Raw genomic sequence first — 55265 nt, 5'->3', positions numbered from 1 at the left:
TCGTTGTGGCCGGTATTTCTGCGCCGGCAATCTGGAATGGCAATCCTTTTCTTTTGCGCGCGGTCAAAAAGAATGCGGCCCGATCGATGGTCAGGCCATGGATATTGCCTTGCGCCTATCGCCTGGCGAGGCCGCAGCCGTTGAAAGCTCGACTTCTCCAGCATCCGCTGCTCATGCATTCCGCTTCCTGTCGCACGCAAAAGGTTGAGCCGCAATTCAGCTGGCCGCCAAAGTTGACGCAAGCCACCGCGCAATTTCTGCGCATGATGGAGCAACTCATCCCGTTGCCGCCTGGCGTGGCCTGTCCGCCCTCGCGCCGATCGGAAGGTGCAGCAGCCGCATTGTCATTACGCTTTGCGGCGCGCTTCGGGTCGGGCTGCCTCCGATCGGCTTCTCCGCTCGGCGCGGATACCTTCGAAAAGTCGTAACGACACGGCCAATAGGTTTCGGTGCGGACGCCAGCCCCTTTGGAATCCTTTAGTTCGATCACGACCTTGTACTGATAGGACGATCCGCGAGTGCGGTTCAGCGGATCCTTGTCGCCAACGATACCGTTGACCGAGACGGTACTGCTGCCGTCCGGTTCGATCTTGCCGTCATAGATCACGGAGCCGGGCTGGCCTGCGTCCCCTAACACGGTGTGCAGCACTCCGTCCTTGATGCGAAACACATATTGGCGACGCGATTCTGGAAAAGGCGGCTTGCTTTCGCAGCTTTCGTTGGCGATCCAGGCTCCGTCGAAAGTGGTCGGGCGCTTCGCGCTTTCGATGGGCTTCGACAACAGCTCGATGCGATATTTCGCCAGGTCTGCGAAGGCACAGGACGGGAAGCGAAGCAGATGATCCCTGAATGCCGTGACGGTCCCGAGCGCATCCGCACCGCGCCAATGGTCGGCGGCCTCTGCGCAAGGGTCAGTCCGAGGTGACGATGGTGTCAGCGCTGCGATTTCGGCTTTGCCATTGAGGTAAAGCTCGCCGAAGAACGACAGCGACAGCTCCGGGACCTGTGATCCCTTGGTGCGCCGGTAGACGCTGGCGCCGATCGTCTGGAACACCGCGTTGATGTTGTCTCTGTCGCTGATGTGCTCAAGAAACGCACTGGTATAAGGACTGTTGCGGCCGTTGCCGTCGTCGGCGGTGCGACCGGCCTGGGTCGCATAGGAGATGATGGTGCCTTCCGGGCTCTCCATCTTGGCCAGCCCGCGGCCGACGGTTGCGCCACGTGTTTGTCCGACGTTTCGCCGCAGCTCGTCGGCGAACGGATTGTCGCGGCAGGCGTCGAGCACGAGGATGCGCAGGTTCTTGGCCTGCTGGAGATCCGCCAGAATCTCGTCGGCGCGGACCAGGCGCCGCAGATCGACCTCGTCGCGCACGACAGCATCGATGGGCACCAGATAGTTGACGCCTGCGAATTGAAGTGCGTGTCCGCTGTAATAGAACAAGGCCACGTCGGCGCCGCGGGCCGCGCGCGCAAAGCGAAGAACGGCTTCCTGCATGGCGGCCTGATCGAGATCGGTCACGACCAGAGGTTCGAATCCCGATCGCTTCAGGGCCGCGCCGACGTCGGCCGCATCATTGGTCGGATTGGCAAGGGTGGGAACGTTCCGGTAGGCGCCGTTGCCGATTACCAGCGCGACGCGCTTGTCAGCCTTGGCGTCGAGGGCAGACAAGGCGAGCAACAGCAAACACAAGGTCACGTAACGCAACAGGCGCATGAAACCGTGCTCCGGGCGGGAGCATGATATTCACCAGTCTTGGGACAATGCAATTTGGGCTTGATGCAGGCCCAGCTGCTGCGACGATGCGGCGCGCCAAAAAGAAAGGGGCTCCAGCTTGCGCTGGAGCCCCTCAACGGTCGGGACATTGCCGGGTATGTGCCCCAAACCGTAGTTGTGGGTGCGGCCCCCGGAGGGGCCGCGCCCGGGAGGAGACTTACATGTTGTAGGCGCGCTCGGTGTGCTCGGTGATGTCGAGGCCTTCACGCTCGCTCTCGACATTGGCGCGGAGGCCAACGATCACATCGACGACCTTGTAGAGGATCGCCGAACCGATGCCCGACCACACCAGCGTGGTGCCGACGCCCCACACTTGCGAGAGCATCTGCGCCGCGAAGTCGTAATCGGCGACCTTCGGCGGGATCGCGGTGTAGTCGATGATGCCCGCGCCACCCAGCGCCGGGTTGACGAGGATGCCGGTGCCGAGGGCGCCGACGATGCCGCCGACGCAGTGCACGCCGAACACGTCGAGGCTGTCATCGTAGCCGAGCGCGTTCTTCACGACGGTGCAGAAGAACAGGCAGACCACGCCGACGACGAGGCCGAGCACGATCGCGCCCATCACGCCGGAGAAGCCGGCCGCAGGCGTGACCGCCACGAGGCCCGCGACAGCGCCGGAGATGACGCCGAGCACCGACGGGTGACCCTTGATGATCCACTCCGCGAACATCCACGACAGCGCGGCGGCTGCGGTGGCGACGAAGGAGTTGGTCATGGCGAGGGCAGCGCCGCCGTTGGCCTCGAGGTTGGAGCCGGCGTTGAAGCCGAACCAGCCGACCCAGAGCAGCGAGGCGCCGATCATCGACATGGTCAGCGAGTGCGGAGCCATCAGCTCCTTGCCGTAGCCGACGCGCTTGCCGATCAGGAGAGCGCCGACGAGACCTGCGATGCCGGCGTTGATGTGCACCACGGTGCCGCCCGCGAAGTCGATCGCGCCCTTCTTGAAGATCCAGCCTGCGTCGGCGTTGATCTCGTCGAGCTTGGCCTGCGCCGCGGTCTTTGCCGCCGCGTCAGTGGCAGCAGCGAGAGCCTTGGCAGCGTCCTGGATCATGTCCGGGCCGGGCCAGTACCAGACCATGTGCGCGATCGGGAAATAGATCAGCGTGACCCAGAGCGGGATGAACAGCGCGATCGCCGCGAACTTCATGCGCTCGGCGAAGGCGCCGACGATGAGGGCGGGCGTGATCGCCGCGAAGGTCATCTGGAAGCACATGTAGATGAGTTCCGAGATGTTGGCGTCGACCGAGAAGGTCGCGGCCTTCGAGTCGGTGGTGACGCCCATCATGAAGGCCTTGGAGAAGCCGCCGATGAAGTCGGAACCGCCGGTGAAGGCGAGGCTGTAGCCGTAGACGGCCCAGATCACGGTGACGACGCAGACGGTGTAGAACACCTGCATCAGGACGGAGAGCATGTTCTTGGAACGGACGAGGCCGCCGTAGAACAGCGCGAGGCCGGGGATCGTCATCAACAGCACGAGCACTGTCGATGTCAGCATCCAGGCGTTGTCTCCCTTGTTGACCGTTGGCTCGGCATAGGCCGCGGTCGCAGCGAACATGCCGACTGCGAGAGCCGCCAATCCCGCGCCATAGGGACGCTTAAACGTCATTTTATTCACTCCTGATTGGTAAAGGTTGAGCGCGAAATCAAAGGGCCGCGGCATCGGCCTCGCCGGTGCGGATGCGAACCGCATGGTCGAGGTTGATGACGAAGATCTTGCCGTCGCCGATCTGCCCGGTTTTCGCGGCGGACGTGATGGCGTCGATGGTCTTGTCGACCTGGTCGGAGGCGACAGCGACTTCGATCTTGATCTTGGGCAGGAAGCTCACGGCGTATTCAGCACCGCGATAGATTTCCGTATGGCCCTTCTGGCGGCCATATCCCTTGACTTCCGTCACCGTGAGACCGTGAACGCCGATGGCGGTCAGGGCGTCACGGACTTCTTCCAGCTTGAATGGCTTGATAATCGCCATAACAATTTTCATGGGTCCTATCCCCGCTTGGCCCGGTCCGGACGTGGCCGGGCGTTTCTCGACTGGTTCGCCACGAGGGAGAAGTTCACTACGCGGGCACAGCCAGGACCCTTAGAATCAAATGCCGTGCCAGATCGGGCGGCTTGCCTAACGGACTATGAAAACGGGTGTTTTCGCCTTTGACGCGTAGTGGGGTGCAGTGCGCTATTACGTCGCGCTTAAAACATGACCACGCCTGCTCAAAAGACGAGCACGACAGGCTGCCGACACAATCTTGCTCATGTGTCGGGCAGTTAGAAGGTATCTAATTACGGAGAGGCTCGCCGAGCAGCCTAACTGCGCTGCCAAATATCGAGCTCTTCGAATGCGTGCCCATGGGATATGCGCAGCGGATCAGCCAGCTTGAGCAGGATGGAGCGTGCCGGATGATGCCGGACGGTCCCTTGGCTGAAGGTCCATGTCGGACCGTCAGGCGGCCTCGCGCTCCGAAAAAACCCGATCGACCAAGCCCCACTCGACCCCCTGTTGCGCGGTCATGAAGTGGTCGCGGTCCAGGGTCCGTTCCACCTCTTCCTCGGTGCGTCCGCAATGCTGCGCGTAGAGCCGGGTGATGCGCCGCTTGGTTTCCTGCATTTCGTTGGCATGGATCAGGATATCGGACGCCTGGCCCTGGAAGCCGCCGAGCGGCTGATGCACGTGAAGGCTCGCATTGGGCAGCGCGGCGCGGTGGCCTGGCTCGCCGGCCATCAGCAGAAACGAGCCCATCGAGCGTGCGGTGCCCATGCACAGCGTGTGAACCGGCGCCTTGATGAACTGCATGGTGTCGTACATGGCGAGACCTGAGGTGACCACGCCGCCATAGGAGTTGATGTAGAGATTGATCGGCCTGTTCGGATTCTCCGCCTCCAGGAACAGCAATTGCGCGCAGACGAGGCCCGACATCGCATCATTGACCTCGCCGTTGAGGAAGATGATGCGCTCGCGCAGGAGCCGCGAGTAGATGTCGAAGGATCGCTCGCCGCGGGCGGATTGTTCGACGACCATAGGGACGAGCTGAAGCATGTCGCGCATCGGCGACCTCCATGTCTGCAGGTGATGAAGTCTGTTTGGGTGGTGCTCTTAGTGGAGCATGATCTTCTCGGAAAACCGCTTCACACTTTTCCGGATCATGCTCTAGGCCGCCGCGCGCATCAGGCAGCAATTGCTGTTGGCCGGCTGCGGCAGCTTCGTTCGATCGTCGCAGACCCGCTGGATGATGCTGATGCGGGTGCCGCCGTCCTCATTCGGCTCGATCCGGAAGATGACGTGGCTTTCGCGAAATGGCGGCTCGGAATCGCGCAGCCGGTAGCGCACTTCTTCGCCTGTGATCGATGATTCCGGCTCGGCGCGGGCAAGGTCGCAATCCGGCAGCCAGCGTTCGCGCAAGGCCGGAATGGTCACGGCGCGCCAGACTTTTGCCGGTGGCGCATCGAATTCGTATTCGAGCACCAGGGCTGTGTCGGGATGATCGGGCTTCGCGGCGTCGCTCATTGATCCATCTCCTTCAAGAGATCGGCGAGCGCTTCCATGCGCTTCGGCCAGTAGGCGCGGTAGCGTGCGAGCCATGTCCCGATGGTGGCAATGCCGTTCGGATCGACCTCGTAGTTCACGAAGCGGCCCTGTCGCTCTTCGCGCACCAGGCCTGCCGCGCGCAACACGGCGAGATGCTGCGACATCGCCGGCTGGCTGATCTCCAGGCCGTCGCGCAAAGCGCTGGCGTTCAGGCTTCCGCCTGCAAGCTTTTCAAAGACCTTTCGGCGCGTCGGGTCGGCAAGCGCCTTGAAGATGTCGGCTTCGATCATGGCAACACATAAGCATGCGCTTATGTGTTGCGCAAGCCCTTACTGCAAGGCCTCGCCGTGCTGCGAAATATCCAGCCCCTCCAGCTCGTGCTCACGGGATACGCGCAGCGGCACGAACAGGGCGACCAGCTTGAGCAGAATGAAGCTCACGCCCGCCGACCAGACGAAGGTGACCGCGACCCCGTAGAGCTGGATCAGCAATTGCTGCGGATGGCCCTCGATCAGGCCGGCAGTGCCGCCGATCGCGCTGGTTGCGAACACGCCGGCCAGCAGCGTGCCGGTCAGGCCCCCGATGCCGTGGACGCCGAACACGTCGAGGGAGTCGTCGTAATTGAAGCGGTGCTTGAGCCACGTGCAGGCCCAGTAGCAGACCGCCCCCGCAATCACGCCGATGATGATGCCATGCCATGGCGCGACGAAGCCCGAGGCCGGCGTGATGGTGCCGAGCCCGGCAACCGCGCCGGAGATCATGCCGAGCACCGACGGCTTGCGCCGGGTCGACCATTCGATCGCGCCCCAGGTCAGCGCGCCGGAGCAGGCGGCAAGATGCGTCGCGATGATCGCCAGCACCGCGCGCGAATTGGCCGCGCCCGCCGAGCCGCCGTTGAAGCCGAACCAGCCAACCCACAACAGGCCGGTGCCCATCACCGCGAGCGACAGATCGAACGGCGACAGATTTTCAGTGCCGTAGCCGTGGCGGCGCCCCATCACCTTGGCGGCGACGAGGCCGGCGGTGCCGGCCGACAGGTGCACGACGAGACCGCCGGCAAAATCCAGCACGCCCATGCTGGCAAGGAAGCCGCCGCCCCAGACCCAATGCGCCAGCGGAATGTAGACGAAGATGAACCAGGCGACCGAAAACACGAGATAGGCGGAGAAGCGCATCCGGTCGGCGACCGAGCCCGCGACCAGCGCCACCGTGATGATGGCGAAGGTCATCTGGTAGAGCATGAACAGCGCTTCCGGGATCGTCTTCGCCGCCGGGTTGACGCTGTCCATCGTCATGCCCGCGAGGAACCAGCGGTCGAGCGTGCCGATCCACGGCCCGTCGCCGACGAAGCAGAGCGAATAGCCGAATGCCACCCAGAGAATCGAGATCATCGTCACCGCGGCAAGGCTCTGCGCCATGGTGGCGAGCACGTTCTTCTTGCGCACCATGCCGGAGTAGAACAGCGCCAGCCCCGGGATCGTCATCATCAGCACCAGCGCGGTGGCGACGATCATCCAGGCGGTGTCGGCGGTGTTGATCTCGGAGGCCGCGGCATGCGCGGGCGCGGCAGTGATCGACACCAATCCGACCGGCGCAGCCATGACGGCCGCGCGGCGCAACAATCCCGCCATGTCATTTCCCCCAGCATAGAAATTGCGTCGCACGCTATGGCGTCGTTGCCCGGTGCGATCGAAGAAGACGTATCAGAGCGTTTTCGAGCGAAGCGGATACCGGTTCGCGGAAAGAAAACGCGTCAAAACCAAAATCTAGAGCGCGTCGCTGTCGGTTTCGCCGGTGCGGATGCGCAGCGCGTGGTCGATCGGCGTGACGAAGATCTTGCCGTCGCCGATCTGCCCGGTGCGCGCCGTCGCGGTGATCACGGCGACCGCCTTGTCGGCGACGTCGGAGGCGACAGCGATCTCGATTCTCAGCTTCGGCAGGAAGTTCACGACATATTCCGCGCCGCGATAGATCTCGGTATGGCCCTTCTGGCGGCCATAACCTTTCACCTCGGTCACGGTCATGCCGTGGACGCCGATCGCGGTCAGCGCCTGGCGGACTTCATCGAGCTTGAAGGGTTTGATGATCGCGACGACGAGTTTCATGGTCAGGCCTATTCCCCGGGGATGCGCCGCGCCGTATGTCCCCGGCGCCGCGTCAATCTGGCATCTTTCCGGGCAAATGGCATAAAAAACTTGCAGACTGAAGCGGAAAAACGTTTGGCCATGTGAACGCCCGCCTCTGTACAGGGCATCCGTTCATCCCTCACAATGCGTTTTTGGCATGGATGCGGTGAACCGAAGCGGTGAACCTAAGCGTCCCGGCCGGTACAAAAGTATGTTTGAGGGGGCGCTTCATGGCGAGTTGGTTCTACGCATCCGAGGGCAAGCAACAGGGGCCCTATCCGGAGGGGCAGTTCCGCGACCTCGTCGCGCAAGGGATTGTACGCCCGGATACGCTGGTGTGGTCGGAGGGCATGGCCGGCTGGCAGAAGGCCGCCGAAATCCCCGGCCTGATCGGCGGCGGCGGTGCGCCTCCAATGATGCCGGCCGGCGGCCCGCCGATGATGGGCGGCGGTGGTTACGCTGGCGGCGGCGCCAGCGGAGGATCGCTGGCGGTCGATTTCGGCATCCTCGAGTTCACCTGGCGCAGCATCGTGATGCTGATCGGCATGTGCTTCATCATCCCGATTCCGTGGGTGTTCGTCTGGTACACGAAATGGATCGTGTCCTGCGTGAAGGTGCCTGGCCGGCCCAATCTCAGCTTCACCGGCAATGCGATGACGCTGGTGCCCTGGTTCTTCGGCTTCATCGTTCTGGCGATCGTGATCGGCTTCATCGGCAGTGCGCTACTGAGCAATCTGCTGTTCATCGTGCAGCTCGCGCTCTACTGGCTCCTGGCCAGATGGATGGTGGCCAATCTTGCCTCCAACGGGCAGCCGCTCGGGCTCAGCTTCACGGGCTCGGTCTGGGCCTATATCGGCTGGAACCTGCTGTTCGCGATCTCGATGATTACGATCATTGGCTGGGCCTGGGTCGCCGCGGCGCAGATGCGCTGGTTCTGCCGCAGCATCGAAGGCACGCGCCGCGAGATCGTGTTCAAGGGGAGCGGTCTCGGGATCCTCTGGCGCGGGATCGTGGCCGCGATCCTGTTCAGCCTGATCATCCCGATCCCGTGGGTGTATCGCTGGATCATGAACTGGTTCGCATCGCAGACCGAGCTCGCTCCGCGCGGCGCGCAGGCTCGCATGTAACGGCTGCTGGCGTCGGGTAGCGAACAGACAGGATGTCGAGCCGAATCTGGTTTCACGCATCCGGCGGCCAGCAGAAAGGTCCGTTTCCCGAGGCGCAGTTTCGCGACCTCATCGCCCAGGGCATCGTGCGCGCCGATACGCTGGTCTGGGCGGAAGGAATGGCGGGCTGGCAGAAGGCCGGCGAGGTGCCGGGTCTCGTCCCGGGCGCCGCGGCGCCGCCCGCCTTGCTGATCGATGGCAGCTCGAGCGGCCATAGCGGAGGTCCGCTATCGGTGGACCTGCCGCTCTGGTCGTTCCTGGGATGGTGGATCCTGCTGGTGATCGGCAACCTGCTGGTGATCCCGGCGCCGTGGACCGCGACAGGCTATTATCGCTGGCTCTTCCCGCGCGTTTACGTTCCGCAGCGACCGAACATCACCTTCACCGGCCAGGTCGGAGATATCTGGTACGTCTTCGTCGCGATGGGGCTGGTCGGCTACGCAGGTTATGTCGATAGCATCCTTCAGATTCTGGCGATGCCGGTCCAGGCGGTCCTGTCCTGGATGATCATGCGCTGGGTGGTCGCCAATCTCAGCTCGAATGGTCAGCCGATTCCGATGACATACACCGGCAGCGTATGGGGCTTCATCGGCTGGCAGATCGTGATGTTCCTCGCCGTGTTCACGATCATCGGCTGGGCCTGGGTCATGGCTGCGTGGATGCGGTGGATATGTCGTGGCATCATTGGGACGCGCCGCGAGATAGTCTTCACCGCCACCGGCTTCCAGCTGCTCTGGCGCACCCTGGCATTCGGTTTCGGATGTCTCTTCCTGATTCCGATTCCGTGGCTGCTGCGGCGGTATTTCGCCTGGACCATGTCGCAATTCGCGCTCGTTGAACGCGGTGCAGGCACGAACGCCTAGGCCTTTCCGTTCGCGCGCGATGTCTCAGGCGTGAATCGCCAGTTGCGCGGCGATCGCTTCGGCGACGGCGCGCATGTCGCGTGCCAGCGCCAGCGAATTTGCGCGGTCGAGCTGGCTGCCGAGGCCGACGGCCGCGACGGTGTGCGAGATCGTCCCCTTTGCGTTCAGGACGGGCACGGCGACGATCGTCACGCCGGCAATGTAATTGCCGCGATCGATGCTGAACCCCTGCTTGCGGACCTGATCGACTTCCTTGCGCCAGGCATCATAGGTCGGCGCGTTGTGCCAGCGCAGAAGACGGAAGCGCTTCTCGATCTCCTTCTCCGGCTGGCCGCTGAAGGCGGCGACGCAGCGGCCCGTGGCACTGATCAATGCGGGAAAACGGCTCCCGATGTCGACGTGAAGCCGCACCGGCGCCTGGCTGCGCGCCAGTGCGACGACGATCATGTTGTCGAGATCCGGCACCTCGACGCCGATCGCCGTGACGCCGTAGCGGCCTGATATCTCCTCGAGCTTCGGCCGCATCAGGCTGGGAAAGTCGGCATTCTCGAGCACGGCGCGCGCCAGCGGCAGCATGCCGACGCCGAGGCTGTAGCGCTTGGTCTGCGGATCGACCTGCAGCAAATCCTCCGCGAGCAGCGCCCGCACGATGTGCAACGCAGTGCTCGGCACCAGATCGAGAGTGTCCGCAATCGCCTTGAGACTCTGCGGCGTGGGGCTGCGGCTGAGCAGGCGGAGGATGGCGACGGCACGCGTGACCGCAGGCACGGCGCGGACACGGGGTGATCGGGGATTCGGCATGACCGTATCGGTACAACAGCGGTCGGAGCGCAACAACACCATCTCATCGCGGCAGCGCCGGCTCGGCTCGAACTTCCGGCCGCGCAGCTGGCTTCCTTCTGCCTCACACTAATTGTACATATACAATCGATAGTGCTATTTGACAATTAGCTTCGCTTGAGTATCGTGCCGGTCATGAACAAGCTGACCGACTACACGAGCTACGCGGACGCGCAGTCCAACTTCTCCTCCGAGAAGCTCTGGGAATTGTTCGAGGGGAATCGTGCGCGCCTGAACATCGCGCATGAATGCATCGACCGGCACGCCGGCCGCTCCGACCCGGCCGTGATCGTCGTGCGCGCGGATGGGCCGGACGAGGTGCTGGGCTTTGGCGAGCTCGCGGAGGCCTCCTCGCGCTTCGCGCATTACCTGGTGAGCCAGGGCGTCAAGCCGGGCGATCGCGTGGCGGTCATGCTCGAGCCCTCGCGCGCCTTCTATGTGTCGGTGTTCGGCACCATGAAGGCCGGCGCCATTGCGGTGCCGTTGTTCACGCTGTTCGGGCCTGACGGCGTCAAGCTGCGTGTCGACGACTGCAAGCCGCGGCTGATCGTGACGAACGCGGACAAGGCGCCACTTCTCGCCGGGATCGGCACGGAGGTCGTGGTCGCCGATGACGCTTTCCTGAACGGCCTGCTGCGCTTTGCGCCGCACTTCACCACCGATACGGCGGCCGATGCGATGGCCCTGTTTCAATACACCTCGGGCACGACGCGCGAATTGCCCGAAGCGGTCAAGCACACGCATCGCTCGATCGTGACGCTGATGGTGGCAGCGTTGTACGGCACCGGTTTGCGGCCGGGCGATCGCTTCATATGCCCGTCATCGCCGGCATGGGGGCATGGGCTCTGGCACGGCACGCTTGCGCCGCTGGCCCTCGGCATCACCATCGGCGCCTATGCCGGCAAGTTCAATCCGGAGCGGCTGCTGGCTGCGCTCGAGCAGTATCAGTTCACCAACATCTCCGCGGCCGCCACGCATTATCGCATGATGCGAAACTCCGGAGCCGCGCCGCGCTACCGCTACGCGCTGGAGAAATTGTCGTTCACCGGCGAGCCGATCGACAGCGAGACGGCCGCCTTCGTCAACGACACCTTCGGCCGCCAGGTTTGCAGCATGTACGGCACCACCGAGATCGGCGTGATCCTGGTGAGCTATCCCGGCGCGGACGATTTCGCCGTCAAGCCGGGATCGCTCGGCAAGCCGATCCCCGGCGGGCGCGTCGACGTGCAGGATGCCGAGGGGCGGTCGTGCGCACCTGGCGTCGCCGGCGAGCTGAAAGTCTGGCGCCGCGGCGAGTGGATCGCGACCAAGGACCTCGGGCGCATCGACGAGGACGGGTACTTTTATCACGGCGGCCGGGCCGACGATGTCATCATCTCCGCCGGCTGGACTATGAGCGCGGTCGAGATCGAGGATGCGATCCTGAAGCATCCGCACGTGCGCGAGGCCGCGGCCATCGGCGTGCCCGATCCGTTGCGTGGGCAGGTGGTGAAGGCTTTCGTCGTCGCCGACCGGCCGGGCGATGCGTCCTTCGAGCACGAGATCCAGGACGTCGTGCGCCAGCGCCTCAGCCATCACGAATATCCGCGTCTCCTCAGCTTCGTCACGGAGCTGCCCAAGACGCCGGCCGGCAAGGTCAACCGCAAGGTGCTGCGTGACCGCGAGCAGGCCGTCAAACAATCAGAAGCCGCGAATTAGAGAAAGGGAACGTCACATGCTCGACAAGATCGAAACCAGATTTCCGAAGATCACCGAAGAGGGCCTCGACGATCTGCGCAAGCGCATCGGCGTCACGATCGGCGTCACCGCCGAACCCTGGTGCTACGAGGCAACGCGCGACAACATCCGTCACTACGCCCACGGCATCGGCGACGACAACCCGCTCTGGTGCGATCCGGAATACGCCGCCAAGTCGAGCTATGGCGGCATCATCGCGCTGCCGAGCTTCCTGTTCTCGACCAGCCGCATCGTGTCGGGTTATGTCGGCGGGATGCCCGGCGTCCACGCCATGTGGTCGGGCGCGGACTGGACCTGGCACAAGGCCGTCAGGCGCAACGACGTCATTTCGACCGAGGCCAAGCTGAAGGACCTCGTCGAGCATCAGACGCGTTTCGCCGGCCGTGCCATCCAGCAGACCTATCATGTCGATTTCTTCAACCAGCAGGGCGACCTCGTCGCCGAAGCGGACAGCTGGTGCTTCCGAACGGAGCGCGACCACGCGCGCGACCAAGGCACCAAGTACAGCGAGGTCAAGGCCCGCGCGCCGCGCCGCTACAGCGACGAGGAGCTGGCCGCGGCCTACAAGCACTACGCCGAGGAGCGGATTCAGGGCTCGCGTCCGCGCTACTGGCAGGACGTCACCGAAGGCGAGGCGCTGCCGGTGATGCTGAAGGGCCCGATGACGGTCACCGGCTTCATCGCCTATGCGCAAGGCTGGGGCGGTCTCTACATTCGCGCCAACAAGCTCGCCTGGAGGCTGCAGGACGCCCACCGTGGCCTCGGCATCCCGAACCGCTTCAATATCCCCGACTGTCCGGAGCGCGTGCACTGGGAAGAGGAATTCGCGCTCGAGGTCGGCGCGCCCGGCGCCTATGATTACGGCCCGGAGCGTTGCTCCTGGCTCACCCATCACCTCACCAACTGGATGGGCGATGACGGCTTCCTGCGCCGCGCGACCTGCAAGATCCGCCGGCACAATCCCGAAGGCGATATCCTGTTCATCAAGGGCAAGGTGAAGCGCAAATTCGTCGAGAACGGCCGTCACCTCGTCGAGATCGAGCAGGAAGCACGCAACCAGGACGATGAACTGTCCGTTCTCGGAACCGGCATCGTGGAATTGCCGAGCCGCACCTGACAACAACCAACTGGGCGAATGAGCATGCCCGCACCTGACCTCGCGCGCGGAGCGGTGACCGGCCTCAAGGTCGTCGATCTGTCGCGCGTGCTGGCGGGGCCGCTGTGCACGCAGATGCTGGCCGATCATGGCGCCGAAATCGTCAAGATCGAGCCACCATCCGGCGATGAGACCCGCGGTCTCGGGCCACCCTTCGATGCGGCCGGACAAGCCGCGTATTTCGGCGCCGTCAACCGCGGCAAGCGCGGCATGGCGCTCGACCTGTCGCGCGCGGAGGGACGCGCGGTGCTCGAGGCCCTGCTGCAGGACGCGGACGTGCTGGTGGAGAATTTCCTGCCCGGCACCATGGAGCGCTGGGGCCTCGGATACGACGCTCATTTGTCCGCGCGCTTTCCGCGCTTGATCTACTGCGCCATCTCCGGCTTCGGCGCCGACGGGCCGCTCGGCGGACTTCCCGGCTACGATGCGGTGCTCCAGGCCATGTGCGGCCTGATGAGCATCAACGGGACGCAGGATTCGGGCGCCACGCGCGTCGGCGTTCCCATCGTCGACTACGTCACCGGCTACAATGCGCTCACGGGCGTATTGCTGGCGCTCGCGGCGCGCGAACGGACCGGACAGGGGCAGCGCGTCGAGGTGACGCTGTTCGACACCGCGCTCGGCCTGCTGGTTCCGCACGCGGCGAACTGGATCTGCTCGGGGGACGCGCCCGGTCGTCTCGGCAGCGCCCATCCCAACATCGCGCCCTACGACAAGTTCGCGGCGGCCGACGGCGAGATATTCCTCGGCATCCTCAACGATGGTCAGTTTCGCCGCTTCTGCCAGAAGGTCGGACGCGGTGACCTCTTGGATGATCCGCGCTTTCGGACCAATGCCGACCGGCTCACTCACGTCGCAGCGCTGCGCACCGAGCTGGAACGCACGCTGGCCGGCTTCAAATCGGAGACGCTTTGCCGTGAATTGATGCAGGCCGGCGTTCCCGCGGGCGCCGTCAACACCGTGCCGCAGGCGTTCGCGCAAGCCCATGCCGCCCATCGCGACATGCTGGTCGAAAGCGAGGGCCATCGTGCACCCGGCATTCCCGTGAAGCTCGCGCAGACGCCCGGTCGCACCGGGCGGCGGCCGCCCCGCTTCGGCGAGCATACCCGTGAAATTCTGGCGGAAGCCGGTCTTGGCGACGCGATGATCGACCGCCTGCTCGATGCAGGCATCGTCGCGCCGCAACGGAAGGACCCCGCACAACGATAAGAAGGCGACCAAGACAACAATCAAAACAAATATAAATATAACGAGAGGAAACGAGCATGCTGAAATCCGCGAGATGGGCCGTGGGATGGCTGGCCCTGCTATGGAGTTGCGCAAGCTTCGCGCAAACCTATCCGACGAGGCCGGTCAGGATCATCGTTCCCTATCAGGCGGGCCAGGGCACCGACGTCGTGGCGCGATACCTCGCCGACCATCTGTCGCGCACGCTGGGCCAGCGCTTCTATGTCGAGAACAAGCCCGGTGCCGGCGGCAATATCGGTGCCGAGCAGGCGGCGCACGCCGAGCCCGACGGCTACACGCTGCTGATGGGCACCAACGCCACCCAGACCATGAACGAGTTCATGTATCCCTCGCTGGGCTTTGTGCCGGACAAGGATTTCGCCCCGATCATCCTGGTGGGCAAGCTGCCGCTGGTGATCACGGCCAGTCCGTCGTTCGCCGGAAACAACGTGGCCGACCTGATCGCCGCGGCCAAGTCGAAGCCTGACAAGATCGACATCGCCCTGCCGAGCACGACGGCGCGTGTCATCTTCGAGTTTCTCAAGGAAATGACCGGTGCCCCGGTGTTCGGCGTTCCCTACAAGGGATCGGCGACGGCGATGACCGACGTGCTCGGCGGACAGGTGCCGCTGCTGATCGATACGGTAACGGCGGTGCGCACTCAGATCGACGACGGCAAGCTGAAGGCGCTCGGCATCACCGTGCTGAAGCCGAGCGAACTTCTGCCGGGCGTGAAGCCCGTTGCCGAGCAGGGCGTGCCTGATTTCGAGATGGCGGGGTGGAATGCCTTTTACGCGCCGCGCGACACGCCAAAGGCCGTCATCGAGCTGTTGAACGGCGAGTTCGCCAGGGCGCTGGCCCTGCCCGAGACGCGGAAGCGGCTGCAGGAGCTGGGATTTGATCCGGCCGGCGGAACGCCGACGGACCTTGCCCGGTTCGAGACGCGGGAGCGGCTCAAATGGGGGCCGGTGATCAAGGCCACGGGTCTACAGGGCGGCTGACGTCGGCCGCCGTGAGATCATGCTTCAGGCTTTGCGCTCGCGCACGGAGCCTTCCTGCGCGACGGAAGCCACCAGCGTGCCATCAGGCTTGAAGATGAGGCCGCGCGACAGGCCGCGGCCGCCGCGTGCGTTCGGCGAATCCTGGGCGTAAAGCAGCCATTCGTCGGCGCGGAACGGGCGGTGAAACCACATCGCGTGATCGAGACTCGCCGGCATCATGCGCTTGTCGAACAGCGTGCGGCCGTAGCGCGCCATGATCGCGTCGAGCAGCGAGAAGTCCGACGCGTAGGCGAGCGCGCACAGATGCAGTGCCGGATCATCAGGAAGTTTCGCGGCCGTACGGATCCAGATGTGAATGCGGCCGTCGTCGACCTTCTGGCCGAAATAGCGGCCGATCTCGACAGGGCGCAATTCGATCGGCCGATCCATTTCATAATAGCGCCGGATGAACTCCGGCATCTCCTTGAACATCGGCTGTTTCGCAACTTCCTCTGCGGTCAGCTTTTCCGGCGGCGGCACATCAGGCATCCTGTCCTGGTGATCGAAGGCGCTGTCCTCCTCGGCATGGAACGAGACCATGATCGAGAAGATCGCGTTGCCATGCTGGATCGCGGTGACGCGGCGCGTCGAATAGCTCTTGCCGTCGCGCAGGCGCTCGACCTGGTAGATGATCGGAACCTTCGGGTCGCCGGGCAGGATGAAATAGCAATGCAGCGAATGCGGCAGGCGCCCCTCGACGGTCCGGCAGGCCGCGACCATGGCCTGCCCGATCACCTGGCCGCCAAAGACCCGCTGCCAGTCCGTCTTCGGGCTGTTGCCGCGGAACAGGTTTACCTCGAGCTGTTCGAGGTCGAGGATCGAAATCAGGTCGAACAGGCTCTTGGACATGAAATTCAGCTTTCGCCTCGTCACTCCCGGGCCGACTGCTCCGGAATGACACAATGGGGGCTCGCGGCCCTTGTTTCACCTCACTGTTTCGCCCAGCTATAGTCTGCTAGCAAGACCAAGAATTGACTGGGATTTTGGCAGGAAAACTTGGGTATGTCGGTACAGGGTAGCATTGTCATTGGCGGCGGCGCGTTTGCAGGGCTGGCGCTGGCCCTGGCGTTGCGCCAGGGGCTCGGGCCCGAGATTCCCGTCATCGTCGCCGACCCGGCGCTCAGCACGCGTCCGAGCCGTGACCCGCGCGCGACCGCGATCGTGGCCGCCTGCCGCCGCCTGTTCGAGGCGATCGGCGCCTGGGACGACGTCAGGGCCGAGGCGCAGCCGATCCTCGACATGGTCGTCACCGATTCCAGGCTGGAGGACGCCACCCGTCCGGTGTTCCTCAACTTTGCCGGCGATGTCGCGCCGGGCGAGCCGTTCGCCCATATGGTCGAGAACCGCCGGCTGATCGATGCGCTGGTGGTGCGGGCCGAGGCCGAGGGCATCGATCTCCGCGCCACCACGGTCGCGTCCTACGATTCGCGTTCCGAAGGCATCGACGTGACGCTCGGCGACGGCAGCGTGATCGCGGCGAGCCTCCTGGTCGCCGCCGATGGCGCGCGGTCGAAGCTGCGCGAACGTGCGGGCATCGCCACCCATGGCTGGGAATACGATCAGTCCGGCATCGTCGTCACCGTCGGCCATGAGCGCGATCACGAAGGCCGCGCCGAAGAGCACTTCCTGCCCGCAGGTCCGTTCGCGATCCTGCCGCTATCCGGCAAGCGATCATCGCTGGTGTGGACCGAGCGCCGAGCTGAGGCCGCGCGCATCATTGCGCTGGGCGAGGAGGAGTTTCACGGCGAGCTCGAGCGCCGCTTCGGCCTGCATCTCGGCGAGGTCAAGGCGCTCGACAAGCCGCGCGCGTTTCCGCTGTCCTATTTCGTGGCGCGCTCCTTCATCGCCGAGCGCCTCGCGCTGGTCGGCGATTCCGCGCATGTGATTCACCCGATCGCGGGCCAGGGTCTCAACATGGGCCTGAAGGATGTTGCCGCGCTGGCCGAGGTCGTGGTCGATGCCGCACGGCTCGGCATGGATCTCGGCGGGGCCGACGTGCTCGAACGCTACCAGCGCTGGCGCCGCTTCGACACCATGGCGATGGGCGTTGCCACCAACTCGCTGAACTTCCTGTTCTCCAACCAGTCGACGCTGCTGCGCACCGTGCGCGACATCGGCCTCGGCCTCGTCGACCGCGCCCCGCCGCTGAAGAACCTCTTCATCCGCCAGGCAGCCGGGCTGACAGGCGAGGTGCCGAGGCTGTTGAAGGGCGAGGCGTTGTAAGGGGGCGAATGGTGAGTAGCGAATAGCGAGTAGGCCCATTCGCTACTCGCCATTCCCTATTCGCCACCCTCAATCGATCTTCCGCGCCTCTTCCGGCAGCATGATCGGGATGCCGTCGCGGATCGGATAGGCGAGCTTTGCGGAACGCGAAATCAGCTCCTGTTTTGCGGAGTCGAACTCCAGCGGGCCCTTGGTCAGCGGGCAGACCAGGATCTCCAGCAATTTGGGATCGACGCTGTTTTCGGGGCGTTCGGCGGTCGCGTTCATTGGTGTCTCCGGCAATTGATTGCCTCTAGCACAGAAAATCGCGGTCTAGGCGGAAACCATCCGCATAATTTCGTCGAGCAGGCCCTGGAGCCGCGCCGCCGGCACCGGCGTGCCCGACAGGGCAAAGCCGAGGAACGTCCAGTACAGGATCTGCGCGCGCGCCTGCGCCTGTCCCGACTCAAGCCCCCGCTTCGCCAGCAGCGTCTCGATATAGTCGATCCTGCGCCGGTCGATCGCGCGGACCGCACCTTGCGCGGCGGCATCGAACGCCGCCCAGTTGCGCACGGCGCGCTCGAGCTCGAGCCGGGCGCCGAAGGATCTCCGCAGCAGCGCCTTCAGCGGATCGTCGCTGCCGGCCTCGACGTCGGCGATGATCTGCTCCGCCGCGATCTCGCGCCAGCGCTTCAGGACAGCGGCGTGGAACGCGCCGAGATCGGCGAAATGCCAATAGAAGCTGCCGCGCGAGACGCCCATGGACTTTGCGAGCGGATCGGCCTTCAGGGCCGTGAAGCCGCTCTTGGCCAGGGCCTTCAGGCCCTCTTTGATCCAGTCGTCGGCGGAGAGTTGTTCGGTCATGTCGGGTTCCGGAACTGCGCCATACACTAGTGTATTGACAGGCGGCGCACCAGCGCCTATCTCACCATACATAACTGTATGGACGAATGTAGGGAGCCCTGCCGATGCGTGATCTCCTGCTCCAATGCGCCGGCGTCGTGACCATCGCCGTAGCCCTCATCCATGGCATCCTCGGCGAGACCAAGGTCTTCGCCCGCGCCCGTATCGAGCCGGAGCGGCTCCGTACCCTGATCCGCCTGGTCTGGCAGGCCTCGACGGTCGCCTGGATCGGCGGTGGCGTGTTGCTGATCGCGGCGCCCTGGATGGCATCGGAGCCGGCGCGTCACTGGATCGTCGTCACCATGGCCTGTGTGTTCGGCTTCTCGGCTCTCGCCAACGCATGGGCGACGCGCGGCCGGCATTTCGGCTGGATGGCCCTCAGCGCCGTCGTCGCGATGGCGATCGCCGGCTACTGAGCGTCAAGGTGACGAGCCAGCCATTCAAGCGGAGCAACGTCATGGAAAATCGTGTCCGGCTGACCGTCGAGGATGGCGTGGCCCATCTCAGGCTCAATCATCCCGACAAGATGAATGCGCTCGATCCGGCGATGTTCGAAGCGATCATCGAAGCCGGCACGCAGCTTGGTGCGCGCAGGGAGATCCGCGCCGTCGTCCTCTCCGGCGAAGGGCGCGCATTCTGCGCGGGTCTCGATCTGGACCGACTTCTCGCCACGTCGAACGGCGATCCGCTGATTCCATCCGTCGACCTGACGCGACGGAGCCATGGCATCGCCAACTATGCCCAGCATCTCGTCTGGCTCTGGCGCGAGCTGCCGGTGCCCGTGATTGCCGCCGTCCATGGCGTTGCCTTCGGCGGCGGTTTCCAGCTCGCGCTCGGTGCCGACCTCCGTTTTCTCGCGCCCGGAACCAAGCTCGCGGTCATCGAGACCAAATGGGGCCTCGTGCCGGATATGTGCGGCACGCAGCTGATGCGTCACCTCGCGCGCGAGGATGTCGTGCGTGAACTGACCTACACCGGCCGTGTCTTCTCGGCTGAAGAAGCGCTCGCCTACGGCTTCGCGACGCGGCTTGCCGATGATCCCGTGGCGGCCGCCCTCGCCACCGCGCGCGAAATTGCAGGCCGCAGCCCCGATGCGATCCGCGCGGCCAAGCGCTTGCTCAATCTGTCTGCGACTTGCGATCTGGCGACCGGCCTCGCCGCGGAGACCGCCGAACAGGCGACGCTGCTTGGCGCGCCCAATCATGGCGAAGCGGTCAGAAGCAATCTCGAAAACCGCGCGCCGCGATGGAGCCTCGCATGACCCTGACACTGGTTACCGGGGGCACAGGCCATCTCGGCCGGGATATCGTCGATCGCCTAGTCCGCGACGGACGTCGCGTCCGGGTGCTTGCGCGATCGCCGGGCCTGCGATCCGACGTCGAGTGGGCCACAGGTGATCTCGCCACCGGCGCCGGGCTGCGGGAAGCGCTGCATGATGTCGACACGGTGATCAATGCGGCGACTTACTCGCCTATCGCGCGGCGCGGCGGCATTCGCCCGATCGACTTCTTCAGGTCACCTTCCGCCGTGGATGTTGAGGGCACGGAGCGGCTGCTGTCGCTCAGCGGGGCGGCCGAGGTGCGGCACTTCCTCCACGTCTCGATCGTCGGTCTCGACGAAGCGACCCTGCCCTATGCAAGGGTCAAGCTCGCCGGCGAGCGGCTGGTGCGTGCATCCGCCCTGTCCTGGTCCCTCGTTCGCGCGATGCCGTTCTACTATCTGCTCGACAGGCTGCTTTCGGGCCTCGGCTGGCTTCCGGTGTGGCCAATGCCGACGACGCTGTTCAATCCCGTCGATACCTCCGATGTTGCCGATCACGTCGTGACTTGCGCTTTCGACGGGCAGCGCGGCGAGCGCGCGGACATCGGCGGCCCCGAAGATCTCGATCTCGTCACCCTTGCTCGCCAATATCAGGACGCGAGGAGGTTGCACCGAAAAATCCTGCCGGTCGGCCTATCGGAGGCGAAGGCGCGCGGCATGGGGTTTGTCGTCAGCCGTGGTGTGCGCGGGCGCCTCACCTGGGCGGACTGGCTGCAGCACCACGATTTGGCAACGCGAAGTGCGGCCTAGTGCAACCGGCTCGATCGCAGCCATTCCGAACCGTGAGGCGTAAGGCCGCAGCGGCCCTTCAAACACCTGCTGCTCACGGGGAGCGCTGATCTTTTTAGCACTGTTAGAATAACTCTAAAGATGTCCCGCCCCGAACCGGATTGACTTCATCATCTCCTTTGCTTCCTTCAGTCCCGCTTCGCGGCTTCAGGCCGCGCCACGACAGAGGAGGAGACGTTCGTGAAAGTCATTCGTGTTGCTGCCATTGCACTGACGATCGGGATTGGCATGGGATCGGCGGCGATGGCCGACGGTTTCAAGGACTGCACCAAGCTCGACAAGGCGTCGTGGAAGCCGGCGAGCGAAGCCGAAGCCAAGGCCAAGGCGCTCGGCTACGAGGTGCGGCGCTCCAAGATCGAAGGCTCGTGCTATGAGGTCTACGGCGTCAAGGAAGGCAAGCTCTACGAGCTGTTCTACAGCCCCGAAGATCTGAGCCTGAAGCACACGATCGCCAAGTGATCGGCGCTACTGATCGGCGCCGAGTGACCTCTTAGGATGCTGGCTTGATCGAAGAAGCGGTGCCAGAAGCGCGCGGGGTGTCCGGCAGGACCCCCGCGGATCAAACCGCCTCGCGGACGATTTCGGTCTGGGATCTTCCGCTGCGCCTCTGGCACTGGGTCCTGGCGGCCAGCGTTCTGGCCGCCTGGTTCACCCCGACCGTCTATGACGGCCTTCACCGCATCCTCGGCTATACAGTGCTCGGACTCCTGGCCTTCCGTGTGGCCTGGGGCTTTCTGGGAAGCCGCTATTCGCGCTTCCGCATGGTCGGCGTCAGGCTTCGTGCCGCGCCAGGCTATCTCTGGAATCTGCGTCGCGGCATGACGGGACGCTATATCGGTCTCAACCCCGCCGGTACGTTGATGCTGGTGGCGCTGCTGTTGTCGCTCGCCGTCTCGACCATCACCGGCGCGATGTCGGTGACCGTGACCTTCTTCGGCGTCTGGTGGGTCGAGGACACCCACCACTATTCATCCGACGCGGTCATTGTCCTGGTCGTGCTGCACGTGGTGGGCGTGGTCCTGATGGGGATCCTCCAGCGCGAGAACCTGATCCGCGCGATGATCACGGGACGCAAGCGCATCCGCAGTCATCAGTAGCGCGGAGTACTATTCCTCGTCATGCCCGGGCTTGTCCCGGGCATCCACGTTCTTCGTGCGGCCTGTAAGACGTGGATGGCCGTGTCAAGCCCGGCCATCACGGACCTTGCGACGTGGCAACGTCGCTTCTCACTGCAACGGCGGATCGCCGCTGGTGCGCTTCTTGGCGAGGTCCATCTCGGTGACGGCGATCAGGATCTCGGCGCGGGTCTTCAGATCCGGCGCTTCCAGCATGGCCTGCTTCTCCGCGGGGCCATAGGGCGACATCATCGCCAGCGCATTGACGAGCGCCTCGTTGGGCGCGCTCTCGACGCCCTCCCAGTCGACCTTGAGATTGTTGGCCTTCAGGAAGTCCGCCAGGACCGCGAGCAGCGCCTCGCGATCGACCTCGTCCTCGCCCATGCGCGCGGTGAAGTCGTCGACGAAGGCGAAGAAGTCCACCTTGCACTGGCGGTATGCGGTGAGCACTTCGAGCTCCTCGACCACCTTGAAGCGCGAGACGCCGGTGAGCTCGAGGATGTAGCGGCCGTCGCCGGATTCGGCGAGCTGGGTGATGCGGCCGACGCAGCCGACCCGGAACAGCGCCGGCCTGTCGGAATTCTTCGGCGAGTGTGCGACGTCGGGCTGGATCATGCCGATCAGGCGGTGGCCGTCACGGAAGGAATCGTCGACCATCGAAAGGTAGCGCGGCTCGAAGATGTTGAGCGGCATTTGGCCGCGCGGCAGCAAAAGCGCGCCCGGCAGCGGAAACACCGGAACGATCTCCGGAAGGTCGGCGGGGCCGCGATATTCGATGTTGATCGGCATCTGCCTGGTCCCCGCTAGCCTCGCGAGCTCGCCCTACGAAAACAGGATCGTCGACAAGCGCTTTCGTCCCTCGACTGTTGCATCATCCGTGCCGCCCCAGGCTTCGAAGAACTGCACCAGCTGCTTGCGGGCGCCGTCGTCGTTCCATTTGCGGTCGCGCTTGACGATCGCCAGCAGCTGCTCGGTAGCCGCCGCCCGGTTGCCTTGCGCATTCAGCGCGGTCGCAAGGTCGAAGCGGGCCTGATGATCCAGCGGGTTTGCGGCGACTTTCTGTTCCAGCTCGGCCACCGGCCCCAGCTGCTCCGCCTGCTCGGCGAGATCGATCGTGGTCTGCACGGCCTTCACCGCGGGGTCGTTGCGCTTGGATTCCGGCACCATGGCCAGCGTCTGCTTGGCCTGCTCCATCGCGCCGGAGACGGCGTAGCATTTCGCAAGTCCGGCAAGGGCCGCGATGTTGGTCGAATCATGTTGGAGCACTTCGGCATAGATTTGGGCGGCCGCGGCGGCATCGCCCTCGGCGAGCACGGCCTCGGCCTCCTGGAGAATCTCGGCGATGTTGACCTCGCCGGGCGCGGTGACGCCCTTGGTCAGTTTTTCGATGAAGGCGTTGACCTGGCTCTCCGGCACTGCGCCCATGAAGCCGTCGGCCGGCTGGCCGTTGACGAAGGCGATCACGGCCGGGATCGACTGGATGCCCATCTGGCCCGGGATCGCCGGATGCTGGTCGATGTTCATCTTGACCAGCTTGACCTTGCCCTTGGCCGCCCTGACCGCCTTTTCCAGCACGGGGGTGAGCTGCTTGCAGGGACCGCACCACTCCGCCCAGAAGTCGATCAGCACCGGCTGGCGCTTCGATTCCTCGATGACGTCCTTCACGAAGGTCTGGGTTGTGGTGTCCTTGATCAGATCGGCCGCAGCCGGGCCCGCCGCTCCGTTACCCTGGTCGATGATCGTCACGGGATCCCCTCGTCTGATGTCTGGAATGGCGGGTCTTTAGCACGTCGCCAATTCCATTGCTTCGTTGTCGGGCCTAAAATTGGGCCGGGACGGCCGAATTTCAATCCATGGCAGCCGATTCGGCAGTTCCAGGGCGTTTTTGGCTGATCTGACCGGAATCGGGGTCCATATGGGGGCAGAAGATGCCAATCTTGCTGCCGGTAGCTGTTGCATTCGCCGCCCGCTTTTGGCATACGACAGCCGTTGCCGGCGCGTCACGCGACCGACACAGGATGCGGGTGTAGCTCAGTGGTAGAGCACGACCTTGCCAAGGTCGGGGTCGAGGGTTCGAGCCCCTTCGCCCGCTCCAGTTTTTTCCCAAGCATCCAGCCAAACCGGGTCGGGACGTGGTTTTCCACGCCGCTGGCGGCTGTATTGGGTCTCAAATGACAATTCTGGTCACGGGCAGCGCAGGCCACCTCGGGGAGGCCATCGTCCGAACGCTCCGCGGGCGGGGCTCGCTCGTGCGCGGGCTTGACCTGAAGACATCGCCCTTCACCGATGCCGTCGGCTCGATCGTCGATCCCGACTTCGTCCGGTGCCAGATGGACGGCGTCACCGCCGTGATCCACACGGCGACGCTGCACAAGCCGCATGTGGCGACCCACAGCAAGCAAGACTTCATCGACACCAACGTCACCGGCACGCTCAATCTGCTCGAGGCCGCCGCCGCGGCGGGCGTGCGCAGCTTCGTCTTCACCAGCACCACCAGCGCGTTCGGCTCGCAGCTCCGGCCCGAGGCGGGACAGGCCGCGGTGTGGGTCACCGAGGATCTGCCGCCGGTGCTCAAGAACATCTACGGCACGACGAAGCTGATGGCTGAGTCTCTTTGCGAGCTGTTCTTTCGCGAGCGCGGTCTGCCGATCGTCGTCTTGCGAACCTCGCGTTTCTTTCCGGAGGATGACGACGATCCCGCGATGCGGTCTGCCTACCCGCTGGACAACGCGCAGGCCAACGAGCTGCTGTATCGCCGGCTCGACATCGCGGATGCGGTGAGCGCCCATCTGCTCGCCGCCGAGCGTGCGCCGAAGATCGGCTTCGCCCGTTACATCGTGTCGGCCACGAGCCCGTTCGAGCCCCGCCATCTCGCGGCGCTCGCGCGCAACGCGGCCGGCGTGGTGCGCGCGCTCTACCCGGATTGCGCGGAGCTCTATGCGGCGCGCGGCTGGCGGCTCTTCCCCGCGATCGACCGCGTCTATGTCAACGAGCGCGCCCGGCGCGAGCTGGGCTGGAGGCCCGAATTCGACTTCGCCCATGTCCTGAACAGCCTGCGCGAGGGGACGGAGTTTCGCAGCACGCTGGCACGCGAGATCGGGTCGAAAGGCTATCATGACGCGATATTCGATGACGGGCCCTACCCCGTCGCCTCGTAATCGCCGCGTTTGCTGTTTTGCTCGACGCATCAAACATCTGTCCGGCGTCACCGGGGGCAAGATGGCCTGAGCCTTTCTACTGTGCATGGGGTTGTTTTCGCGCTTTTTGTTTGGCGGCTCTTTTCGCGGCACGCGAATGCGCTGCGCGTTCGGTTGATTCCGCGTTGCAGCGAGAGCGTTGTTGTCGCGCGCCTCGCGTCGAGAGAAAAACCGTCTCAATTTTTATTGAGCGCAACTGCAGCACACGTAGCGCGCTTCTCACTGCCGTCAGATGTGCTAACCTTTTTGCGTCTGCCGCTCGGCAGACTTCAAACTTCGCCTCTCGACTAGCCATAACAAAATAATGCGCGGCCTTGACGGCTGCCTTAGGGGAGTGACGCGATGACATCGATGTTCCATCGATCCGTGTTGGCGCTTGCAGCCGTGGCCCTTCTTGCAGGGACCAGTGCAGGCAATGCGCAACAGCAGGACAAGAACCGGGCACTGAAGAAATACGAATCCGGCACCAAGGAGTTCTGGACCCATCCGCCGGATGACTGGTTCCTCGGCGACGAGACCGAGGCGCAGAAGGGCCTCGCGCCGCCCTCGGGCCCGCCGACCGGCGCGTCCGAGGCCGAGCTCGCGGCGATGATGAAGAAGATCAAGCTGCCGGCGGGCTTCAAGATCGAGGTCTATGCGCCCGGCGTTCTCGCGGCGCGGCAGATGGCCTGGGGTGACAAGGGCACGCTGTTCGTCGGCTCGTTCGGCCTCGGCAACGTCTATGCCATCAAGGACAACAACGGCAAGAAGGAGGTCAAGACCATCCTGAAGGGGCTGAACATGCCCACGGGTCTCGCCTTCAAGGACGGCGCGCTCTACGTCATCGCCGTCGACAAGCTGATCCGCTACGACAATGCGGAAGCCAATCTCGACAAGCTCGGTGACGGCAAGGTCGTCTATGACGACATGCCCTCCTATGCCGCGCATGGCTGGAAGTACATCGCGGTCGACAAGGAAGGCTGGTTCTACCTGCCGTTCGGACCGCCCTTCAACGTCGGCATCCCGCCGACCAGCGTCTCGCAGATCCGCCGCGTCGATCCCAAGACCGGCAACGCCGAAATCTATGCGCTCGGCGTTCGCAACTCGGTTGGCGGCGACGTCGATCCGCGGACCGGCAAGTTCTGGTTCACCGAGAACGCTCGCGACTGGATCAGCGATGATCTGCCCTCAGACAAGCTGAACATGATCAACAAGATCGGCGAGCATTTCGGCTATCCCTACTGCCATCAGGGCAACCTGCCCGATGACAAGTTCGCGATGGGCCACAAATGCTCCGAGTTCACGCCGCCCGTGCTGAACCTCGGCGCCCACGTCGCTCCGCTCGGCATGAAGTTCTACACCGGCGATCAATTCCCCGCCGAGTACAAGAACAACATTTTGATCGCCGAGCACGGCTCCTGGAATCGCCACAAGTACCAGGGCGGCCGCATCGTGCGCGTGATCGTCGGGCCCGACGGCAAGAACGCCAAGCAAGAGGTGTTCGCCTCCGGCTGGATCGAGGGCGACCAGGGCTATCTCGGCCGTCCCAACGACATCATCCTCGCCAAGGATGGCTCGATCCTCGTCGCCGACGATTGGGCCGGCGCGATCTACCGCATCAGCTACAGCAAGAAGTAGCGCGATAACGGAAGGAGGCTGCGGTGTCCGGGAGGTGCCGCAGCCTCATTCATTTCAAGGCCCAACCGTTCGTTCCGGATTGCGCGCGGCTTGCGGCAAGTCCGGAACCCATATCCACGCACGGAAGTTATGGATTTCGGGCTCGCGTCACGCGCCCCGCTATGACGAGCTCGATAGATCGGAATCCCCATCATGCGCCGCCAGTTTTCTTCGTATGTCATCGGCGCGCTTTCGCTCGCAGCGCTTGCATTGGTCCCGGCCCAGGCCGCCGACAATGCCGCGATCAAGGAGAAGGCCGCGGTCTGCTCCGGCTGTCACGGCGAGAACGGCATTTCACAGACCGAGAACATCCCTTCGCTGGCCGGCCAGCCCGATCAATTTATCCAGTGGCAGCTCGTGTTCTTCCGCGCCGGTTCGCGCAAGAACGACCAGATGCAGCCGATCGTCGAGGAAATCACCAACGAGGACATCCGCAATTTCGGCGCCTATTTCGCGCAGATGACGCCGCCGAAGGGCGAGGAGGACAAAGATCCGGACCTGTCGAAAAAGGGCGCGCAAGTCGCCGTCGGCCGCCGCTGCGCCTCATGCCACACCGACAGCTTCGCCGGCACCAAGGCCGTCGCCCGGCTCGCGGGTCAGCGCGAGGAATATCTGGTCAAGGCGCTGCACGACTATAAGACGGGCCAGCGCGTCGGCGGCGGCGTCGCCGCGATGGCCGATGTCGCCTATCACATGAGCGACGAGGAGATCACCGCCGTTTCGCATTATCTGGCGTATTTCAAATAACGCGCGGCTGTACCCGCAAACGCAATCGTCGTCCCGGGTTCGCGCTATGTGCGCCCCGGGACGACAGCGGAATATTTGGTTAGCTGGCCCGCTGCTTCTCATACGCCTTCAGATGCGTGTACGCGATACGCAGCTTCGGCACCGGCACCTTGGCGGCATCTGCGCGCGCGATCAGATCGCCGATGACATGATCGGCCTCGACCGGCAGGCCCGCCTTGACGTCGCGGAACATGGATGCCGTCATCGGCGATCCCTCAGTGGTGAGGTTGCCCTTCACGCGCTCGAAGAACGGGCCGCCCGGGGTGTAGCCTGACGCGGTGGCGATCGCGCTGGTCTCGTCCAGCATGCCGAGCAAAAAGTCCCGGCCGCCGGGGGCGGCGAGGATGTTGCCGACGGAGGTGCGCATCAGGCTAGTGCTTGCGGCGAGCGAGGACAAAAACACCCACTTCTCCCACATGTCCTGCATGATGTTCTGGCTGGCGGCCGCGCCATTGATGCCGGTCTTGAAGGCCTCGTCGATCGCCTTGACGCGATCCGACAGCTTGCCGTCGCGCTCGCCGTAACTGAGCGACTGCATCGGCTGGAGCTGCACCACCTCGCGCTTCTCGTTCAGGGTCGCGGCAATCGCGCAGAGGCCGCCGAGCACGCGCTCCTTGCCGAATTTCTGGTCGAGCGTATCGAGGTGCTTCATGCCGTTGAGCATCGGAATGATCGCGGTGTTCGGTCCGACCGCCGCGGCAAACGACTTGATGGCGTCATCGAGGTCGAACGCCTTGCAGCTGAGCAGCACGACGTCGAACTTGTCCTTGAGCGCGTCGGCCTGCACGGTCGGCGGATTCTTCAAGGTGACATCGCCGTTCGGGCTCTTGATGACGAGGCCGTCGCTCGCAAGCTCGGAGGCGCGCCGCGGGCGCACCAGAAAGGTGACGTCGCGGCCGGCCTGCAACAGCCTGCCACCAAAATAGCCGCCGATGGCGCCGGCGCCGACCACGAGGATACGCATGGGATTGTCCTTATTGTTGCTATTGGCGGTCTATCTATAGTCGCCCTTGCGCGCGAAGCGAAGCAACCCAGAATGTCACCGCGATCACATTCTGTCGCTGAGGATGCGGAGACTACTTCTCCAGCACCATCTCCTCGACCTCGCGCAACTGCTCCTTGCCGAAGAACATCTCGTTGCCGACGAAGAAGGTCGGCGAGCCGAACGCGCCGCGGGCGACCGAGTCCTCGGTGTTCTTGATCAGCTTGCCCTTGATTTCGGGCTCCTGGGCGCGGGCGAACAGCTTTTGGGCATCGAGACCGGAGGACGCGAGCGCCTTCGCCGCGATCTCGGGGTCGTCCATCTTCTTCGGCTCGCGCCACATATGGTGGAAGGCGGCCTCGACGTATTTCTCGAACACGCCCTCGGCCTGCGCCGCGATCGCCGTGCGCATCAGGTTCAGCGTGTTGACGGGGAAGTTGGGATTGAAGACGTAGGGCTGGACCTTGAAGCGCTTGACGAAGCGCTCGGTCTCGACTGCCTGGAATTCGCGCTTGTTCTTGATGCCGGCGAGGGTCTCGGCCGGCGACTTGTTGTTGGTCGACTTGAAGATGCCGCCGAGCAGGATCGGCACGTACTCGAACTTGACGCCGATGCGCTGCTCGATCGCGGGGATCGCGAGGTGGCTGAGATAGGCGTTCGGGCTGCCGAAATCGAACAGGAATTGCGGGGCTGTGCGGGTCAAAATCGTTCTCCCTGACGTCGCTTTTCGCGCATTGTGGCGCAGCGCGCGCCACAGGTCCACCGTTTAATGATGGTCATAATATCTTGACGATCTGGTCAGATCAGACGCCTGATCGCGCGCTTGCGCCACACCGTGAGGTAATAACCCATCTGCAAAACGAACATGGCGGAGAACACGATCGGATAGGCGGCCCACACGCCCTCGAGGCCGATCGCGCGGCTCAGGATCACCGCGGCCGGCAGCTCGATCGCGAGAATGGCGAAGATCGAGAGCAGCATCGGCGTCAAGGCGACGCCGGCCGCGCGCATCGCACCTGAAAATACGGTGGCGAGGCCGAACGGCACCGAGCTCCACAAGGCGATATGGAGCAGTCCTTTCGCCAGATCGAGCACGGCGCCGTCGGTGATGAAGATGCCAAGCACCGCGCGCGGCGCCAGGTAAATGAGCGCGACCAGCCCGCCGGTCAGCACGAGGTTGAATGCGAGACCGCTGCGCACGATGCTGTCGAGCCGGGCTCTGTCGCCGCCGCCGATCGCCTGCGCGCCGAGGATCGAGACCGCGATCGAAATCGACATCGCCGTAAACTGCGTGTAGCCCATCACCTGGTTGACGGCGCCATAGGCCGCCGTGGCCTCGGACCCGTAGCCGTTGACGAGGCCGAGCAGCACCAGCTCGGCGATGGCCATCACCACCATGCCGATTGCGCTCGGCAGCCCGATGCCGAGGATTTTTCCAAGCACGGCGCGGTCGAGCCGCAGATGACGCAGCAACGCAGCATCAGGTGCGAGCGCATGCTTCTTCCGCAGCAGGTAGCCGGCCAGCGCAATCAACGTTACCGCGTTGGAGATCGCGGCCGCCCATGCCGGACTGGTGATGCCGGCCGCCGGCAATCCGAACGAGCCGCGGATCAGCATCGGCGTCAGGATCAGTCCGATGGTGGTCGACAATGCTAGAGCCAACAGCGGCGTGAGCGCGTCGCCGACGCCGCGGATCATCGCCGTCATCAGCAGGAAGACGAAGCCGAGCGGCATCGTCAGCAGCATGATGCGGGCATAGGCGCTGGCCTGGTCGAGGATGTCCGCGGGTGTCGCGAGCATCATCATCAATTGCCGGCTGAAAATGCCGCCGACCAGTGCAACCGAGATCGACAGCAGCAGGCCGACCGCGAGCGTCGTGCCCACGACGCTCCTGATCTTGTCGTGCTCGCCCGCGCCAAAGGCCTGGCCGATCAGCACGGTGGCGCCGGTGCTCAGGCCCATGACGAAGGCGAACAGGAAGAACATCACCGGGAAGAACACTGAGACCGCCGCGAGCGCGTCGACGCCGATCATCTGGCCGAGATAGACGTTGCTGACGGTGCCGAACAGCGATTGCAGCGCGTTGCTCAGCATCAGCGGCGCGAGGAAGCGAAGAAACGTCGTCCAGAGCGGTTTCGGGGCGGACATGGATTGGCCTTTCATCAGGGCGCGCGAAGCCGCAGCCCGCGCGCAGCACGCGGGCCCGGCCGTCGATGGGGTGTGAGAAGCGTTGCGCCTTAAGCGCGGTCGCTGTAGGCGAGCTTGACGATGTGGTCGCGGATGTCGGTCGGCCAGTCCGCGATCAGTCCGGTGAAGCGCCGCCGGTCATCTGCGAAAAGCGCGCGCGAGGCTTCCTCGAACTGCGGCAGGTTGCCTGCCATGGTCGACATGAAGTGATAGGCCGCATCGCGCGCCTGGCGCTCGCGGTCCTTGTCGCCGCTTGCGCGCCTTGCCTCGTCGACGAGCTTTCGCAGCGCGACCGAGGCGCCGCCCGGCTGTGCGCCGAGCCACTCCCAATGCCGCGGCAGCAGCGTCACCTCGCGTGCGACCACGCCGAGTTTCGGCCGGCCGCGCCCGCGTGGCTCGGCCGGGGGAGCGGTGTCCTCGACCGGCGGCGGGACAAGCTTCGCCAAACGCGTCAGCACCTCGCGATCACCGCCGCGCAGATCGAAGTCGATCGAGCGGCCCGTGCCGTCCTCGAAGATGATGATGGGCTCGTCCGGCCGTGGCGCCATCCGCTTGACGACCAGCGCGACCTCTCCTGCCGGCCCGGACACCAGGCGACGCGGCCCCTGGAAGGCGGTGAAAGTCTTCTGCATTGGAATCACTGCCAAATTGATGACGTTGGGGTCTTTTAATATCCGGGTAAATTGCCAAGGTCAATATACCCGGGTGAAATTATCCGTCCGGATGGCTCGACATTGCGTTCCCGTGCTGGCAGGTACCGGCTGACCGACCACGCCGAGCCGGGGGACCCCAACGATGCTGACCGTTCATCACCTCAACAACTCCCGCTCGCAGCGCGTGCTGTGGCTGCTCGAAGAGTTGGGCGTGCCCTACGAGATCGTGCGCTACCAGCGCCAGCCGGATATGCGCGCGCCGAAGGAGTTGCGCGCGATCCATCCGCTCGGCAAGTCGCCCGTCATCACCGACAACGGCAACACCGTCGCCGAGTCGGGTGCGATCATCGAATACATCATCGCGACCTACGGCAATGGCAGGCTGATCCCGCCGCCGAACACGCCGGAGCGGCTGCGCTTCACCTATTGGCTGCACTATGCGGAAGGCTCCGCGATGTCGCCGCTGCTCCTGAAGTTGCTGTTCACGTTGATGCCGAAGCGCGCGCCTGCGCTGCTTCGTCCGCTGGTGCGCAAGGTCTCGAACCAGGCCCTCACCGCACTGGTCAATCCGCAGCTCAAGCAGCACATGGATTATTGGGAAGGCGAGCTCGGCAAGAGCGAGTGGTTCGCCGGCAACGAGTTCAGCGCCGCCGATATCCAGATGAGCTTTCCGCTCGAAGCAGCTCAAGCGCGCGGCGGGCTGGAGCAGGGCCATCCCAAGGCGATGGCTTTCCTGGAGCGTATCCACGCACGGCCGGCCTATGCCCGCGCGCTGGAGAAGGGCGGGCCGTATCAGGTGGGGCGGTAAGTTTCCTCACCGCCCCGGGATGACAGCGGCCGCTAGTCCGCGTGCAGCACGCGCCCGCGCGTCTCCGGCAGCGCGAAGGCGGCGATGAAGAACACCGCGTAAGCCACCACTGCAAACATCGCGATCGCATTCGCGAGCGACGTCGTCGCCGACAGCGCGCCGACGAGGAACGGAAACAGCGCGCCGATGCCGCGACCGAAATTGTAGCAGAAGCCCTGGCCGGAGCCGCGCAGCCGAGTCGGATAGAGCTCGGTCAGGAACGCGCCGATCCCCGAGAAATAGCCCGAGGCGAAGAAGCCCAGCGGGAAACCGAGCACCCACAGGATCTCGTTGGTGAGCGGCAGCTGCGTGTACAGCAGCACCACGGCCATGGCGCCGATCGAGAAGATCAGGAACAGGTTACGCCTGCCGATCCGATCCGCGAGCCAGGCGCCGACGAGATAGCCGATGAAGGAGCCGATGATCAGCGTCGAGAGATAACCGGTCGAACCGACGATCGACAGGTGCCGCTCCTTGGTCAGGAACTGCGGCACCCAGAAAGTGACGGCGTAGTAGCCGCCCTGGCAGCCCGTCGCCATCAGCGAGGCGAGGATCGTGGTCTTCAGGATCGGACCGGAGAAGATTTCCCAGAGCGCCGGACGATCGCCGCTCGCAGCCTGCTTTGCGCGGGCCTCGGCGGCGATCTCGGGTTCGGTGACGGAGCGTCGGATGTAGAACACCAGCAACGCCGGCAGCGCGCCGATCACGAACATCCAGCGCCACGCCGTCTCCGGCGGCAAAGCCGAGAACAGGATCGCCTGCGACAGCACGGCGAGACCCCAGCCGACCGCCCAGCCCGACTGCACCGAGCCGACCGCGCGTCCGCGATATTGCGGCCGGATCGCCTCGCCCATCAGCACGGCGCCCGCCGCCCACTCCCCGCCGAAGCCGAGGCCGAGCACGGCGCGCGCGATCAGCAGCTGGTCGAAATTCTGCACGACCGCGCAGACCAGCGAGAAGAACGAGAACCAGATGATGGTGATCTGGAGCGTCCTGACACGTCCGATATGATCGGAGAGATAGCCGCCGAGCCAGCCACCGATCGCGGAGGCCAGCAGCGTCACGGTGCCGGCGAGCCCCGCCGAGGCCGCATCGACCTTCCACAGCGCGATGATGGTGCCGATCACCAGCGGATAGATCATGAAGTCCATGCCGTCGAGCGCCCAGCCCGCCGCACAGGCCCAGAACGTTCGACGCTCCGGCGCGTTCATGTCGCGGTAGAAGGCAAGAAGGCTGGTGTCTTCGATCTCGGCGCGCTCGATGCGCCCGGTCGGATCGGCTGTGCTCATGTGCGTTTCCCGGCAATCCTTTTGAAGCTGCGCGGTGGTAGCACGCGGGGCAGCCTGAGCAAGCAGGCGCGCGCTCCCGTGCCATGCAACGGTAAGCCTACTGTCCCGCGGCCTCCGCGCCGCGGGTACGCGGATCGGGCGCGCCGAGCGGCCCGTTCCGCGTCACCAGAATCGAATTGGCCGAGGTCTGTCCCATCGGCTCGACGATGAGGTGATCCATCGCCTTCAGCTCGAACAGCACATCGTCGGGAAAGCCGCTCTCGATGCGCACCTCGTCCGGCAGCCATTGATGGTGCAGCCGCGGGGCCGCCACGGCGGCGGCCACGTCCATCCTGTAGTCGAGCACGTTGACGATGACCTGAAGCACGGTCGAGATGATGCGGCTGCCGCCGGGCGAGCCGGTCACCAGCACCGGCTTGCCGTCCTTGAGCACGATGGTCGGGGACATGGAGGACAACGGCCGCTTGCCCGGTCCGGGCAGATTGGCCTCGTAGCCGACGAGGCCATAGGCGTTGGAAGCGCCGACCGCCGCGGTGAAATCGTCGAGCTCGTTGTTGAGCAGCACGCCGGTGCCATCGGCAACGAGGCCGACGCCGTAGCTGAAATTCAGCGTGGTGGTGTTGCTGACCGCATTGCCGCCGGCGTCGACGACGGAAAAGTGCGTGGTGTTGGTGCCCTCGCGCGGCGCGGGCGGGGTGGAGACGAGCTGCTTCGACGGCGTCGCGCGATCGGAGGAGATGCCGGCGCGCAGCCTGGCGGCGTAGTCCTTTGCGGTCAGCGACGCGATCGGTGCATTGACGAAGGCGGGATCGCCGAGATAGCGCGCACGGTCCGCATAGGCGCGCTTCATGGCTTCGATCAGCAGATGCAGCGATGCCGGCGACCCCTGTTTCAGATCGGCGAGCTCAAAGCCCTCGAGGATGTTGAGCGTCTCCACCAGCACCACGCCGCCGGAGGACGGCAGCGGCATCGAGACGATGTCGTAGCCGCGATAGGTGCCGCGCACCGGGGCCCGGATCACCGCCTGATAGGATGTCAGGTCGGCCGGCGTCATGATGCCGCCGGCGTCAGTCACGGCCTTGGCGAGCTTGTCCGCGACCGGCCCCTCATAGAAGCCGCGCGGCCCCTGTGCGGCGACGGCCGACAGCGTTTCGGCAAGATCGCTCTGCACCAGCCTGTCGCCTTCGCCGAGCGGCGTGCCGTCGGGGCGCGAGAAGATCCTGGCCGACGAGGGCCAGCGCGCGAGCCGCCGGTGCCAGCCCGGCAACGTGTCGGCAATGTCGTCAGTGACGACAAAACCGTCGCGGGCGAGCGTAATCGCGGGCTCGAGCAACTGTGCCAGCGTGAACCGGCCCGACCCATATTTGTCCAGGGCCAGCGCAAGACCTGCGACGGTGCCGGGCACGCCGACGCCGAGCGCGGAATCCCGTGACTTCGCCGTATCGGGCTTTCCGTCAGCGCCGAGGAAGATCTGCGGCGTGGTCGCAGCGGGCGCGGTCTCGCGATAGTCGATCGTGACGTCCTCGTTGCGCTCGGCCGAGTGGATCACCATGAATCCGCCGCCGCCGATATTGCCGGCGCGCGGATAGGTCACGGCCATCGCAAAGCCGGTGGCGACCGCGGCATCGACCGCATTGCCGCCGCGGCGCAGGATGTCGGCGCCGACTTGCGCGGAGATCTTCTCCTGCGCCACCACCATGCCGTGCTCGGACGGAACGGCGCGCACCGTGCCGGGCGCGGGCGGGAGATAGGTCCGCCGCGCATCCTGCGCGGCCGCAGGCGCAAGACCAAACGCCAGAGTGGCAACAAAGGCGAAAAATGTCCGCCGTGTCGAATATGACGACATCTCTAACTTCCGCCGTGGCTTTGGGGCAGTTCACACGCGCCGCCGCAATGCTATACGGTCTGCGCCAAGAGAGGCAAAACTGTTCGTGATGGGGACTGGACGATGACGACGATCGCCTCGGATGCGCGCGTAGGGGCGCAGCGGACCTATCCGCCGCGCGCCGCCGTCATCAGCTGGATTTTCTTCGATTGGGCCGCGCAGCCTTATTTCACGCTGATCACGACCTTTGTTTTCGCGCCCTATTTCGCCACCAGCATCGCGCCAAATCCCGCCACCGGCCAGTCATTGTGGGGCTTTGCGATGGCGGCTGCGGGCCTCGCGATCGCGCTGCTGTCGCCGGTGCTCGGCGCCATTGCCGACGCCTCAGGCCGCAGGAAGCCCTGGATCGCAGGATTCGGCGCGCTGCTGGTGCTGGCGGCCTGCGCGCTGTGGATCGGCAAGCCCGGCGATCCCGCCGTCATTCCGCCGCTGCTCACCGCGGTCGCGCTCGCCAGCGTCGGTGCGGAATTCGCCACCGTCTTCAACAACGCGATGATGCCCACCCTGGTGCCGCCGGAGCGGATCGGCAGGCTCTCCGGCACCGGCTGGGCCACCGGTTACATCGGCGGGATCGTCAGCCTGATCATCGTGCTCGGCTTCCTCGCCGCCAATCCCGAGACCGGCCGCACGCTGCTCGGCTTCGAGCCGCTGTTCGGGCTCGATCCGGTCAGCCATCAGGGCGATCGCATCGTCGGACCGCTGACCGGGCTGTGGTTCATCATCTTCGTGACGCCATTATTCCTGTTCACGCCGGATTATCCGGCGAAGCGCCCGGTGCGCGAGGCGCTGCACGAAGGGCTGTCGGAGCTGAAGCAATCGATCAAGGGGCTGCCGCAGCGGAAATCGCTCGCGGCGTTCCTGCTTGCCAACATGATCTACACCGATGGCCTGGTGTCGCTGTTCGCGTTCGGCGGCATCTATGCCGCTGGCACCTTCGGCTGGCACACGATCCAGATCGGCACCTTTGGCATCATGCTCGCGATTGCCGGCACCTTTGGCGCATGGCTCGGCGGCAAGCTCGACGATCGCCTCGGGCCGAGGCGCGTCATCGCCGGCAGCCTGCTGATCCTGCTGCTGTCGGTGGCGGCGATCCTTCTGGTCGACAGGGACAGCGTGCTGTTCGTCAAGGTCGCGCCGCCGCAGCCGGGCGCGCCCCTGTTCTCGAGCGCGGCCGAGCGTGCCTATCTCGTGCTGGGCTGTCTCATCGGCGCTGCCGGCGGCCCGCTGCAGGCGGCCTCACGCACCCTGCTGATCCGTCTCGCGCCGAAGGACCGCATCGCGCAGTATTTCGGCCTCTTTGCGTTGACTGGAAAAGTCACGTCCTTCATCGGCCCGCTGCTGATCGGCATGATCACCGCGGTGACGGCGAGCCAGAAGGCCGGCATGGCCGTGCTGGTGGTGTTCTTCGTCGCGGGACTGGGGCTGTTGATGCGGGTGCGGGAGAAGTAACTCCCGCCGTCGTCCCGTAGCCGGATGGAGCGAAGCGTAATCCGGGACGATCTATCCGCGAGGACATAACCCGGATTTCGCTACGCTCCATCCGGGCTACGCTCGTGGTGAGGCTCAGTGCCTGAAGTGCCGCGTGCCGGTGAACACCATGGCGATGCCGTGCTCGTCGGCGGCCTTGATCACCTCGTCGTCGCGCATCGAGCCGCCGGGCTGCACCACGGCGGTGGCGCCGGCCTCGATGCAGGCGAGCATGCCGTCTGCGAACGGGAAGAACGCATCCGACGCCACGACCGAGCCCTTGGTCAGCGGCTCGGCGAGCTTCAGCTCGTTCGCCGCATCCTGCGCCTTGCGCGCCGCGATCCGCGCTGAATCCACCCGGCTCATCTGGCCCGCGCCGATGCCGACGGTGGCGAGATCCTTGGCATAGATGATCGTGTTGGACTTGACGTGCTTTGCGACCCGGAACGCGAATTTGAGGTCGCGCATCTCGGCGTCCGTCGGTGCACGCTTGGTCACGACCTTGAAGGTCATGTCGTCGACCACGGCGTTGTCGCGGCTCTGCACGAGCAGACCGCCGGCCACCGTCTTGGCGGTGAGGCCGGGCGCGCGGGGATCGGGCAGGCTGCCTGCGAGCAGCAGGCGCAGATTCTTCTTCCCGCCGATGATGGCGATCGCTTCTTCGCTCGCGTCGGGCGCGATGATCACCTCGGTGAAGATCTTGGTGATCTCGCGTGCGGTGTCGGCGTCGAGCGCGCGGTTCATCGCGATGATGCCGCCGAACGCCGATGTGGAGTCGCAAGCCAGTGCTCTGCGATAGGCCTCGACGAGGTTCGAACCTTCCGCGACGCCGCAGGGATTGGCGTGCTTGACGATGACGCAAGCCGCGGTGCGCTGGGCGTCGAACTCGCCGATGCATTCATAGGCCGCATCGGTGTCGTTGATGTTGTTGTAGGAGAGCTCCTTGCCCTGGAGCTGCCGCGCGGTCGAGACGCCCGGGCGCTTGTCGGGCGTCGCATAGAACGCCGCGGTCTGGTGCGGATTCTCGCCATAGCGCAGCGACTGGATCAGTCTGCCGCCGAAGGCGCGGAAGTCGGGCGCATCGATTTCGAGCTGGCGGTTGAACCAGTTCGAGATCGCGGCGTCATAGGCGCCGGTTCGCGCATAGGCCTTTGCGGCAAGCCGCCGGCGCAGTTTTAGCGTGGTCGCGCCGTTGTTGGCGGCGAGCTCGTCGAGCACGGCCTTGTAGTCTTCCGCCTCAACCACGACGGCGACGTCGTCATGGTTCTTCGCGGCGGCGCGGATCATCGCGGGGCCGCCGATGTCGATGTTCTCGATGCAATCCTCGAAGCCCGCGCCTTTGTCGACGGTCGCCTCGAACGGGTAGAGGTTGACGACGAGCAGGTCGATCGGCGCGATGCCGTGCGCCTTCATCGCTTCCGCATGTTCCTTGTTGTCGCGGATCGCGAGCAGGCCGCCATGCACCTTCGGATGCAGCGTCTTGACGCGGCCGTCCATCATCTCGGGGAAGCCGGTGAGGTCGGAAACGTCCTTCACCTTGAGGCCGGCCGCGGCGATCGCTTTCGCGGTGCCGCCGGTCGAGACCAGCTCGACATCGTGCGCGGCCAGCGCCTTTGCGAACTCGATCAGGCCGGTCTTGTCGGAAACGGAGAGAAGGGCGCGGGTGACGCGGCGGGGATGGTCAGTCATGAGCAAGATCCTCTGTCTTAAGGAGTGTCTATGCCCAGGCGCGCGGCAGCTAAATCCCGCGCTTCCCGATGGTGCTCCATCCAAGGTCGCCAGTCGCGCGAGCGAGGGCTCGATAGCAGTTTTCAGTCGTTTTCACAACGCCAGACAGGACTGGCAGACGCGCGTTTACAGCGGGAGTTCCGGCTCCCGCCGCGCGTTGCGCCGGGCATTGGTCACGGTCGGTGAGGCCGTGGATCGCACAAAACTCCAGCGGACCGAGGGCGCCTGTCGCGCATCCTGCCGGATCACGATCTGCGCGGTGCGGCGCGGGCCGTCATTGCCGGCCAGGAACACGCTGTCCTCGAGGTCGACCTTGTCGTCGAGCGCCTCGAAGGTCCAGACGTCGCGGTTCGGCAGCACCAGCATGACGCCGCGGGCGTCCGACAACCGGCTCGCCTTTACCGCGGGATGCAGATGGAAGCGCACCGCGAAGTCGGCGTCGGCGCCCTTGAAGCGTCCGCCCTGCGGCGGCGACAGCGTGTCCTCGCCGTCGATGCGCGCGCCGTCATTGGCGATCATCAGCACGCGGCGGTGGATCGCGCCGAATTTGGAAAGATAACCGTCATGCGAGGTCGTGAGCAGCGTGCCGTTCTGAACGATTTCGCGATAGCTCTCGACCTCGACGGGGCCGCTGGTGACGGGCGCGCCGTGCAGGAGGCGCTTCATCGCCGACATCTCCACGAACTGGCATGAGGACGTCTCGTGATAGGTCAGCGTCGAATGCGCCGCGGTGCCGCGCGCGAACGGCCGCCAATTGTCGCGGCCCGTCGTCGGCATGCCGCAATTGGTGACGATGCGGCTGATGCCGGAAGACAATTCGAACGACAGGCAGCCGGCATGGGCGTCGTGGCTGACGCCGGCCGGCGGCGGCGGACCGGTGTCGATGATCAGCGTGGTCTGGCCGGCATCGAGGCGCTGGAATCCGGTATGCGGCATGTTCGCCATGGGCGCGCCGTGGGTGTCGTCGTAGGCCAGCAGCGTCGCGAGCAGGTCCGAGGACGTCGCGCTCATGCCGTTGAACAGCGCGAAATTGCCGTCGCCGTGCCGGAAGAAGCGCAGCATCGGCATCATGCGATCGATCGCGTTGAGCAGCGCCGGCGGCGGCGCGATGTTGCGCGCGGCAAAGGTCTGCCGCAGCGGCAACAGGTCGATCAGGAGTTCGATCAGGGCGCCCGGATTGCGGGAGATGTGGCCGCCGTCGGGCAGGATCTGCCGCTGCAACTCGTCCGAGAGCTTTTTCGAGGCGCTGCGAATGTGCCGCGCCTGGTTGGCAAGGCACAGCGACGCGTAGCACAGCGCGATCAGCACCTGGAGCTTCGGCACCCCGTCGGGAATGTTGACCATGGTGTAGCGCAGGAAGCGGATCTCCCGCGCCAGCGCCCGCAGATAGCGGCGGTAGAATTTGTTGTCGGTGTCGTTGAGCACCAAGGGCGCCTGCGACAGCAGCGAGATCACGCGCCGCGCCAGCACGTCGGCGCGGCGCGCGACGGGGCGGCGCTTGTTGGCGGGGTTGGCGATCCAGTCCTCGACCAGCGCGCGCGCATTGGCCCGCGTCAGCGCGGTGTCGGCGGCGCGCAGATGGCGCAGCCAGCCGAATCCGAGCAGCGCGACCTCCCAGTCTTCCGACGGGGGCTCGAGATCGAAGATCGAGCGGCCGTGGCAATTGACGATCTTGCCGGCGAAGACGAAGCGGCCGGCATAGATCTCGGCAGCACGCGTCGCATCGGCCGTGCGCAGGTCATGCGGCGCGATGATCAGCCGGTCGGTGCGTCCGGGCCAGACGCGCGACACCGCCACGGAACCGCCGCTCGCGCGCGCGAGCACGTTCCGCGCGAAGCGGCTCATCACCAGCGTCGAGATACGTCTGCGTTGAGCGACCGACACGCCTTGCCTTGAAGGGGGAGAGGATTAACGACGAATCCTTCTTAATCCCAAATTCGGCCGGCTAACACCATCTTGAAGCTGCGCGAATCGGCCCCGTCGCAAAAACCGGTGCAAAATCAGGATTTAACGAGCCGGGCTGCGTAGAATCCATCGAGCCCGCCGAGCTTGGGATCGGCGTTCGGAAGGTGGCTGGGCAGGGTGCGCAGGTCACCCTCGCTGGTGATGATCTCGCTCAGCCCGGAGACCTCGGACGCTTCGATCGGCACACGGCGCAGGCCAGTCTCCGCGGCCAGCAGCGCCGCGATCGCCTGCTCGCCCTCCTCGGGTTCCAGCGAACAGGTGCAGTAGACCAGCGTGCCGCCCGGTTTAAGCAGCGAGACGGATTTCTTCAGCAGCCGCTGCTGGAGCGCGGTCAGGGCGGCGATGTCGGATTCCTGCCGGAGCCAGGCGACGTCGGGGTGGCGGCGAATCGTTCCGGTCGATGTGCAGGGCGCATCGATCAGGATACCGTCGAAACCGTCGGCCGGACCCGCCCATTCGACGGCGTCGGCGACGACAGTCTCGGCCTGGAGCGACAGCCGCGTGAGGTTCTCGCGCAAACGTGCCACCCGGGCGGGTGAGCGGTCGATCGCGGTGACATGCGCGCCGGCTTGCGCCAATTGCGCGGTCTTGCCGCCGGGGGCGGCGCAGAGATCGGCAATCGCCTTGCCCTTGATGTCGCCGAACAGGCGCGCCGGCAGCGCGGCGGCAGCGTCCTGCACCCACCATTGTCCTTCGGCAAAGCCCGGCAGCACCGTCACCGAGCCGTGCAGCAGCATCCGCACCGTCCCGGTCGGCAGTGTCTCGCCATGCAGGCGGCTCGCCCATTGCGCGGCATCCGACTTCACGGTGAGATCGAGCGAGGGTTCATGGCCGAGCGCCAGCGCCATGTCGCGCGCGGTCGCCTCGCCGTAATGCGTGCTCCAGCGCGCCAGCAGCCAGGGCGGCAGGTCCAGCGATTGCGAGGACACCTCTTCGACCAGCGCCTGGCCCTCACGCGCGCAGCGGCGCAGCACGGCATTGACGAGGCCGGCATAGCGCGCGGCGCGCCGGTCGGATTGCACGAGGCGGACCGAGAGGTCGACCGCGGCGTGATCGGGCACGTCCATCCAGAGGATCTGTGCGGCGCCGATCAGCAGCGCGCTCTGTGCGCGGGGCGCGTCGGAGGGAATGCCCTTGTCGAGCAGCCGAGAGAGAACATGGCCGAGCGTACCGAGCCGGCGCAGCACGGTCGCAACCAGGCGGCGCATCAGCGCGCGGTCGCGGTCGGCGAGCGTCTTCAATCCGGGATGGGCACCGCCGCCGTCGAGCTGGTCGTCAAGCGTGCGGTGCTTGTGCAGCACGCCGTCGACGATGTCGGCGGCAATCCGCCGTGCCGCGAGACCTGGCACTTCGGACGGAGGGGCAAAACGTTGAGATGGCATGCGGAGGCAAGGTTCTGAGCGAGCGGCAGTTCCGCCGCAATGGGCGCATGCCTCGAGAAACCGATCTCTGGCACGCGAATATGCCAAATGTAAGAATGGTCTCTCGCGTTTACAGCCCGCGATGACCATTTCAGCAATGCGATATTGGACCTCGCACGTCCCGTGATCCTGCGCTAGGAACCGCCGAGATGAGTGACCAGCCCTCCGTTCCCGATCGCAAGCCGCTTTCGCCGGCCGCCCAGCGCGCTTTGGCGGAAGCGGAGGCGCGCCGGCAGGCTGCGGCCGCCGCGCATGCAGAAGCTGCGCCCAGGGAATTGCAGGGACCGAAGGGGCCTGAGCCCACCCGATACGGCGATTGGGAGCGCAAAGGTATCGCCTCGGACTTTTGAGGCACCGGCTTTACGCACTCTCCTTCTAAGTTTTTAAGCCGGCTTGCCGGTTCAGCCGACTCAGCCCTAGCGTGCGCGGATGCCGCGCTTCGATCCCAGCCATCCATACCGGCCCTCATACAGCGGCTCACCGTTCGGCCGCCGCTTCTCCGGATTGTTGCCGTGGATGTTCGTGGTCGGCGTCGCGGTCGCGGCCGTGCTCATCTTCCGTCACGGGACGAACTGGCCGCTTCCGCATGCGGATGACGGCCAAGCGCGTGATGCCGAGATCATCCTGCAGCAGTCCGGCAATTCCGACATGCGTCAAGCGGTTGATGTTATCAGGACCGTCGATGGCGATACTTTCCTTGCGCGCGTGCATCAGCCTAACGGCCGCGACCTCGTCGCGCGTGTCCGTCTTCGCGGCATCGATGCGCCAGAGATGAAAGCATCCTGCCAAGCTGAGCTGGACAAGGCCGAAGCCGCCAGCGACGCGCTGCGCGCCCTGCTCGGCCAGGGCGGCGTGACGATCTATAATCTTGGCCAGGACAAATACGGCCGCGTTCTCGCCGACGTGGCGACCAAGCGCACCGCCAACGTCTCGGCGGCGCTGCTCGCGGGCGGTCATGTGCGCAGCTACAATGGCGGCCACCGCGACGGCTGGTGCGCGCGGGGCTGGCGCTTCTGGTAACAAAAAAAGCCGCGTCGACGGACGCGGCTTTGTTGTCTTGCCTCGATCCGGAGATCAGCGCGTCACGACCACCTTGGTGCCGACGGAGACGCGGCTGTAGAGATCGGTGATGTCGTCGTTGAGCATGCGGATGCAGCCATAGGAGACGAAGCCGCCGACCGAGCCGGGCACGTTGGTGCCGTGGATCGCATATTCGCCGCCGGCCAGCGTCATCGCCGCAACGCCCATGGGGTTGCGCGGCGAGCCGCCCGGAATGACGTCGGGGATGCTGGGCTTGTCGCGCTTCACTTCCGCAGGCGGTGACCAGGCCGGGTTGAGATATTTGCCGTCGATGCGGGTGGTGCCGGCCCATTGCTTGCCTGACTTGCCGACGCCGACCGGATAGCGCATGGCGTGGCCGTTATCGAGGATGAGATAGAGCCGCCGCTCGTTGGTTTTGACCACGATGGTGCCCGGCGAATAGTCGGCCAGGTGCGCGCCCACCATTTCCGGCCGCGCCTGCGCCGCCGTCGACATCGAGACCCCAGCAACGATGGTGGCGGTCAGCGCCACAGCAATCCTCATGGACATCAATTTTCCCCTTGCCCGGAACGGGCCGTCCAAATCTACGCAAAACCGGCAATCGCCGGCTCTCCAGGTCCTTGTCAGGGGACATTCTTAACCGCGCCCGTTAACCGGATGGTTTCCACGCACGGCCACCGAGGGCCAGCCAGCAGGGGGAACAAAGGAAATGTTCGAAATAAAGTAAATAACCTGGAAACAACACCCGGCCGGAAAGATGCGGACCTGCCGCCGCGTGTCCTGACAAGTCCGTGAGGGTGTGAACGGCTGTTATTTCAGGGGGCGCCGTCGCTCTCGCGTCCCCGGCCGCGGGCTACCTGCCGGCCGCTTACTTTCCGCTCCGGATGGGATAATTTTGCCGCGCAACTATCGAAAAGCGGTCGCCGCCCTATATTCTGGGTGCCGCTCTCGCCTTAAGCCCGAGGTGTCCATGACAAGCGACGGCTCGCGTACCCCAAGCGGGGGAATCGTCATCATCGGGTCGCTCTCGCCCGAGATTCAGGAACAGCTTGCGAAGGTCGCCGACGGCAAGATCGCAACCGTCTCTGGCGTACCGCAAACCCACGTCCTGGAAACGACCGGGGAGGATCTCCGCCGGTTGTCCGAACGCGTCAACAAGGTGGTCGGTACGGAGGGGGTGGTGGCCCCGATCCTCGCCGACGACGAAGGCAACCGGTTGCTGCCTACCGGCCGGATGCAGGTTCGGTTCAAGGAAGCGCCAACGGACAAGGTTTTGCAGTCCTTTGCCAAGAGGCACAAGGTCGCGCCCGGCCAACGCAACAAATGGTCGCCCCAGCAGGCCGAGTTCGCCGTGCGCACGGACGATACGCGCTATTTCCCTGATGTCGCCGCGGAGATGGAAAAGGACAGCAAGGTTGCGACAGCATGGCCGGACGTCCGGGCGGCGTTCCGGCGCGAAAGCACGTGACTATCGAAAGTCGCGAGCTATGATCCCCTCAACCGTCGGTCAGTCGGGAGGGGTCCATGAAATTGCGATATGGAAAGGACGATTGGCTCGAGCTGGAGCCGGTGTCGCTGGATTCGCATGTTCAACGCGGCATGCGAACGTTCTCGCTCGGGCCGCAGGTGGCGATGGCATCGCCGACGGAGCGCGCGGCCGCGAGCCGTGCCGCGGTGGTTGCCAATCGTGTCGTGCAGCAGGTCTTTCAAAAGAGCGTCCCCGCTTATGCCTCGCCGGCTCAACGCGCGGCGGCCGACCTGGACAAGGTCAAGACCGCCGTATTCTCCGATCCGCGCGGCACGCTGCGCGTGGTCTATCGCGAAGTCGTGCTCAGGTTCGAGCCGAACGTCGCGGAGGCGAAACAGAAAGCGGTACTCGACAAATACGGGCTCCAGGTCCGCGTCCGCAACGCGTTCCAGTCGGATCAGTTGATCGCCTTCGATCCGACGCGCAAGTACATTGCCGAAAAGATGGTCGAGCTCGCCAACGAGCTGACTGAAACCGACGAAGTCGTGTTTGCCTTTCCGAACTTCGTTTCCGAGTTCAAGCGCGGATTGCAAGCCCCCAAGCCAATCGCTGCGCAATGGCATCTCGCCACGGTCAACGCACGCAGGGCCTGGAGCAAATCGCAAGGAGGCGGCATCGTGATCGCCGTCCTCGACGATGGTGTCGACGTCGACCATCCGAATCTCGCGTCCAACATCAGGCGCAGGCCCGACCCAAACGAGCCGCGCGACCGGTTCGGGCGCGACTTCTTCGTCGGAGAGGACGCGCCCGATCATTTCGATCCGACGCCAAAACGGTTTCGCGCACCGTTCGACATGATGGCGGGGAATGACATTCACGGGACCTGCTGTGCCGGTGTCGCGGCGGCATCAGGCAGGAAGGGCGTTTTCGGAATCGCGCCGAGAGCAAGCATCCTTCCAGTCAAGATTTTCCACGCGGATGATCTCGCCACGGAATCGCAAGTCGCGAATGCCATCCGGTATGCTTCGCGTTTTGCCGACATCCTGTCCTGCTCGTGGAGTGGACCGGCATCGCCCGATATCCGGTTCGCGCTCGAAGAGGCAGGTGCGGGCCGCGGCGGAAAGGGCTGTCCCGTGTTTTGCGCGACCGGCAATGATTTTCGGGATCAGGTCGGATTTCCGGCCCAGTCGCCCTTCTCGATCGGTGTCGGCGCATCGACCGATCAGGGAGACCTTGCGGACTATTCCAACCGGGGCCCCCAAGTCTCCGTGGTCGCGCCGTCAAGCGGCGGCGCGCAAGGAATCTTCACGACCGACGTGAGCAAACCCGGCCGCGGATTCAATATCGGCAGCGCCGCGGCCGGCGGCACCGACGGACTCAACACCAACGTCTTCGGCGGGACCTCGTCGGCAACGCCCCTGGCGGCAGGGGTCGCGGCCCTCGTCCTGGCGGCGAATTCCAGTCTCAGCCGCGACGACGTTCGCAATATTCTCCAGAGCACGGCGGAGAAGATCGGGCCGGCCGCGTCTTACGACGCCAACGGCCATAGCGATCGTTTCGGCTTTGGCCAGGTCGATGCCGCGGCCGCCGTTGATGCGGCGCTGGCCGCCGCGGCTGCCGCCAGAGTGGCGCCAGACGGGCCGAAGCCGGCCAAGAAGGCCGCAAAAAAGAGGGCCCCGAGCAAGGCGAAGAAAACAGCGCCCGCCAGGAAGGCGGCCGGAAAGACTGCGAAGGCGACGGCCAAGAAGGGCGGCCGCAAGACCGCCAGGAAGACGGCCAAGAAAACGACCAAGAAAACGGTCAAGAAGAAGGCGAAAAAATCCGGATAGACGTCTGCTCTACACCGCGTGCGGCCGACAGCTTGGCTATCGGCCGCTTGCTGCGCGCGCTCAGGCGCCCTTCGTCCGGTTCTGCCGGTTCTTGACGAGGTCGTCGACCACGGCGGGATCGGCCAGTGTCGAGGTATCGCCGAGGCTGCCCGGCTCGTCCTCGGCGATCTTGCGCAGGATGCGGCGCATGATCTTGCCGGAGCGGGTCTTTGGCAGGCCCGGCGCGAACTGGATCTGGTCCGGGGATGCGATCGGGCCGATCTCCTTGCGCACCCAGGTGACGAGCTCCTTGCGCAGATCCTCGGTCGGTTCGACACCGGCCATCAGGGTGACATAGGCGTAGATGCCCTGCCCCTTGATGTCGTGCGGGAAGCCGACGACGGCCGCTTCCGAGACCTTCTCATGCGCGACCAGCGCGCTCTCGACTTCCGCCGTGCCCATGCGGTGGCCGGAGACGTTGATGACGTCGTCGACACGGCCGGTGATCCAGTAATAGCCGTCGGCGTCGCGGCGGCAGCCGTCACCGGTGAAGTATTTGCCCTTGTAGGTCGAGAAATAGGTCTGCTCGAAGCGGGCGTGGTCGCCATAGACCGTGCGCATCTGGCCCGGCCATGACCGCGTCAGGCAGAGATTGCCCGTGGTCTCGCCGTCCAGCACCTTGCCGTCGGCGTCGACGATTTCAGGGACCACGCCGAAGAACGGCTGTGTCGCCGAGCCCGGCTTCAGTTTTGTGGCGCCCGGCAGCGGGGTGATCAGGATGCCGCCGGTCTCGGTCTGCCACCAGGTGTCGACGATCGGGCAGCGGTCGTCGCCGACGACGCGGTGATACCACTCCCAGGCCTCGGGATTGATGGGCTCGCCGACCGAGCCGAGCAGCCGGAGGCTTGCACGCGAGGTCTTCTTCACGGGCTCGTCGCCGCTCTGCATCAACGCGCGGATCGCGGTCGGCGCGGTGTAGAAGGTGTTGACCTTGTGCTTGTCGATCACGTTCCAGAAACGGGAATTGTCCGGATAGTTCGGCACGCCCTCGAACATCAGCGTGGTCGCGCCGTTCGCCAGAGGTCCGTACAGGATGTAGCTGTGGCCGGTGACCCAGCCGACGTCGGCCGTGCACCAGTAGATGTCGCCGTCGTGGTAGTCGAAGACGTATTGATGCGTCATCGACGCGAACACGAGATAGCCGCCCGAGGTGTGCAGCACGCCCTTGGGCTGGCCGGTCGAGCCTGACGTATAGAGGATGAACAGCGGATCCTCGGCGTGCATGTGCTCGGCCGGGCATTCCGTCGTCACCATCTTGGCGGCGTCGTGATACCAGAGGTCGCGCGTCGGGTTCATGTCGATCTTGCCGCCGGTGCGCTTGACCACGACGACCCAGTCGACACCGTCGGCCTTGGCGAGCGCAGCATCGACATTGGCCTTCAGCGGCACCTTCTTGCCGCCGCGCAGGCCTTCGTCCGCGGTGATGATCACCTTGGATTGGCAGTCGTTGATGCGCTGGGCGAGGCTGTCGGGCGAGAAGCCCGCGAACACCACGGAATGGACCGCGCCGATCCGCGCGCAGGCCAGCATCGCGTAGGCCGCTTCGGGAATCATCGGCAGGTAGATGGTGACGCGGTCGCCCTTCTTGACGTTGCGGGTGCGCAGGATGTTGGCCATCCGGCAGACCTCGTCGTGCAGCTCCTTGTAGGTGATGTGCCTGGATTGCGAGGGATCGTCGCCCTCCCAGATGATCGCGGTCTGGTTGGCGCGCTTGTGCAGATGCCGGTCGATGCAGTTATGGGCGACGTTGAGGACGCCGTCCTCGAACCATTTGATCGAGATGTTGCCGGGCGCGAAGGAGACGTTCTCGATCTTGGTCGGCGCCTTCATCCAGTCGATACGCTTGGCCTGTTCCGCCCAGAAGGCGTTCGGGTCCGAGATCGAGCGGGCGTACATGTCCTTGTACTTGGCCTGGTCGATCCAGGCGCGCTTGGCCCATTCCGCGGGGACGTCGTAGATCTTCTCGGACATGCTTCCCTCCAGATACGGCAAGCCGAGCCAGGTGACTGGCGAGCCGACGTCATCGTTGAACCGATTATGCGTCGGGCTAACCGGACCCGACAAGGAGCACAAGCTGGACCTTCGACGAGCGGCCGGCCATGCGGACGATCAAGTCCACTTGGAGCGACTGTCGCAGATCTGAAACAGGCCGGGGCGGCCTTCGAGGTCTTTACCAAAACCCCCGGAACGGGCCCGCGCAGGGCCCCATGCATCCCACGGAGGTATTTAGGAACCACTGCTCACTGATTCGGGACTCGCAATAGGGTTCGGAACACCCTAAATGGCCAACCCGGGGTCCAACGAGGCCTCTGGAACAAAAATTAGAACAATTGCATTGACCGATAACAGGCAGGGCTAAGGCATAAGAGTATGATGGATCAGCAGAATCTCGGGACGATGCGGCCCGCTTCAGCCGATCCTGCAGCCGTTGCGCTGGCCAAAGCCCTCGGACAATGGCCGAAACCGGCCGCTTTCAGGCGCGCGAGCCCGAAAAGGGTCTTCGACACGGCGCCTGCGGCGACGGTCGAGGCGCTCGCCAAGGAGCTGGGCCTGCGGCTCGGCGACCAGAACGAGCTCACGATCCGCCGCATCAGGCGTGGCAAGGGCTATTCCTTCGTCCGTCCCAATGGCGCCCATATCCGCGACGCGCGCACCATCCGCCGGCTGCACGCCATGGCGGTGCCGCCGGCCTACCGCGAGGTGCGTTACTCGGCCGATCCGAGCTCGCATCTCCAGGCGGTGGGACGCGATGCCGCGGGCCGGCTGCAATATCGCTATCACGCCGACTGGGAAAAGGTGCGCGAGCACCGCAAGGCGCACCGGCTGGAAAAGCTCGTCGGCGCGCTGCCAAAGATCCGGCGCAAGGTCTCGGCGTTCCTGTCGGGCGACGAGCCGACGCGTGAATTCGCGCTCTCGGCCGTGATCGAGCTGATCGCGCGCACCGCGATCCGTCCCGGCAACGAATCCTATGCCCGCCTCAACGGCACTCGCGGCGCCACCACACTGCTGAAATCCAACGTCACGCTGGAAGACGACTGCTTCGTGCTGACCTTCAAGGCGAAGGGCGGCAAGGCGGTGCGCAAGGAGTGCGACGCGGCCAAGCTGGTGCGTGCCATCGGCATCCTGAACGGCGTTCCCGGCAAGCGCATGTTCCAGTATCGCGACGCCTACGGCATCGTGCGCGCGGTCAGCACCACGCAGGTGAACGCGTTCTTGCGCGAGATCGCCGGCATCAAGATTTCGCTGAAGGATTTCCGCACGCTAATGGCGTCCGCCGTCGTGGTGGAATCATTGTCGCGGATCACGCCGGCGACCAGCCAGCGCGGCCGCAAGAAGCAGGTGCTGGACGCGATCCGCGCCGCCGCCGACAAGCTCTCCAACACGCCGGCGATCTGCCGCAAGAGCTACGTCCACGACACCATCGTCACGGCCTTCGAGGACGGTATCCTCGAACGCTTCGCCGCGACCATGAAGGGCCAGCGCTCGCAGGCCCGGCGCGAGCAACTTTTGCAGCAGGTGGTGGCGACCGCGGCGGTGTGACCAGCCGTATCGCTACGTCTTGTCTGAAACACCCTTGTCCGGCCCGGGATCGCTGCCCGCGGCCGCGATGGTGAGCCGTTCCAGATAGTGCCCCCACCCTTTTGCGTGCGCAGCCGCCTGTTCCTCGGTCGGCAGTCCGCTGTGGGTCATGCGCAGCAGCGTCCCGCCGTCGCGCTCGATCAGGTCGATCTCGATCAGGCTCGAGCCGGGCGGCACTTCCTGGCCGCCTTCCCAGCCGAACGTGTAGGCCAGACGATGCACCGGCACGACCTCGCGAAAGGCGCCGCGAGCGACTCCGCCGCGCGGGCCGATGCCCTTGAGGAGATAGAGCCCGCCGGGATGCGGTTCCGTGGTCGCGTCGGAGCCCATCCAGCTCAGGATTTTCTCGGGGTCGGTCAAATAGGCGAAGACGGTGGCGCGCGGGGCGGCGATCTGGGTCTCGCGTCGCACTACGAACGGCTCGGTCATCGGCGATCATCCCTGGGCTGACACTGGCACATGGCGGCGCCAAAGCGGACCGTCAAGGATTGCCCGTGACAAAGACGGTCCACCTTCGCCATCATCTCCACATGCAGCTCCCCTCGACCCTCGCCTGGCTCGTCGATGCCGCCTCGGAATGCCCCGGAGCCGACCGCCTGCTCGCGGAGCTCGGCGCACATCTGGTCGCCGACGGCGTGCCGCTTGCGGCAGGCAGCCTGACGTTGGAGGTGCCGCATCCGCTGATCGCGAAGCGGACCTGGCTGTGGCGTGCGGAGAACGGGCGGGTCATCGAAGCGCTCGGTTTCGCGCCAAGTGGGCTGGCGCCCGACCCGCCCGATGATGCCGGTCGCCGCTGGCTGCGCGACATCGCGCGCGGCGAGGTGCACGAGGAGGTCGTCGGGCGGCAGGATGGGCCGCAGCTCGGCTGGATCGGGCCGCGTCCGTTCACCGCGGACGAGACCGAGCAATTGCGCCAGGCTGCGCGTTTCGCCGCGACGCCGCTGGCGGTGCTCGCTGCGCGCGCCACGTTGCGCGCAACGCTCGATGCCTATCTCGGCAAGCGCAGCGCGGAGCGGGTGCTGGCGGCACCGCTGCGGCGCGATCTCGGCGAGACCATTCAAGCCGCGTTGCTCTATGCCGACTTGCGCAACTTCACGACCTTGTCGGACACCACACCGCCCGCCCAGGTCATCGCAGCGCTCGACGCCTGGTTCGATCGCATCGCCGGTGCGGTTCACGCCTTCGGCGGCGAGGTGCTGAAATTCATCGGCGACGGTGTGCTCGCGATCTTTCCGGTGGTCGAGGCGTCACCGCGGCGCGCGTGCGATGCCGCCCTGCGCGCCGCAAGCGCAGCCGAAGCCGGCATGGCCTATCTCAATGGGGAGCGAGGGACCCAGGGGCTTCCGCCGCTCGCGTTCGGCGCGGCCCTACATCTCGGCGAAATGCTCTGGGGCAACATCGGCGCCGCCAACAGGCTCGATTTCACGGCGATCGGTCCCGCCGTCAATCTCGCCAGCCGCCTCGAAGGATTATGCAAGCAACTTGGCAGGACAGTGCTGGTGTCGGGCGCGCTCGCAGCCGAGACGGACATGCCACTCGTCGCGCTTGGATCGCATTCGCTGCGCGGCATTGCCTTGCCGTGCGAGGTGTTTGCGCTGCCCGAGCCGCAAGTTCGGGAGTCGTAGCCCGCATGAGCGAAGCGATATGCGGGGCCAGCGGTCCCGGATGTCGCTTCGCTCATCCGGGCTACAGCACCTACACCTAAACCCCGCCCATCTTGCAGACGAGCTTCCACTCCTCCGCCGTCACCGGCTGCACGGACAGGCGCGAATATTTCACCAGCGCCATGTCGGCGAGCTTCTTCTCGGCCTTGATCGCGGCCATCGTCACCGGCGTCTTCAAGGGCTTGTCGGCCTTGATGTCGACGCAGACGAATTTTTCGGTCTTGTCGGTGGGATCGGGGTAGGCCTCCTTGATGATCTCGGCGATGCCGACGATCTCCTTGCCCTCGTTGGAATGATAGAAGAACGCCTTGTCGCCCTTCTTCATGTTCACGAGGTTTATGCGCGCGGTGTAATTGCGCACGCCGGTCCAGGCCTCGCCCTTGGCGCCCTTCGCCACCTGCTGGTCCCAGGACCACACCGACGGTTCGGATTTCACCAGCCAGTACGCCATGTTCATTCCTCTGCCTTGAAGGGGCGCGTCAACAGCCCCGAGATCGCGGCGTCGATCGTGCTCCGGCCGCTCAGGATCGAAGCGACCGCTTCTGATACCGGGATCTCGATGTTTTGCGAAGCTGCGAGCTCGATCAGCACGGGTGCGGTGAACTCGCCTTCGGCAAGCTTGCCGGCGGGCGGCTGCTCGCCGCGGCCGAGCGCAAGGCCGAGCGCGAAATTGCGCGATTGCGGGCTAGAGCAGGTCAGGATCAGGTCGCCGAAGCCGGACAGGCCAGTGAGTGTCTCGCCGCGCGCGCCGAGCGCGCGACCCAGGCGCGTGAGCTCGGCAAAGCCGCGGGTCGTGAGCGCAGCCTGGGCCGAGGCGCCGAGCTTGCGCCCGACCGCGATGCCGACTGCGATTGCCAGCACGTTCTTGGCCGCGCCGCCGATCTCGACGCCTCGGATATCGGTGGAGTGATAGGGACGGAAGGTCGGCGAGCCCAGCGCCTGCACCAGGCTGCTCGCCAACGCCTCATCCTTCGCCGCCAGTGTCACCGCCGTCGGCAGGCCGCGCGCGACGTCGTCGGCAAAGCTCGGGCCCGACAGGATCGCTGGCTGTGCCTGAGGCGCGGCCTCGGCGATGATTTCGGTCATGAATTTGTGGGTGCCGTGCTCGATGCCTTTGGCACAGGCGACGATCGGCACCGGCTTTGTCAGGTGCGAGGCCAGCATGTTGACCGCGCCACGCAAATGCTGCGCGGGCGTTGCGATCAGCACCATGTCCGCGCGCGCGGCCTCCGCAAGCGCGTGCGTCACGACGATCTCCGGCACCAGCCGCACGCCGGGCAGCCGCGGATTGTCGCGGGTCGAGGCGATTCGCGCGGCATGCTCGGCATTGCGCGCCCAGAGCGTCACGTTCCGTCCGGCGCGCGCCGCTACCGTCGCCAGTGCCGTGCCCCATGCGCCCGCACCGATCACTGCGACGGACTGGAACGCAGCCATTGCTAGTATCCCGCCCGCGTCTTGCCGTAACCAGCGGGCGCCGTCGCGTTTGCGTCGAGCAGCCAGCGCGCGCGGGGCTGGGCTTCCATCGTGTCGGTCATGCCCAGCGCGAGGCGCTCGGCACCGGCCCAGGCGATCATTGCACCATTGTCGGTGCAGAGCGCGGGCGGCGGCATGATCAGCTGCGTGTCCGCCTCTCGCGCGACGCCGTACAAGGCGCCGCGGATCGCATGGTTGGCGGCAACGCCGCCGGCCGCCACCAGTGCATGGGGGGCGCCGAACCGCTCGCGGAAAAGCCTCAAGCCGACGTTGAGACGGTCGGCCGTCGAGTCCAGCACCGCAGCCTGAAAACTCGCGCAGAGATCGTTGATGTCCTGCGGCGTGATCTCGGTGAGCCGGCTCGCTTCTGTGCGCACGGCGGTCTTCAATCCCGATAGCGAGAAGTTGGCATCGGGGCGTCCCTGCATCGGCCGCGGGAACGCGAAGCGCGTGGCATCACCGTTTGCCGCCGCGCGTTCGACCTGCGGGCCGCCGGGATAGGGCAGGCCCAGCATCTTCGCGACCTTGTCGAAGGCCTCGCCGATCGCGTCGTCGACGGTGGTGCCGAGCCGCACATATTGGCCGACACCGGTGACCGCGACGATCTGGGTATGCCCGCCCGAGGCGAGGAACAGGCAATAGGGAAACTCAATTCCGTCGGTGAGGCGCGGCGTCAGTGCATGCGCTTCGAGATGGTTCACCGCGACCAGCGGCGTGTCGTGCACCATCGCGATCGCCTTCGCGGTGGTGAGGCCGACGATGACGCCGCCGATCAGCCCCGGCCCCGCGGCGGCCGCGACGCCGCTGAGCTGCGCATAGTCGATGCCGGCCTCGTGCATGGCGCGGTCGATGATGCCGTCGAGCAGGTCGACATGCGCGCGCGCGGCGATCTCCGGCACCACGCCGCCGAAGCGGGCGTGCTCCTCGACCTGCGACCGCACGATGTTGGACAGGATCCTGCCGATGCCGTCGGGCGCGCGTTCGATGACGGCCGCGGCGGTCTCGTCGCAGGTGGTTTCGATGCCCAGCACCAGCATTGGCGAATCGTTATCCAATTTGCGCCCTTGCGCTCATCCGGAAAGCAGCGTTCTGGTACATCCGGTAGCATTCCGGGGTCGGCTTGCGCAATCGTCACGCGCAGCCGTCCTCGTGAATGCGTCACCGCCACGTGGTTCGGGAACACAAGCGATGTCCATTCTTGTCACACGGCCGCATCCCGACAATGAGGCGACGGCGGAAAATTTGCGGGCGCGGGGTCATGTGGTGCTGCTCGCGCCGATGCTCAGGTTCGAGCCGGTCGCCTTCCATGACGAGAGTGAGGCGGATTACAGCGCCGTCATCGTCACGTCGGCCAATGCGATCCGCGCCGTCGCGCCGCAATTGCAAGATCTTGGCTTGAAGAACCTTGGCCTGCTGGAGCTGCCGCTGTTCGCGGTCGGCGAGCACACGGCTGCCGTGGCGCGCGACGCCGGCTTCACTGATGTGATCGTCGCCGGCGGCGACGCTGCGGCCTTGCGTGACAAGGTGATGCAGAGCGCACGCAACAAGCTGCTGAAGAAGAAAAGCACGCTGCTCTATCTCGCTGGCGCGGATTTGTCGCGCGATCTCGGCGGCGAGCTTGGCGCGGAGGGCTTTAGCGTGGTGACGCAGACCACCTATCGCATGGCTCCGGTCAAGATCCTGCCGCGTGATGTCTGCGAAGCCTTTGCCGCGCATGGGATCGACGCGGTGCTGCATTACTCCCGTCGCAGCGCGCGGGCCTTCCTGGATGCGGCACGGGACGAAGGCGTCGAAATCTCGGCGCTGGCGATCCCGCAATGCTGCCTGTCCGAGACGGTCGCCAGCGTGCTGCGCGATGCCGGCGCGTCACAGGTTCTGGGGGCTGCGACGCCGGACGAAAATGCCTTATTTGATACCTTGGAGCGTGCTTTGCGGACCCGTTTGGCGTAAGAGGTCGAGCCGAATCCGACGCAATCGGGTCCGTTTGGGGCATGTAAGTGTGAGGAACCGTCACGATGGCCGACGACAAGCCTGAAGACGCAGGATTGGCTCCCGAGTCCGGCCGTGCCAGGCGCACCCCGCCCACCATCGACCTTGAGGCAACCGAAGTCTCGACCCAGCCGCAGGAGGTGACGGGCGAGCCGGAGGCTCAGGCGGCGTCCGAGCAAGCCACGCACGAGCAGGCCACGGTCGACGAGTCCAAATCCGAGGCGGCTGACCCGGACCCGCAGCCCGCCGAGGAGCAGCCTTCCGTCGCGGCCGCACCCGTATCGCCCTGGATCGTCGCTCCGTTCTCCGGTGCCGTTGCAGCGGCCGTCGTGATCGGGGTC

Annotated in this window: 54 protein-coding genes, 1 tRNA gene and 1 riboswitch (1 of these 56 only partly in view); of the genes, 26 read left to right on the top strand and 29 right to left on the bottom strand. The window is 65.1% G+C overall.

The window, feature by feature from the left end:
• Positions 1–115: 115 nt before the first annotated feature.
• The 8 genes from NLM25_RS01540 to NLM25_RS01505 form a co-directional block, all read right to left on the bottom strand.
• Positions 116–1714 carry a caspase family protein gene (locus NLM25_RS01540; RefSeq protein ID WP_254135783.1) on the bottom strand — a complete coding sequence of 533 codons (1599 nt, stop codon included), beginning with the start codon at positions 1712–1714 and terminating at the stop codon, positions 116–118.
• 217 nt (positions 1715–1931) lie between these two features.
• Positions 1932–3380 carry an ammonium transporter gene (locus tag NLM25_RS01535; RefSeq protein ID WP_254114844.1) on the bottom strand — a complete coding sequence of 483 codons (1449 nt, stop codon included), beginning with the start codon at positions 3378–3380 and terminating at the stop codon, positions 1932–1934.
• Between the two features lie 37 nt (positions 3381–3417).
• Positions 3418–3756 (bottom strand): P-II family nitrogen regulator, encoded by a 339-nt coding sequence (locus tag NLM25_RS01530; protein WP_008142813.1) that lies wholly within the window; start codon positions 3754–3756, stop codon positions 3418–3420.
• A gap of 456 nt (positions 3757–4212) precedes the next feature.
• The gene (locus NLM25_RS01525; RefSeq protein WP_254114845.1) at positions 4213–4815 is read right to left on the bottom strand and encodes an ATP-dependent Clp protease proteolytic subunit; all 603 of its coding nucleotides are present in this window, start codon (positions 4813–4815) and stop codon (positions 4213–4215) included.
• Positions 4816–4917: 102 nt separating this feature from the next.
• A complete protein-coding gene (locus tag NLM25_RS01520; RefSeq protein WP_254135782.1) occupies positions 4918–5274 on the bottom strand; it encodes an SRPBCC domain-containing protein in 357 nt (118 codons plus the stop codon).
• Positions 5271–5585: a helix-turn-helix transcriptional regulator gene (locus tag NLM25_RS01515; RefSeq protein ID WP_254114847.1), complete on the bottom strand. Its 315-nt coding sequence runs from the start codon at positions 5583–5585 to the stop codon at positions 5271–5273. The genes NLM25_RS01520 and NLM25_RS01515 overlap by 4 nt, the downstream gene beginning before the upstream one ends.
• Before the next feature lie 39 nt (positions 5586–5624).
• Complete coding sequence (locus tag NLM25_RS01510) at positions 5625–6926, bottom strand: ammonium transporter (protein ID WP_254135781.1); 1302 nt, start codon at positions 6924–6926, stop codon at positions 5625–5627.
• 135 nt (positions 6927–7061) lie between these two features.
• On the bottom strand, positions 7062–7400 hold the full coding sequence (locus NLM25_RS01505) for a P-II family nitrogen regulator (RefSeq protein ID WP_008142802.1): 339 nt from the start codon (positions 7398–7400) through the stop codon (positions 7062–7064).
• 251 nt (positions 7401–7651) lie between these two features.
• On the opposite strand from NLM25_RS01505, the gene NLM25_RS01500 reads away from it, so the two are divergent.
• Both NLM25_RS01500 and NLM25_RS01495 read left to right on the top strand, forming a co-directional pair.
• The gene (locus NLM25_RS01500) at positions 7652–8548 is read left to right on the top strand and encodes a GYF domain-containing protein (RefSeq protein ID WP_254135780.1); all 897 of its coding nucleotides are present in this window, start codon (positions 7652–7654) and stop codon (positions 8546–8548) included.
• 32 nt (positions 8549–8580) lie between these two features.
• The gene (locus tag NLM25_RS01495; protein ID WP_254135779.1) at positions 8581–9450 is read left to right on the top strand and encodes a DUF4339 domain-containing protein; all 870 of its coding nucleotides are present in this window, start codon (positions 8581–8583) and stop codon (positions 9448–9450) included.
• Positions 9451–9474: 24 nt separating this feature from the next.
• On the opposite strand, the gene NLM25_RS01490 is transcribed toward NLM25_RS01495, so the two are convergent.
• Entirely contained in the window at positions 9475–10251 is a 777-nt protein-coding gene (locus NLM25_RS01490) for an IclR family transcriptional regulator (protein ID WP_254135778.1), read from the bottom strand.
• A 174-nt stretch (positions 10252–10425) separates the two neighbouring features.
• On the opposite strand from NLM25_RS01490, the gene NLM25_RS01485 reads away from it, so the two are divergent.
• From NLM25_RS01485 to NLM25_RS01470, 4 genes are read left to right on the top strand one after another with little or no spacing between them, the layout of a single operon-like run.
• On the top strand, positions 10426–11988 hold the full coding sequence (locus NLM25_RS01485; protein WP_254135777.1) for an acyl-CoA synthetase: 1563 nt from the start codon (positions 10426–10428) through the stop codon (positions 11986–11988).
• Between the two features lie 16 nt (positions 11989–12004).
• Positions 12005–13144, top strand: a complete 1140-nt coding sequence (locus NLM25_RS01480) for a MaoC family dehydratase N-terminal domain-containing protein (protein ID WP_254135776.1) — start codon at positions 12005–12007, stop codon at positions 13142–13144.
• A 24-nt stretch (positions 13145–13168) separates the two neighbouring features.
• Complete coding sequence (locus NLM25_RS01475; protein ID WP_254135775.1) at positions 13169–14392, top strand: CaiB/BaiF CoA-transferase family protein; 1224 nt, start codon at positions 13169–13171, stop codon at positions 14390–14392.
• Between the two features lie 56 nt (positions 14393–14448).
• Positions 14449–15411, top strand: a complete 963-nt coding sequence (locus NLM25_RS01470; protein WP_254114855.1) for a tripartite tricarboxylate transporter substrate binding protein — start codon at positions 14449–14451, stop codon at positions 15409–15411.
• Positions 15412–15435: 24 nt separating this feature from the next.
• Here the strand turns inward: NLM25_RS01470 and tesB are convergent, their stop codons facing one another.
• Positions 15436–16299 (bottom strand): acyl-CoA thioesterase II, encoded by an 864-nt coding sequence (gene tesB / locus NLM25_RS01465; RefSeq protein ID WP_254114856.1) that lies wholly within the window; start codon positions 16297–16299, stop codon positions 15436–15438.
• Between the two features lie 153 nt (positions 16300–16452).
• Between tesB and NLM25_RS01460 the strand changes: the two genes are divergently transcribed.
• Complete coding sequence (locus NLM25_RS01460; protein WP_254135774.1) at positions 16453–17673, top strand: ubiquinone biosynthesis hydroxylase; 1221 nt, start codon at positions 16453–16455, stop codon at positions 17671–17673.
• A gap of 69 nt (positions 17674–17742) precedes the next feature.
• Here NLM25_RS01460 and NLM25_RS01455 read toward each other — a convergent pair whose 3' ends face one another.
• Complete coding sequence (locus tag NLM25_RS01455; protein ID WP_254114858.1) at positions 17743–17940, bottom strand: Trm112 family protein; 198 nt, start codon at positions 17938–17940, stop codon at positions 17743–17745.
• Between the two features lie 45 nt (positions 17941–17985).
• On the bottom strand, positions 17986–18516 hold the full coding sequence (locus NLM25_RS01450) for a TetR/AcrR family transcriptional regulator (RefSeq protein ID WP_254135773.1): 531 nt from the start codon (positions 18514–18516) through the stop codon (positions 17986–17988).
• A 104-nt stretch (positions 18517–18620) separates the two neighbouring features.
• Between NLM25_RS01450 and NLM25_RS01445 the strand changes: the two genes are divergently transcribed.
• The 5 genes from NLM25_RS01445 to NLM25_RS01425 all read left to right on the top strand — a co-directional run bounded on the left by NLM25_RS01445 (position 18621) and on the right by NLM25_RS01425 (position 21761).
• Positions 18621–18971: a hypothetical protein gene (locus NLM25_RS01445; RefSeq protein ID WP_254114860.1), complete on the top strand. Its 351-nt coding sequence runs from the start codon at positions 18621–18623 to the stop codon at positions 18969–18971.
• A 41-nt stretch (positions 18972–19012) separates the two neighbouring features.
• Entirely contained in the window at positions 19013–19816 is an 804-nt protein-coding gene (locus NLM25_RS01440) for a crotonase/enoyl-CoA hydratase family protein (protein ID WP_254135772.1), read from the top strand.
• Complete coding sequence (locus NLM25_RS01435) at positions 19813–20625, top strand: SDR family oxidoreductase (protein ID WP_254135771.1); 813 nt, start codon at positions 19813–19815, stop codon at positions 20623–20625. Before NLM25_RS01440 ends, NLM25_RS01435 begins: the two co-directional genes overlap by 4 nt.
• A gap of 219 nt (positions 20626–20844) precedes the next feature.
• Complete coding sequence (locus tag NLM25_RS01430) at positions 20845–21123, top strand: PepSY domain-containing protein (protein ID WP_254114863.1); 279 nt, start codon at positions 20845–20847, stop codon at positions 21121–21123.
• Positions 21124–21167: 44 nt separating this feature from the next.
• The gene (locus NLM25_RS01425; protein ID WP_254135770.1) at positions 21168–21761 is read left to right on the top strand and encodes a cytochrome b/b6 domain-containing protein; all 594 of its coding nucleotides are present in this window, start codon (positions 21168–21170) and stop codon (positions 21759–21761) included.
• 129 nt (positions 21762–21890) lie between these two features.
• Here the strand turns inward: NLM25_RS01425 and NLM25_RS01420 are convergent, their stop codons facing one another.
• The gene (locus NLM25_RS01420) at positions 21891–22568 is read right to left on the bottom strand and encodes an LON peptidase substrate-binding domain-containing protein (protein ID WP_254135769.1); all 678 of its coding nucleotides are present in this window, start codon (positions 22566–22568) and stop codon (positions 21891–21893) included.
• A 33-nt stretch (positions 22569–22601) separates the two neighbouring features.
• On the bottom strand, positions 22602–23525 hold the full coding sequence (gene trxA / locus NLM25_RS01415) for a thioredoxin (protein WP_254135768.1): 924 nt from the start codon (positions 23523–23525) through the stop codon (positions 22602–22604).
• Positions 23526–23799: 274 nt separating this feature from the next.
• Here trxA and NLM25_RS01410 point away from each other — a divergent pair.
• The 4 genes from NLM25_RS01410 (at position 23800) to NLM25_RS01395 (ending at position 27379) form a co-directional block, all read left to right on the top strand.
• Positions 23800–23874 (top strand) — tRNA-Gly (locus tag NLM25_RS01410).
• 76 nt (positions 23875–23950) lie between these two features.
• Positions 23951–24937 carry an NAD(P)-dependent oxidoreductase gene (locus tag NLM25_RS01405; protein WP_254135767.1) on the top strand — a complete coding sequence of 329 codons (987 nt, stop codon included), beginning with the start codon at positions 23951–23953 and terminating at the stop codon, positions 24935–24937.
• 381 nt (positions 24938–25318) lie between these two features.
• Positions 25319–26593, top strand: coding sequence for a sorbosone dehydrogenase family protein (locus tag NLM25_RS01400; protein ID WP_254114868.1), 1275 nt, complete (start codon positions 25319–25321; stop codon positions 26591–26593).
• Between the two features lie 192 nt (positions 26594–26785).
• Complete coding sequence (locus NLM25_RS01395; RefSeq protein ID WP_254114869.1) at positions 26786–27379, top strand: c-type cytochrome; 594 nt, start codon at positions 26786–26788, stop codon at positions 27377–27379.
• Positions 27380–27458: 79 nt separating this feature from the next.
• On the opposite strand, the gene panE is transcribed toward NLM25_RS01395, so the two are convergent.
• From panE to NLM25_RS01375, 4 genes are all read right to left on the bottom strand, one after another.
• Positions 27459–28382, bottom strand: coding sequence for a 2-dehydropantoate 2-reductase (panE, locus tag NLM25_RS01390; RefSeq protein ID WP_254135766.1), 924 nt, complete (start codon positions 28380–28382; stop codon positions 27459–27461).
• A 112-nt stretch (positions 28383–28494) separates the two neighbouring features.
• Positions 28495–29103: a 2-hydroxychromene-2-carboxylate isomerase gene (locus tag NLM25_RS01385; RefSeq protein ID WP_254135765.1), complete on the bottom strand. Its 609-nt coding sequence runs from the start codon at positions 29101–29103 to the stop codon at positions 28495–28497.
• A 95-nt stretch (positions 29104–29198) separates the two neighbouring features.
• Positions 29199–30548 (bottom strand): MATE family efflux transporter, encoded by a 1350-nt coding sequence (locus NLM25_RS01380; RefSeq protein WP_254135764.1) that lies wholly within the window; start codon positions 30546–30548, stop codon positions 29199–29201.
• Between the two features lie 89 nt (positions 30549–30637).
• Positions 30638–31219, bottom strand: a complete 582-nt coding sequence (locus NLM25_RS01375; RefSeq protein WP_254135763.1) for a DUF2239 family protein — start codon at positions 31217–31219, stop codon at positions 30638–30640.
• A 163-nt stretch (positions 31220–31382) separates the two neighbouring features.
• Here NLM25_RS01375 and NLM25_RS01370 point away from each other — a divergent pair, with 163 nt between their 5' ends.
• Positions 31383–32048 carry a glutathione S-transferase family protein gene (locus NLM25_RS01370; RefSeq protein ID WP_254114876.1) on the top strand — a complete coding sequence of 222 codons (666 nt, stop codon included), beginning with the start codon at positions 31383–31385 and terminating at the stop codon, positions 32046–32048.
• A 32-nt stretch (positions 32049–32080) separates the two neighbouring features.
• Here NLM25_RS01370 and NLM25_RS01365 read toward each other — a convergent pair whose 3' ends face one another.
• Together NLM25_RS01365 and ggt are read right to left on the bottom strand one after the other, a co-directional pair.
• Positions 32081–33376, bottom strand: a complete 1296-nt coding sequence (locus NLM25_RS01365) for an MFS transporter (protein ID WP_254114877.1) — start codon at positions 33374–33376, stop codon at positions 32081–32083.
• 97 nt (positions 33377–33473) lie between these two features.
• Positions 33474–35222, bottom strand: a complete 1749-nt coding sequence (gene ggt / locus NLM25_RS01360; protein WP_254135762.1) for a gamma-glutamyltransferase — start codon at positions 35220–35222, stop codon at positions 33474–33476.
• 102 nt (positions 35223–35324) lie between these two features.
• Here ggt and NLM25_RS01355 point away from each other — a divergent pair, with 102 nt between their 5' ends.
• A complete protein-coding gene (locus tag NLM25_RS01355) occupies positions 35325–36710 on the top strand; it encodes an MFS transporter (RefSeq protein WP_254135761.1) in 1386 nt (461 codons plus the stop codon).
• A gap of 114 nt (positions 36711–36824) precedes the next feature.
• On the opposite strand, the gene purH is transcribed toward NLM25_RS01355, so the two are convergent.
• The 3 genes from purH to NLM25_RS01340 all read right to left on the bottom strand — a co-directional run bounded on the left by purH (position 36825) and on the right by NLM25_RS01340 (position 41803).
• Positions 36825–38417, bottom strand: a complete 1593-nt coding sequence (purH, locus tag NLM25_RS01350; RefSeq protein WP_254135760.1) for a bifunctional phosphoribosylaminoimidazolecarboxamide formyltransferase/IMP cyclohydrolase — start codon at positions 38415–38417, stop codon at positions 36825–36827.
• Positions 38418–38442: 25 nt separating this feature from the next.
• Positions 38443–38524, bottom strand: a riboswitch (ZMP/ZTP riboswitch).
• 58 nt (positions 38525–38582) lie between these two features.
• Positions 38583–40301, bottom strand: a complete 1719-nt coding sequence (locus tag NLM25_RS01345) for a heparinase II/III family protein (RefSeq protein ID WP_254124118.1) — start codon at positions 40299–40301, stop codon at positions 38583–38585.
• Between the two features lie 155 nt (positions 40302–40456).
• Positions 40457–41803: an RsmB/NOP family class I SAM-dependent RNA methyltransferase gene (locus tag NLM25_RS01340; RefSeq protein WP_254135759.1), complete on the bottom strand. Its 1347-nt coding sequence runs from the start codon at positions 41801–41803 to the stop codon at positions 40457–40459.
• Positions 41804–41991: 188 nt separating this feature from the next.
• On the opposite strand from NLM25_RS01340, the gene NLM25_RS01335 reads away from it, so the two are divergent.
• The gene (locus tag NLM25_RS01335) at positions 41992–42192 is read left to right on the top strand and encodes a DUF1674 domain-containing protein (RefSeq protein ID WP_254135758.1); all 201 of its coding nucleotides are present in this window, start codon (positions 41992–41994) and stop codon (positions 42190–42192) included.
• Between the two features lie 79 nt (positions 42193–42271).
• Positions 42272–42862 (top strand): thermonuclease family protein, encoded by a 591-nt coding sequence (locus tag NLM25_RS01330; RefSeq protein ID WP_254135757.1) that lies wholly within the window; start codon positions 42272–42274, stop codon positions 42860–42862.
• Positions 42863–42916: 54 nt separating this feature from the next.
• Here the strand turns inward: NLM25_RS01330 and NLM25_RS01325 are convergent, their stop codons facing one another.
• The gene (locus NLM25_RS01325; RefSeq protein WP_254135756.1) at positions 42917–43432 is read right to left on the bottom strand and encodes a L,D-transpeptidase; all 516 of its coding nucleotides are present in this window, start codon (positions 43430–43432) and stop codon (positions 42917–42919) included.
• Between the two features lie 421 nt (positions 43433–43853).
• Here NLM25_RS01325 and NLM25_RS01320 point away from each other — a divergent pair, with 421 nt between their 5' ends.
• Positions 43854–44351, top strand: coding sequence for a hypothetical protein (locus NLM25_RS01320; RefSeq protein WP_254114890.1), 498 nt, complete (start codon positions 43854–43856; stop codon positions 44349–44351).
• A gap of 56 nt (positions 44352–44407) precedes the next feature.
• A complete protein-coding gene (locus tag NLM25_RS01315; RefSeq protein WP_254135755.1) occupies positions 44408–46180 on the top strand; it encodes a S8 family serine peptidase in 1773 nt (590 codons plus the stop codon).
• Between the two features lie 60 nt (positions 46181–46240).
• Here NLM25_RS01315 and acs read toward each other — a convergent pair whose 3' ends face one another.
• Positions 46241–48190 carry an acetate--CoA ligase gene (gene acs, locus NLM25_RS01310; protein WP_254135754.1) on the bottom strand — a complete coding sequence of 650 codons (1950 nt, stop codon included), beginning with the start codon at positions 48188–48190 and terminating at the stop codon, positions 46241–46243.
• 399 nt (positions 48191–48589) lie between these two features.
• Between acs and NLM25_RS01305 the strand changes: the two genes are divergently transcribed.
• Positions 48590–49759: a DNA topoisomerase IB gene (locus tag NLM25_RS01305; RefSeq protein WP_254135753.1), complete on the top strand. Its 1170-nt coding sequence runs from the start codon at positions 48590–48592 to the stop codon at positions 49757–49759.
• 12 nt (positions 49760–49771) lie between these two features.
• On the opposite strand, the gene NLM25_RS01300 is transcribed toward NLM25_RS01305, so the two are convergent.
• The gene (locus tag NLM25_RS01300; protein WP_254114897.1) at positions 49772–50227 is read right to left on the bottom strand and encodes an SRPBCC domain-containing protein; all 456 of its coding nucleotides are present in this window, start codon (positions 50225–50227) and stop codon (positions 49772–49774) included.
• Positions 50228–50328: 101 nt separating this feature from the next.
• Here NLM25_RS01300 and NLM25_RS01295 point away from each other — a divergent pair, with 101 nt between their 5' ends.
• Positions 50329–51423: an adenylate/guanylate cyclase domain-containing protein gene (locus NLM25_RS01295; protein ID WP_254141090.1), complete on the top strand. Its 1095-nt coding sequence runs from the start codon at positions 50329–50331 to the stop codon at positions 51421–51423.
• A 76-nt stretch (positions 51424–51499) separates the two neighbouring features.
• Here the strand turns inward: NLM25_RS01295 and NLM25_RS01290 are convergent, their stop codons facing one another.
• Genes NLM25_RS01290 through tsaD form a run of 3 tightly spaced genes read right to left on the bottom strand, consistent with a single transcriptional unit; the run spans position 51500 to position 53972 of the window.
• Positions 51500–51913, bottom strand: a complete 414-nt coding sequence (locus NLM25_RS01290) for an EVE domain-containing protein (protein WP_212484862.1) — start codon at positions 51911–51913, stop codon at positions 51500–51502.
• Positions 51914–51915: 2 nt separating this feature from the next.
• Entirely contained in the window at positions 51916–52896 is a 981-nt protein-coding gene (locus tag NLM25_RS01285) for an NAD(P)H-dependent glycerol-3-phosphate dehydrogenase (protein WP_254135752.1), read from the bottom strand.
• Between the two features lie 2 nt (positions 52897–52898).
• Positions 52899–53972, bottom strand: a complete 1074-nt coding sequence (tsaD, locus tag NLM25_RS01280; protein ID WP_254135751.1) for a tRNA (adenosine(37)-N6)-threonylcarbamoyltransferase complex transferase subunit TsaD — start codon at positions 53970–53972, stop codon at positions 52899–52901.
• A gap of 151 nt (positions 53973–54123) precedes the next feature.
• On the opposite strand from tsaD, the gene NLM25_RS01275 reads away from it, so the two are divergent.
• The gene (locus NLM25_RS01275) at positions 54124–54885 is read left to right on the top strand and encodes a uroporphyrinogen-III synthase (protein WP_254141089.1); all 762 of its coding nucleotides are present in this window, start codon (positions 54124–54126) and stop codon (positions 54883–54885) included.
• A 65-nt stretch (positions 54886–54950) separates the two neighbouring features.
• Positions 54951–55265 carry the beginning of a COG4223 family protein gene (locus tag NLM25_RS01270; RefSeq protein WP_254135750.1) on the top strand. Its footprint extends 912 nt past the window's final position, so the window shows 315 of its 1227 coding nt (coding positions 1–315); its start codon is at positions 54951–54953; its stop codon lies beyond the right edge, outside the window.

The sequence above is a fragment of the Bradyrhizobium sp. CCGB01 genome, from assembly GCF_024199795.1.
In the GTDB taxonomy this organism is placed as follows: Bacteria; Pseudomonadota; Alphaproteobacteria; order Rhizobiales; family Xanthobacteraceae; genus Bradyrhizobium.
This window is presented reverse-complemented; position numbering and strand designations above follow the sequence as displayed.

Excerpts from the sequence above, each read along its gene's own strand:
- ggt (WP_254135762.1), bottom strand. The coding sequence starts at position 35,222 with ATGTCGTCATATTCGACACGGCGGACATTTTTCGCCTTTGTTGCCACT.
- NLM25_RS01300 (WP_254114897.1), bottom strand. The coding sequence starts at position 50,227 with ATGACCGAGCCGTTCGTAGTGCGACGCGAGACCCAGATCGCCGCCCCG.
- NLM25_RS01395 (WP_254114869.1), top strand. The coding sequence starts at position 26,786 with ATGCGCCGCCAGTTTTCTTCGTATGTCATCGGCGCGCTTTCGCTCGCA.
- purH (WP_254135760.1), bottom strand. The coding sequence starts at position 38,417 with ATGACTGACCATCCCCGCCGCGTCACCCGCGCCCTTCTCTCCGTTTCC.
- NLM25_RS01345 (WP_254124118.1), bottom strand. The coding sequence starts at position 40,301 with ATGAGCCGCTTCGCGCGGAACGTGCTCGCGCGCGCGAGCGGCGGTTCC.
- panE (WP_254135766.1), bottom strand. The coding sequence starts at position 28,382 with ATGCGTATCCTCGTGGTCGGCGCCGGCGCCATCGGCGGCTATTTTGGT.
- NLM25_RS01470 (WP_254114855.1), top strand. The coding sequence starts at position 14,449 with ATGCTGAAATCCGCGAGATGGGCCGTGGGATGGCTGGCCCTGCTATGG.
- NLM25_RS01275 (WP_254141089.1), top strand. The coding sequence starts at position 54,124 with ATGTCCATTCTTGTCACACGGCCGCATCCCGACAATGAGGCGACGGCG.
- NLM25_RS01370 (WP_254114876.1), top strand. The coding sequence starts at position 31,383 with ATGCTGACCGTTCATCACCTCAACAACTCCCGCTCGCAGCGCGTGCTG.
- NLM25_RS01420 (WP_254135769.1), bottom strand. The coding sequence starts at position 22,568 with ATGCCGATCAACATCGAATATCGCGGCCCCGCCGACCTTCCGGAGATC.
- NLM25_RS01440 (WP_254135772.1), top strand. The coding sequence starts at position 19,013 with ATGGAAAATCGTGTCCGGCTGACCGTCGAGGATGGCGTGGCCCATCTC.
- NLM25_RS01530 (WP_008142813.1), bottom strand. The coding sequence starts at position 3,756 with ATGAAAATTGTTATGGCGATTATCAAGCCATTCAAGCTGGAAGAAGTC.
- NLM25_RS01320 (WP_254114890.1), top strand. The coding sequence starts at position 43,854 with ATGACAAGCGACGGCTCGCGTACCCCAAGCGGGGGAATCGTCATCATC.
- NLM25_RS01535 (WP_254114844.1), bottom strand. The coding sequence starts at position 3,380 with ATGACGTTTAAGCGTCCCTATGGCGCGGGATTGGCGGCTCTCGCAGTC.
- NLM25_RS01290 (WP_212484862.1), bottom strand. The coding sequence starts at position 51,913 with ATGGCGTACTGGCTGGTGAAATCCGAACCGTCGGTGTGGTCCTGGGAC.
- NLM25_RS01480 (WP_254135776.1), top strand. The coding sequence starts at position 12,005 with ATGCTCGACAAGATCGAAACCAGATTTCCGAAGATCACCGAAGAGGGC.
- NLM25_RS01495 (WP_254135779.1), top strand. The coding sequence starts at position 8,581 with ATGTCGAGCCGAATCTGGTTTCACGCATCCGGCGGCCAGCAGAAAGGT.
- NLM25_RS01305 (WP_254135753.1), top strand. The coding sequence starts at position 48,590 with ATGATGGATCAGCAGAATCTCGGGACGATGCGGCCCGCTTCAGCCGAT.
- tsaD (WP_254135751.1), bottom strand. The coding sequence starts at position 53,972 with ATGCTGGTGCTGGGCATCGAAACCACCTGCGACGAGACCGCCGCGGCC.
- NLM25_RS01520 (WP_254135782.1), bottom strand. The coding sequence starts at position 5,274 with ATGAGCGACGCCGCGAAGCCCGATCATCCCGACACAGCCCTGGTGCTC.
- NLM25_RS01490 (WP_254135778.1), bottom strand. The coding sequence starts at position 10,251 with ATGCCGAATCCCCGATCACCCCGTGTCCGCGCCGTGCCTGCGGTCACG.
- NLM25_RS01525 (WP_254114845.1), bottom strand. The coding sequence starts at position 4,815 with ATGCGCGACATGCTTCAGCTCGTCCCTATGGTCGTCGAACAATCCGCC.
- NLM25_RS01365 (WP_254114877.1), bottom strand. The coding sequence starts at position 33,376 with ATGAGCACAGCCGATCCGACCGGGCGCATCGAGCGCGCCGAGATCGAA.
- NLM25_RS01375 (WP_254135763.1), bottom strand. The coding sequence starts at position 31,219 with ATGCAGAAGACTTTCACCGCCTTCCAGGGGCCGCGTCGCCTGGTGTCC.
- NLM25_RS01330 (WP_254135757.1), top strand. The coding sequence starts at position 42,272 with ATGCCGCGCTTCGATCCCAGCCATCCATACCGGCCCTCATACAGCGGC.
- NLM25_RS01455 (WP_254114858.1), bottom strand. The coding sequence starts at position 17,940 with ATGAACGCGACCGCCGAACGCCCCGAAAACAGCGTCGATCCCAAATTG.
- NLM25_RS01450 (WP_254135773.1), bottom strand. The coding sequence starts at position 18,516 with ATGACCGAACAACTCTCCGCCGACGACTGGATCAAAGAGGGCCTGAAG.
- NLM25_RS01515 (WP_254114847.1), bottom strand. The coding sequence starts at position 5,585 with ATGATCGAAGCCGACATCTTCAAGGCGCTTGCCGACCCGACGCGCCGA.
- NLM25_RS01505 (WP_008142802.1), bottom strand. The coding sequence starts at position 7,400 with ATGAAACTCGTCGTCGCGATCATCAAACCCTTCAAGCTCGATGAAGTC.
- NLM25_RS01295 (WP_254141090.1), top strand. The coding sequence starts at position 50,329 with ATGCAGCTCCCCTCGACCCTCGCCTGGCTCGTCGATGCCGCCTCGGAA.
- NLM25_RS01445 (WP_254114860.1), top strand. The coding sequence starts at position 18,621 with ATGCGTGATCTCCTGCTCCAATGCGCCGGCGTCGTGACCATCGCCGTA.
- NLM25_RS01405 (WP_254135767.1), top strand. The coding sequence starts at position 23,951 with ATGACAATTCTGGTCACGGGCAGCGCAGGCCACCTCGGGGAGGCCATC.
- NLM25_RS01285 (WP_254135752.1), bottom strand. The coding sequence starts at position 52,896 with ATGGCTGCGTTCCAGTCCGTCGCAGTGATCGGTGCGGGCGCATGGGGC.
- NLM25_RS01435 (WP_254135771.1), top strand. The coding sequence starts at position 19,813 with ATGACCCTGACACTGGTTACCGGGGGCACAGGCCATCTCGGCCGGGAT.
- NLM25_RS01340 (WP_254135759.1), bottom strand. The coding sequence starts at position 41,803 with ATGCCATCTCAACGTTTTGCCCCTCCGTCCGAAGTGCCAGGTCTCGCG.
- NLM25_RS01510 (WP_254135781.1), bottom strand. The coding sequence starts at position 6,926 with ATGGCGGGATTGTTGCGCCGCGCGGCCGTCATGGCTGCGCCGGTCGGA.
- acs (WP_254135754.1), bottom strand. The coding sequence starts at position 48,190 with ATGTCCGAGAAGATCTACGACGTCCCCGCGGAATGGGCCAAGCGCGCC.
- tesB (WP_254114856.1), bottom strand. The coding sequence starts at position 16,299 with ATGTCCAAGAGCCTGTTCGACCTGATTTCGATCCTCGACCTCGAACAG.
- NLM25_RS01485 (WP_254135777.1), top strand. The coding sequence starts at position 10,426 with ATGAACAAGCTGACCGACTACACGAGCTACGCGGACGCGCAGTCCAAC.
- NLM25_RS01500 (WP_254135780.1), top strand. The coding sequence starts at position 7,652 with ATGGCGAGTTGGTTCTACGCATCCGAGGGCAAGCAACAGGGGCCCTAT.
- NLM25_RS01315 (WP_254135755.1), top strand. The coding sequence starts at position 44,408 with ATGAAATTGCGATATGGAAAGGACGATTGGCTCGAGCTGGAGCCGGTG.
- NLM25_RS01335 (WP_254135758.1), top strand. The coding sequence starts at position 41,992 with ATGAGTGACCAGCCCTCCGTTCCCGATCGCAAGCCGCTTTCGCCGGCC.
- NLM25_RS01355 (WP_254135761.1), top strand. The coding sequence starts at position 35,325 with ATGACGACGATCGCCTCGGATGCGCGCGTAGGGGCGCAGCGGACCTAT.
- NLM25_RS01475 (WP_254135775.1), top strand. The coding sequence starts at position 13,169 with ATGCCCGCACCTGACCTCGCGCGCGGAGCGGTGACCGGCCTCAAGGTC.
- NLM25_RS01400 (WP_254114868.1), top strand. The coding sequence starts at position 25,319 with ATGACATCGATGTTCCATCGATCCGTGTTGGCGCTTGCAGCCGTGGCC.
- NLM25_RS01540 (WP_254135783.1), bottom strand. The coding sequence starts at position 1,714 with ATGCGCCTGTTGCGTTACGTGACCTTGTGTTTGCTGTTGCTCGCCTTG.
- NLM25_RS01460 (WP_254135774.1), top strand. The coding sequence starts at position 16,453 with ATGTCGGTACAGGGTAGCATTGTCATTGGCGGCGGCGCGTTTGCAGGG.
- NLM25_RS01325 (WP_254135756.1), bottom strand. The coding sequence starts at position 43,432 with ATGTCCATGAGGATTGCTGTGGCGCTGACCGCCACCATCGTTGCTGGG.
- NLM25_RS01380 (WP_254135764.1), bottom strand. The coding sequence starts at position 30,548 with ATGTCCGCCCCGAAACCGCTCTGGACGACGTTTCTTCGCTTCCTCGCG.